This is a genomic window from Thalassotalea sp. G2M2-11, from assembly GCF_017168195.1.
Taxonomy (GTDB): domain Bacteria; phylum Pseudomonadota; class Gammaproteobacteria; order Enterobacterales; family Alteromonadaceae; genus Thalassotalea_E.
In genome coordinates this window covers 692056-749726 of record NZ_JADNYL010000002.1, presented here as the reverse complement: position 1 = coordinate 749726, position 57671 = coordinate 692056, and the positions used below count along the sequence as shown (strand labels likewise).

The window sequence follows — 57671 nt, the reverse complement described above, 5'->3', positions numbered from 1 at the left end:
ATACGTTGCATAGCATTTAAGCTGCCAACATGGCTACTCCAGTAGGCAATTTCTGTATCTAAATATTCTGTCATAGTATTTATCATTAAGGGATACAGTTGAATTACAACAACCTATTATTAATACATCTTAACTATTTATCGGATACAAGACACTTTTTCTTTAGTAAAATTTATTTTTTTTGTAAGACAATTAATTGACGTTCATTGTTTTCCTTCTAAGTTGTTGTTATAAATAATTAAAGTTTGTTGGCATAAAATCTGCTTTATCTGGGTAGTTATTAATTATCGAGTAAAGCATTATGGTTGTTGCCTATTCAAATCAAACGACAGAATCTTCTAGCAATGTTGCGCGAAGTGATTACTTAGTACGTCAAAAAACGTTTGAATTTGTTGAACAATCCTATCAAGAAAATCGCCTGATCTTAGAACAAGAATCTTATCAGGGAGAGTTAGCTTTACTGCGTAAACAAGCCAGTCAATTAGAAAAGCTCATTGACGTGATGCCAACCGGCATGATCATGCTTGATGGTGATGGTGTAGTGGTAAAAATAAATAAAATTGCCAGCCAATTGCTCGATGAACCTATTTTAGGCCAGCCTTGGTATGATGTTATTCGTCGGTCATTTAAACCAAGAGCAGATGATTGGCATGAAGTCTCACTTAATGATGGGCGTCGGGTGAAGTTAGAAATTACCGCGTTAGTTGATCAGCCGGGTCAGTTGATCATGATCACCGATTTGACCGAGACGCGTTTACTACAGGATAAACTGAGTCAATTACAACGATTGTCTTCGTTAGGGCAAATGGTATCAAAACTTGCTCATCAAATTCGTACCCCTTTATCTTCTGCCATGCTTTATGGTGCAAATTTAAAGAATAAAAACTTACCGTCAGATGAGCGTCAAAATTTCCAAGAAAAACTGATGTGCCGGTTGCAAGACTTAGAGCAACAAGTAAACGATATGTTGTTATTTGCTAAAAGCGGTAAACAACAAGTGGTTTCAGCATTATCGGTCAATGACATTGTTGGCGCATCAACCGATGGCTTAGATGCTTTAATTGAAAAAGCACAAGCACAGGTTAATATTCAATTCTGTCCTGATGATTGTCACGTATTAGGCAATCAAAGTGCGTTAACCGGCGCGATACAAAACTTAATTCATAATAGCTTAGCGGTGATCTCATCGGGAGCTGTGATTGATATATCTGCTTATTGTCGCGACAACTGTGCCTATGTCAGCGTGAAAGATAATGGTAAGGGTATCAGTAATGAGTTAGCGGCTAAAATATTTGAACCTTTTTATACTTCGCGCGTTCAAGGCACAGGATTAGGCTTGGCTGTGGTCAAATCTGTTGCTCAAGCCCATCAAGGGGATGTTTATTTATTAAGTAAAGAAGGTGAAGGTGCACATTTTTGTATTAAATTGCCATTATTGTCCAGTACAGAAGGCATAAAGCTGTCTAGTACAGATACCGGCATAAAGGCATCGCCATTGAAGGAGGCTAGTGATGAGTCATAGTAAAATTTTGGTGGTTGAAGATGATGCTGGCTTACGAGAAGCATTAATCGATACACTTAAGTTAGCTGGTTACCAATGTGTTGAAGCCGATTCAGGCGAAGCAGCATTACTCACGTTAAAAAATCATCAAATAGATCTTATTGTCAGTGATGTACAAATGGGAGGCATGTCAGGCTTAAGTTTATTAAAAAGCGTTAAGGCTAGTCACCCTAATTTACCTGTGCTTATCATGACAGCTTACGGCACAATTGATGATGCCGTCCAAGCGATAAAAGATGGTGCTTGTAATTATATGGCAAAGCCATTTGCCCCCGAAGTGTTGTTAAATATGGTGAGCCAATATGTGCCATTACAATCTAACCAATCTTACCAGCCGGTGGTTGCAGATGCTCGTAGTGTTGAGTTAATTAATTTAGCAAAAAAAGTGGCAAGTACCGATGCATCCGTGATGGTGCTAGGGCCAAGTGGCTCGGGTAAAGAAGTGTTAGCGCAATATGTACATCATCATTCGGCTCGAGCAGGTAATCCTTTTGTTGCTATTAATTGTGCAGCCATCCCTGAAAACATGCTAGAAGCAACCTTATTTGGTTACGAAAAAGGGGCGTTTACTGGTGCAATCCAAGCATGTCCTGGTAAGTTTGAACAAGCACAGGGCGGCACTATTTTACTCGATGAAATTACCGAGATGGATTTAGGCTTGCAGGCTAAAATTTTACGAGTTTTACAAGAGCGAGAGGTAGAGCGTTTAGCAGGTAGAAAAGCCATTAAGCTTGATGTACGGGTCATAGCAACCAGTAACCGAGATCTTAAAGAGGCGGTCACTGAAGGAGTGTTTCGAGAAGATTTATACTATCGGTTAAATGTGTTTCCTTTAACTTGGTTACCGCTAGCTGAGCGCAGAGATGATATCGTTCCGTTAGCAAAGCATTTAGTTGAACGCTTGTGCCAAAAAAGTGGCGAAGCCATTCCTGAGTTTACCGCAGCAGCACGTAGTAAACTGATGTCTTATCAATGGCCAGGTAATGTGAGAGAGTTAGACAACGTTATCCAACGGGCATTGATTTTACACAGTGAGCAAAAAATTGATGCTGTTGACCTACTGATTGAAAATTTTGATACGCCCACGTTGGTGGATTTACCCGAAGAGAAAAAATCTGAGGATAAACTCGGCAATGAGTTAAAAATGCAAGAGCACCAAATTATTTTGGATACCTTGCAAGCTTGTCAGGGTAGTCGAAAAGCGGTTGCTGAGCGCTTAGGCATAAGTCCTCGTACCTTGAGATATAAAATAGCAAGGATGCGTGAAAGTGGCATTGAAATTCCCGCCTAATTAACTTTTAAATACATCAGCCAATGACTCATCATTGGCTGATGTATGCTAATTATCAGATCGTACTTCGTTAAAAAATCATTACTTTTCAATTTTTTATATAAAATAATAAATCCTTTCTTAATTGGCATCTTGCTTGCTTTATTAGCTATAGACGTTAATCAATCAATAAATTGACACAAGCGAGAATACCATGGATATCAAATCAAATTCACTGTATGCCCAAATGCAAAGTATGCAACTGGAAGCCATGGGCAATCGTACACAAAACTTAGAAACTTCTGTAAAGGCGGTTAACTCATCCAGTAGTGATTTTGGCAATATGCTGAAGCAAGCGGTTGATGGCGTGAACAATTTACAAATGGAAGCGAAAGATAAACGCAATGCTTTTGAAATGGGAGACCGTAGTGTGACATTGGCTGATACTATGGTCACTGCCGCTAAAGCAGGGGTCGCGTTTGATGCCACCTTGCAAGTGCGCAATAAGTTTGTTGAAGCATATAAAGAAATCATGAGTATGCCGGTGTAATCACCTGTAAGTTTATTTAGGTTGTAACGCAAAATTTAAGCGGAGAAGATAAGTGGCAGATACCAGTAATACAGCATTAGCAGCACCTGATAGTGGCTCAGATCTTGTTGCCAATGACAATGCTGACTCATCGATGGATGAGCAAAAATCGGGCTTTGCATCAGCGATTGGTAATGTGGATGTACTGCGCCAACTCACTTTAATTATGGCGTTAGCGATTTGTTTAGCAATTGCTGTCTTTGTTATTTTGTGGGCAAATCAACCTGAGTATCGTTATTTAGCAAAATTACCGACTGAACAACTGATCAAAACCATGGATTTTCTTGATGCCAATAAAGTGGATTATCGTCAAGAAAATAACACTATCTCTGTACCTTTAGAAGAATATCAAGACATTCGGTTATTACTCGCTCGTGAAGGGTTAACCGATGAACCTGAAGCAGGTAATGAAATTATTATGCAGGACATGGGCTTTGGGGTGAGTCAACGATTAGAGCGTGAACGTTTAAAACATTCACGTGAACAACAGCTTTCTCGTACAATAGAAGAGCTACAAACGGTTAGTCGTGCCCGAGTGTTACTTGCTATTCCAAGAGACAATGTTTTTGCCAAACGTTCAAAAAATCCTTCAGCGACCGTGGTCTTAACCTTACGAAAAGGCCGTTTATTATCTGAAGAAGAAGTGGATTCTGTGGTCGATATTGTTGCTTCTGCGGTACAAAATTTAGAGCCAAATCGCGTGACAGTAACTGATCAAAATGGCCGGTTATTAAATTCTGGTTCACAGGATTCAATCTCATCGCGTTCACGTAAAGAGTTTGAAATTGAACAAAAGCGTGAAACAGAATACATGGAAAAAATTGACAGCATTCTTATTCCCGTTGTTGGTTTAGGTAATTATACTGCGCAAGTTGATGTTACCATGGACTTTACCAATACCGAAGAAACTCAGCGTCGTTACAACCCTGACCTACCAGCACTTCGCAGTGAAATGAAAATTGAAGATAGTACTATTGGTGGCTCGGTTGGTGGTATTCCTGGAGCATTAAGTAATCAGCCTCCATTAGACTCAAACATTCCTGAAAATGCAGTTGGTGGTAATGGCCGTAAAGCAGTACCGAGTCGTAAACACTCAGAATCAACTAAAAATTATGAACTTGATGAAGCGATCAGTTATACCAAACAGCAAACTGGTGTGATCCGCCGTATTAGTGTGTCGGTTGCTTTAGACTATTTGAATGAATCTAGCCCAGCAACAGAAGGTGAAGAGGGCGCAGAACCTACGGTCACTCAAGTACCTCGTAGTGCCGCTGAGCTGGCCAATATCCGTCGTTTATTACAGGGCAGTATAGGTTTTGATCTACAACGGGGTGACAAGTTAGAAGTGGTAACCCTCCCATTTTCTCGCATGGAAATGGATAAAAAAGAAAAATTACCGTTTTACCAAGAACCGTGGTTTTTCAAAATGGCAAAACTGGGCATGGGTGGTTTAGTGATCATTATCCTTATTTTGGCTGTCGTACGCCCAATGCTGAAACGTTTAATATATCCAGATCAAACACCATCTGATTATGGCGAAAAATCGTTAGATACGCATATTGATTTAGGTGATGAAACCATGGATATGCTAACATCAGACTTTGATGAAGGTGCTGTTGGTTTTGCTTCTGATGGTAGTTTACAGTTACCTGATCTGCATCGTGATGAAGATGTATTAAAAGCGGTTCGTGCTTTAGTTGCAAATGAGCCTGAACTGTCATCGCAAGTTGTGAAAAGTTGGTTGATAGAAGATGAGTGATGAAATGCAAGATATGACGCCAGCACAAGGTGGTTTTGACGTTGATAAATTAGATGGTGCTGAAAAAGCAGCAATTCTTTTGTTAAGTTTATCAGAAGAAGATGCCGCACAAATATTAAAGCATCTTGAGCCTAAGCAAGTCCAGCAGGTCGGTATGATCATGGCTGCCATGGAAGAGTTTACGCAAGAAAAAATCACTGCGGTGCATAAGCTGTTTATCAATGAGATCCAAAACTTCAGTACCATTGGTTTCCAAAGTGAAGAATTTGTTCGTAGAGCTTTAACGGCCGCTTTAGGTGAAGATAAAGCCGGTAATTTAATCGATCAAATCGTCATGGGCGGCGGTGCCCGAGGCTTAGATTCATTGAAATGGATGGATTCGAAACAAGTGGCGAATATTATTCGCAATGAACACCCGCAAATTCAAACCATTGTTCTATCTTATTTAGAACCTGAACAATCGGCTGAAATCATGAGTCAATTTGCCGAGAAACCACGCTTAGATCTGATGATGCGTATCGCGAACTTAGAAGAAGTTCAACCAGCCGCCTTACAAGAGTTAAACGAAATTATGGAAAAACAATTTGCTGGTCAAGCCGGCGCACAAGCTGCGAAAATGGGCGGCCTGAAAGCTGCAGCCGATATTATGAACTACTTAGATACCAATATTGAAGGTATGCTAATGGATTCAATTCGTGAACATGACGAAGAAATGAGTCAACAAATTCAAGATCTTATGTTTGTCTTTGAAAACCTTGCCGATGTTGATGATCGAGGAATACAAGCCATTCTGCGTGAAGTGCAACAAGATGCACTGATGAAAGCAATTAAAGGCGCTGACGATACATTGAAAGAGAAAATCATGAGCAACATGTCTAAACGTGCCGCTGAAATGATGGTGGATGATCTTGAAGCGATGGGACCTGTCAGGATCAGTGAAGTTGAAGCTGCTCAGAAAGAAATATTATCGGTTGCCCGTCGTCTTTCTGACGCTGGTGAAATCATGTTAGGTGGTGCTGGCGGTGGTGATGAGTTCTTATAACCTCAGACACCTTAAAGATATATGATGAAAAATTTCAATTCGATTAAACAAACGGAAAAGGTCGTCAAGGCAGACGAACAAGAATCGCTAGATGTCTGGTCTTTGCCTTCCGTTGAACAAGAGATAGATGAAGAGCAACTGCCGACTAATGCTTTAGGCAAAAAGCCGAAATGGCATTATGAGCCACCAGAAGAAATTGAGGAAGAAGTTGCTCCTTTAACTGCTGAAGACATTGAACAGATACGGCAAGCGGCTCATGAAGAAGGGTTTAATCAAGGTAAAGAAGAAGGTTTTGCTACTGGCTTTGATGAAGGAAAAAAGGCCGGTTATGAAGAAGGACTTAAGTCAGGTCATGTCGAAGGAGTCGAACAAGGGTTAGAGCAAGGTAAACAGACGATTGATGAACTAGCCCAGCAATGGCATGCATTAACAGAGCAACTTCACCAGCCATTAGCACAAGTGGAAAATAACGTTGAACAGCAACTTTTACACTTAGTTGTACAATTGACGGAAGCTATTACCTTAGAAGAGGCGAAAACTAACCCTGATATTCTCTTATCAGCGCTTTCGGCAGGAATGAAAGCTTTACCTAGCCAAGAAGCACAAACACAAATTTTACTTCATCCTGACGATATTAAGCTGGTTGAGCAACAATTCACCCCAGAATATGTGCAAGAACAAGGCTGGCGGTTATTGGCAGCGCCTCAATTAGAAAAGGGCAGTTGCCAAATTGAAAACAGTACGTCAAATATTGACCTTACAATTAAAACTCGCATTAAAGAAGTATTGGACTCATTTTTGCAGGATGCTTTACATCAATAAATAACTGTCAAAGAGTGTCAAAACACCGATGATCGATGTGCAACGACTAAATCAGCGATTAAGCAACTGCCAGCAATTCATTCATAAACCGAATGTATCTGTTGCTGGGCGCTTAGTGCGGGTGGTGGGATTAACGCTGGAGGCAGTTGGTGTTAAAGCGCATGTTGGCAGCCAATGTTTAGTGGAAACCGCACAAGGTGATTTGATTGCCGAAGTGGTAGGTTTTTCCCAAGAAATCACATTTTTAATGCCGGAGCAAAGTTTACAGGGCGTATCGCCTGGTGCCCGAGTTGTGCCTCTTAATAAAAAGGCACGACTCCCTTTATCAATGGATTTACTGGGGCGTGTTGTTGATGGTGTAGGTAAACCACTTGATGGTAAAGGCCCAATTAAACATTCCCAAGATTATTACTACAGTAATAAACCAATCAACCCGTTAGCGCGCCGCGCTATTTCGGAGCCGTTAGATGTTGGTGTGCGCTCCATTAATAGTTTTTTGACTGTTGGTCAGGGACAACGAATGGGACTCTTTGCCGGCTCAGGTGTTGGTAAAAGTGTGTTGATGGGCATGATGACTAGAGGTACTACCGCAGATGTGATTGTGGTTGGCCTGGTGGGAGAGCGTGGCCGAGAAGTAAAAGAATTTATAGAAGAAATTTTGGGTGAGCAAGGACGAGCCCGATCTGTCGTGGTTGCGGCTCCTGCTGATAACTCACCATTAATGCGCTTGAAAGGTTGTGAAACTGCGGTTCAGATCAGTGAATATTTTCGCGATCAAGGGATGAATGTTCTATTACTGATTGACTCGATTACCCGATATGCGCAAGCCCAGCGTGAAATTGCTTTAGCCGTAGGAGAGCCACCTGCCACGAAAGGTTATCCGCCCTCAGTGTTCTCTAAGTTGCCGCAATTAGTGGAAAGAGCCGGTAATGGTGGTGAAGGGCAAGGTTCAATAACTGCATTTTTTACCGTATTAACAGAAGGTGATGATTTACAAGATCCAATTGCTGATGCTGCACGAGCGATTTTAGACGGTCATGTGGTGTTATCGAGAGAGTTGGCTGATTCAGGTCATTATCCTGCGGTTGATATTGAGGGCTCTATTAGTCGTGTAATGCCTATGGTAACAAGTGCCGAACATCAAGAGCTCGCCCGCCAGTTAAAACAAGTGTACTCATTGTATCAGCAGAACAAAGATTTGATTGCGATAGGGGCATACAGTAAAGGGAGTGACCCGCGTATTGATCAAGCCATTCAATTACTACCGGTAATAGATTTTTTCCTACAGCAAAAAATGACTGAAGTGATCCCGTATGATCAAAGCTTAGTGCAATTACAAGAAATTCTATCGGCAGCGCAGGCCCATGCTAATAATCAACAAGCTGCTGGCAACCCAGCATAGTGAAGACGAATCTACGAGGTATCGACTATGTCAAGCCGTCAACTTGAAACCTTATTGAAATTTGAATCAGATAAAGAGCAAAAAGCCGCACAGCAATTGCAATTAGCTGAGCGTGATTATCAGGAGAATCTCACACGATTAGAGAGTGTTGGGGCGTTTCGATTGGAGTATATGAAACGCTTAAATCAGCGTTCCATAGCAGGTATAGAAAGTTCAACATATCGTCATTTTCATGCTTTTGTCTCTAAACTTGATAACGCAGCTGAGCAAGTTGAAATAGCAATTAAGCAAGCAAAGGCTCTTGTGGAACAGCGCAGACAACAGTGGTTCGCGCAGCATCAAAAAGTACAAGCAGTGGAATTGTTAATGACAAAGAAACAAAAACAGTTACAAAAAAGAGCGAACAAAATAGAGCAGAATATGTTTGATGAAATTGCCATTCAGCAATTTATCAGAAGGAAAAATCAAGCTCTCGTATGATTTGGAACGAGAATTGCAAAGTTTATGGTTGAACGTATTTGGTATTAAACAATTTTAATGTAATGTTTGCTAAGGTTAAATTATGTCACAAGTCAGTATTTTAGCGATAGATGCCCCTCAAACTGTTGATTCAGCAAGTGTTTCAAGTGGAAGTTCAGCTGACGCTCGAAGTAAAAATACAGAGTTTTCACAGTTAGTGGCAAAACATCAGCAAGCAAAAAGCGGCAATAATTCGCAGGCAAGTGGCAAATCAAGTCGGGCATCAGTGTCAGAAAATGCAAAGACTCTCCACAGTGAAAACTCATCCGAGAGCGCAGAGCCTCGAGAAGCCGCTCAAACCGAAACTATTTCAGATACGAAAAATACACAGAAAGACATTAGCCAGCAAGAAACATCGTCTGATCATGCTCAATCTGAGAAAGCTAAAGATCCCGAGAGTGTATCAACAGATAATACCGCGGCGAATAAAACACCAGAAGGCGTCGATAAGTCAGTAGGTGATACACAAAAATCTGATACGGCAAGTGAACTATTAGCATTTATTCAAGCAGTTGATACCGTGTCAACAGAGCGAAGTACTAAAGTGGTTGCTCTGAATGAAAAAGGCCTGCCAAAAGATATGCCAAGCATCATCTTACAAGATAAAACGCTTGCGGTTGAGTTTGAGCAAGGACAGAAGAGTACGACAGTGATCTCAGATGAAGATCTTATGTTAAAAGCTGGAGAGCAAACAGCTAAGGTTCTGCGTAGTAATGCAGACAATGCGACTAAGCAAGCTGTTGTTGCTAATGAGCATGTAAAAAGTGCAGAGAAATTGGTCGAAGCTGAGCCTTCTGTAGATGGAGAGCAGGCAAATACTCAAACAAAGGCGGCGCAAACCCTTTCAGGTAATTCATCTAGTCAAGCAAGTGAAAACAGTAGTCAGTTAAAGGGGACTGTTAAACAAGAAGGTGCGGCTAATAGTTTAACCACAGAAGCTAAACAAGCTGTTGCATTAGCTGAAGAAGGCCTTTCAACTAATCACAAAGCTGTTGATGCGGCTAAATTAGTTGAAGCTTCTGAAGAAAGCCTTGTAAACAGCTCTCCTGAACTTGAAGTTAGTCAGCCAAATAAACTTACCAGTGTCAATACCGCTAGTACAACAGGGGACGATAACAGTATTGAGCTTGAGCAAGTGGTTAAGCTAGCTAATCGTCAAGCAGAGGCTTCATCAGCAACTATTGAACCAGTGATCACTGATAATGCCAAAGTAAGTGATGCTATCGCGAACGCCATTAGAGGGGCAGAACAAAAAATTGTAGACACTAAAGCGGCAGATGTCCCAAGTGAACGAATGATTAATCAAGCAACCGCAAAATCTGCTGTCTCAGCTGAGGGAGAACAACAAGGAGCCACAGCACAGAAAGATCCACAGCAGTCTGCCAAAGACAATGCTGCGATTTTTGCCGATAAAGTGGTGAATGTTAAAGAGCAAGAAATTGCTAAAGTTGTGTCTGAGGGGACAACGCGTACTGTACCTGTTAATGAAGCAACCACAGCCATCACGCCGCAATCAATTATTGCCGGTGAAGAGTTTGCAATACATCAAACGGCGGCTAAAGCGCAGGCTGATTCTGTGTCAGTACAAGCAACTAAATCTGCGATCAACATCCAAAATGAAACCATTGCTATATACCGTAAAGATTTTTCTACTGCGTTAAAAGATAAAGTCATGGTTATGGTTAACCAGAAAATCAAACAACTTGATATTCGACTTGATCCACCAGAGCTTGGTAGCATGCAGGTGAGATTAAACTTACAGAATGAACAAGCGGCAGTGAGCTTTGTTGTACAAAATCAGCAAGCGAAAGAAGCATTAGAACAAAATATGGATAAATTAAAACATATGCTTGCTGATAGTGGCGTTGATGTTGGTGATACCGACATTGAACAGCGTGAGTCGTGTTCTGATAATCAAGGTGAATCAGCAGGAGCGAAAAACGGCCATGCTGGTCAAGAAGAGGATGCTTTGGACTCAGGTATCAGTTTTTCGGGACAAAATTTGTATAAAGCTTCAGCAACTGGTGTAGATTACTATGCATAATGCAAGAAAACCTTTTGCTATCAAGGCAATCGAGGATATAGTTTAACAATAGAGTATTTGACTAACTGAGGGCTGAAATGGCAGATGAAGAAAAAGAATTAGAATTAGATAATTCAGGTAAAAAGAAAAAGCTGATCATCATCATTGCAATTGTCGCGGTACTCGTTCTTGGCGGTGGCGGAGCGTACTTCTTTTTTATGGGAGGAGAGCCAGAGGCTAGCCAAGCACAATTAGATGCCGCATTGGATACCGACGATGGCTCTTCAGTTGCGCCAACGTCAAGCGATGGTAAAGCCAAAATGGGTACGGCTTTATATGTACCTATGCCTAGACCCTTTCGCTTTAATGTTCCTGGTGCGGCGCGAGACCGCTTTGTTGAAATCCGTGTGCAGCTATTGGTACGAGGTAATGAAAATGAAGAGTCTGCAAAAAAACATATTCCGCTGATTGAAAGTACCTTGTTAGCGGTGTTTTCTCAATCGAATGCCGATGATTTGGCAACGAGTGCTGGCAAAACATCATTAAAACAGCAAGCATTATCTGAAGTACATAAGATTATGATGGATGTGGAAGACGATAAAGTGGTTGAGCAAGTATTGTTTACTGGTTTTGTTATGCAGTAATACCGCTTAATACTAACGAATGTAAGTGAATAAAGAGACTAACGCGTGAGTGACTTATTATCACAAGACGAAATTGATGCGCTATTACATGGTGTTGATGAAGTTGAAGAAGAAGAGGTAGTTGAAGACCAAGCCAGAGGTGAAGGCACCAGTGACTATGATTTTTCTTCACAAGATCGTATCGTTCGTGGACGCATGCCAACCCTGGAAATGGTCAATGAGCGATTTGCGCGGCATATGCGTATTAGCTTATTCAACATGATGCGCCGTACTGCTGAAGTGTCTATTAATGGTATTCAAATGATCAAATTTGGTGAATACGTTCACACCTTATTTGTACCAACGAGTTTGAATATGGTGCGTTTTAGACCACTTAAAGGCACGGGGCTTATTACCATGGAAGCGCGCTTAGTCTTTATTTTGGTAGATAATTTTTTTGGTGGTGACGGTCGTTATCATGCCAAAATTGAAGGTCGAGAATTTACCCCCACAGAGCGCCGAATCGTCCAAATGCTGCTTAAAATCATTTTTGAAGATTATAAGGAAGCATGGTCGCCGGTAATGGACGTTTCTTTTGAATACCTTGATTCTGAAGTAAACCCATCAATGGCTAATATTGTTAGCCCGACCGAAGTAGTGGTGATCAGCTCATTTCATATCGAACTAGATGGCGGTGGTGGTGATTTTCATGTTGCCTTGCCTTATTCGATGTTAGAACCTATTCGGGAGCTATTAGATGCCGGTGTACAAAGTGATAAAGAAGACACCGACATGCGTTGGTCAAAAGCATTACGAGACGAAATATTAGATGTGCCGGTGGAGTTGTCTACCAAGTTTTTAGAAGTGGATTTGCCCTTATCTAAAATTATGGATCTAGAAGCTGGCGATATTATTCCAATAGAGATGCCAGAGCACATTACGGTATTAATTGAAGAGTTACCGACATTTAGGGCGAAACTCGGTAAGAGCCGTGACAATGTGGCATTACAGATCCGAGAAAAAATTAAACGTCCTGAGTCTGTTAAGAATGAACTGACCATACTAACAAAAGGTGGTAAACGCTTAGATAGTGATGCTGAGCTTCACCAGTTAGAAGATGATTTAGAGTATTAAGTAGAGGCATTAGTATGAGTGATGAAAACGAAAATGAAGATCTAAGTATGTGGGACGAGGCAATGGATGAACAAGCCGATGCCGAGGCCGCAGAAGATGGAGCCGAGGCAGTTGAGCTTGATGAACTGCAAGAAGAAGATGCTCCCATTACAGGAGAAGAAAAGCGTAAGTTAGATGCGATTTTAGATATTCCCGTCACCATTTCTATGGAAGTAGGCCGTAGTCATATTAGTATTCGTAACTTATTGCAGCTTAATCAAGGTTCTGTGGTTGAGCTTGATCGCGTGGCTGGGGAAGCATTAGATGTATTGGTCAATGGAACACTGATTGCTCACGGAGAGGTGGTAGTAGTCAATGATAAATTTGGTATCCGCTTAACTGATGTTATCAGCCAAGTTGAACGCATCAAAAAACTTAAATAGATATCGATTAATGAAAAAACTCCTATTTTTATCAACTCTTATTTTCTCTTGGGGATGCCTCGCCCAAGAGGAGGCGGTAGAGGTGGGCAAACATGCTAATGTGAATCTGGATGCCGCCAGTATGATCATGTCGCTATTAATGGTGTTAATTTTAATCATTGTGAGCGCTTGGTTACTGAAAAAGTTTAATCTTACTAATAATTCTGTTGCTGGTATGAAAGTGATTGCTAACTTACCGTTAGGCACGAAAGAAAAATTGGTGGTTGTACAAGTGGGCGAACAACAAATGCTACTTGGGGTGAGTCAGCAGCAAGTGACACTGATCAAAACACTGGAGCAACCACTGGAAGTAAACTCGCCCATGACGAAAGATGTCAATCTTTTGAGTCACTTTCTTAACAAATCAACGTCAAAAAAATAGAGCTAAACGTAATGCTTAAATCAGTAAATAAAAACCCGATAATGTATTTGTTGATGTTTTTATTAGTGTTTGTGAGTTCTGGTGTATACGCCGCAGATGACTTGTCACTATCGGCATTAAAATTAACCACTAATCCCGATGGCTCGCAAGAGTATTCAATTACGTTACAAATTTTGATCTTTATGACTGCGCTGAGTTTTATTCCGGCAGCAGTGATCATGATGACCTCATTTACCCGTATTGTTGTGGTAATGGCGATTCTTAGACAAGCCTTTGGTTTGCAGCAAACCCCTTCGAATCAAGTAATTATTGGCTTAACCTTGTTTATGACATTATTTATTATGACACCTGTCTATAACAAGATTAATGAATCTGCGATACAGCCATATTTAAAAGAGCAATTAACCTCAGTAGAAGCAATAGACGTGGCAAAAGTGCCGTTAAGAGCTTTTATGCTGGAGCAAACACGTTTAAAAGATCTTGATACTTTAGCGCAAATGGCGGGCATTACCCAAGTGGATAAACCGACCGACTTACCGATGACAGTGATCATTCCAGCCTTTGTTATTAGTGAATTAAAAACTGCGTTTCAAATTGGTTTTATGTTGTTTATTCCTTTTTTGATTATTGACCTTGTCGTGGCCAGTATCTTGATGGCGATGGGGATGATGATGCTATCCCCTATGATAGTTTCACTACCCTTTAAACTAATGCTCTTTGTGCTCGTTGATGGTTGGAATTTGGTCATAGGTACGTTGGCAACCAGCTATGGTATGGGGGCAACCTGATGAGCCCTGAAGTCTTTGTTGATATCTTAAGAGATGCACTGTTTCTAGTTATTTTATTGGTTAGCGCAATTATTGTACCTAGCCTTATTGTCGGTCTCATGGTTGCGGTTTTTCAAGCAGCAACCTCTATTAATGAACAAACCTTAAGTTTTTTACCTCGCCTGATCGTGACATTACTCGCGCTCATTATGGGGGGCCATTGGTTAGTGGAAAAATTGATGGATTATACTTTCCGCTTGATCGCCAGTATTCCTAGTGTGATCAGTTAGTAAGGGGACTAGCTGATGGAATTTACCGAATCAGTTATTAATCAGTACATGGCAGATTTTCTGTTACCTCTAGCAAGGGTGTCTGCATTAATCATGTCAATGATTGGCTTAGGCGCAAAAGCGATACCTAGGCGGATAAAACTTTTTTTATCAATTGCCATCACAATTGCCATCATGCCAGCGATACCGCCAACGAACGTCGGTGATTTGTTTTCATTTCAAACCACAATTTTAGTGGTAGAGCAAACCATCATTGGGGTAATGCTTGGTACAGTCACCATTATGGTGGTCAACACCTTTACCATGGCAGGCCAAATTATCGCAATGCAAACCGGTCTTGGTTTTGCGTCATTAGTCGACCCAGCCAGTGGTATGAATGTCCCTGCTGTAGGTCAATTCTTCTTAATTTTATCATCATTGTTATTCTGGGTAATGGATGGCCATTTAGCCTATTTACATTACATTGTTGCCAGTTTTGATACCTTGCCTATTCCATTAGAAAGTTTTGATGCGGTCAAATTTAAAGAAATTGTTGAATGGGGCAGCTGGATGTTTGCTACCGCTTTATCGCTAGCAATGGCGCCTTTAACGGCAATGTTATTGATTAATTTCTCTTTTGGTATCATGACCCGAGCGGCACCGCAATTGAATATCTTTGCGATTGGTTTTCCGATCACCATGTGTTCAGGTTTATTGATCATGTGGTTGACGATGGGAAATTTCTTAACCCATTTTGAAGCACAATGGCAACGCGCATTAGAGTTTAGTTGTCATTTGATTGACTGCGAGGCGAGTTAATGGCTGAGTCAGATACGGGTGAAAAAACGGAACAACCGACGGCGAAGAAGCTGTCGGATGCACGAAAAAAGGGGCAAATTGCTCGCTCTAAAGATTTAGGCACTATGTTTGTGCTTATCGGTAGTGCCGTAGCATTGATGATTGTCGGTGATTCATTGGTTGAAAACCTTCGTTTAATTATGCGCAACCAATTTTCACTCAGCCGACAAGAGGTCATGGATATACATGCCCTTTATGCGGTGGTCAGTACTAATGCCTCATTAGTCTTTGTACCTATGGGGTGGATATTTGCCATTATTATGGTCGCTGCTTTTATTGGAAATACTATGCTTGGTGGCATCAGTTTTTCTTGGGAAGCGATGGCACCAAAGGCGAGTAAGTTATCACCAATCGCAGGTTTTAAGCGGATGTTTGGCTTAAAAGCGTATGTTGAGCTTGTTAAATCGTTATTAAAGTTTTTTGTGGTGTTTTTTTCCGCGTATTTGCTATTAACCAGTCTTTTCGAACAAATTCTTTCATTAAGCATTGAAGCCATTCCGTTAAATTTTGGTCATGCCGTTGATTTACTGTTGTGGATGTTTTTAGCCCTTGGTATGTCATTAATTATTATCGTTGCTGTCGATGCTCCTTATCAGAAGTGGGATCATACTCGTCAGTTAAAAATGACTAAGCAAGAAATCAAAGATGAGCATAAAACCTCGGAAGGTAGCCCTGAAAATAAAGGGCGCATTAGACGAACTCAATATGAAATGTCACAGCGGCGTATGATGGCTGATGTGCCAAATTCTGATGTGGTGATCACTAACCCAACTCATTTTTCAGTGGCTTTAAAGTATGATGCTGAACAAGGGGGAGCACCACAAGTTATTGCTAAAGGTATTGATGAAATGGCACTTCATATTCGCACTATAGCGAAGGAGCATGGCATAGAAATTATAGCGTCTCCTGCGCTTGCGCGTTCGCTATACTATACGGCTGAGGTTAATGAAGATATTCCTGAAGAATTATTTGCTGCTGTGGCGCAAGTGCTCGCCTTTATTTTTCAGTTGAATGAATTTCAAAAAGGCAAAGGCTCTCGTCCTGTGCCATTAGCGAATAATTTACCTATCCCTGATGATTTTAAATATTAACAACGATTAATACTAATAGAAATAATTGGTACAACATTTGCTGATTTACGGTATATGTCAATTTTTTATCGTGTCGGTTAAATGCAACTAGTAGCTCATTTTAATCAATTTAAACAAAAAAAATTCAGCGTCTTATCTGGCTTAGGTACGCCTTTTTTAGTTATGGCTGCTTTAGGTATGGTTATTCTGCCCATGCCTTCTTTCTTATTAGATATCCTGTTTTCATTTAACATTGCTTTGTCATTAGTGGTGTTGTTGATCACTGTCTATACCTTAAAACCATTAGAGTTTGGCTCATTTCCAGCGGTGCTACTGATCGCTACTATATTAAGGTTGGCGCTCAATGTTGCTAGTACCCGTGTGGTGCTACTAGAAGGTCATGAAGGGCCTGATGCTGCTGGTAAAGTGATCGAAGCATTTGGCTCTGTGGTCATTGGTGGTAACTATGCTGTTGGCTTAGTGGTTTTCCTTATTTTGATCATTATTAACTTTGTGGTAGTGACTAAAGGTGCTGGACGTATTTCAGAAGTGACAGCCCGTTTCACTTTGGATGCCATGCCAGGTAAACAAATGGCGATTGATGCTGATTTAAATGCCGGTTTCATTAATGCAGAAGAAGCACGAGAGCGACGAATAGAAGTGACAAGTGAAGCTGATTTCTATGGTTCGATGGATGGTGCGAGTAAATTCGTTAAAGGCGATGCTATTGCGGGCATTTTAATTTTATTTATTAACATTATTGGCGGTCTCGTAATAGGCATGGTTCAGCATGATCTAAGCTTTGATAGTGCGGTTGAAATTTATACATTATTAACCATCGGTGATGGTTTAGTGGCTCAGATCCCTGGCTTACTACTTTCTGTGGGGACTGCAATTGTTGTAACGCGTCAAAATACTAGTGAAGACATGGGCGCACAAGTCAGTAATCAGCTTGGGCAGGAGAAATCATTATATATTGCTGCAGGTGTCATGTTTGTTATGGGGGTTGTACCCGGCATGCCCCATGTTGCTTTTTTATTATTCGCGGTATTAATCGCTGGGGGAGCCTTTGTTGGCACACGATATAAAAAAGCAAAAGTTTTAGAGGATGCTAAAAAGCTGGAAGTTGAACAAGTTGAGCACAAAAAGCAGGAAGAAGAGATCAAAGATCTTGGCTGGGATGATGTCAATCATGTCGATATTGTCGGCCTAGAAATAGGTTATCGCTTAATACCTCTTGTGGATAAAGCCCAAGGGGGAGAATTATTGAATCGTATTAAAGGGGTACGTAAGAAGCTATCACAAGAGTTTGGTTTTTTAGTACCTGCCGTGCATATTCGTGACAACTTAGATCTTGATCCTAACTCTTATCAAATTTCGTTAATGGGGGTGACGGTAGGAGAAGCTGAAATTCGTCATGATCATGACTTAGCAATTAACCCAGGGCAGGTATATGGTAAGCTTGATGGGATTGCCACTAAAGATCCTGCCTTTGGTTTAGATGCTGTTTGGATCAACCAATCGCAACGTGAACAGGCGCAAGCTTTAGGATATACCGTGGTAGATTCGGCGACAGTATTAGCCACTCATTTGAGTCAAGTATTAACCAATAATGCCGCGCAATTACTTGGTCACGAAGAAGTACAAAATCTATTAGATATTCTTGCGAAAAACCATCCGAAATTAGTCGAAGGGTTGATCCCAGACACCTTAAGTTTAGGTACTATAGTTAAAGTCCTTCAAAACTTGATGCATGAAGGCGTTGCCGTTCGAGATATGCGTAGTATTGTACAAACCTTAGTGGAATATGGTCCTAAGAGCCAAGATGCAGAAGTCTTAACTGCTGCTGTACGTATAACCCTGCGTAAGTTTATTGTGCAAGAGCTTGTCGGACCGGAAACAGAAATCCCCGTCATAACTTTGTCACCAGAGTTGGAACAAATGTTGCACCAGTCAATGCAAATGGCAGGTGATGATGGTGCAGGTATTGAACCAGGCTTAGCTGAAAGACTACAGAAGTCATTAACTGAAGGGGCACAACAACAAGAAATGGCGGGAGAAACGCCGATTCTGTTAACTTCAGGCATATTGAGAACTGTGTTGGCTAAATTTGTTAAATACACTATCCCTGGTTTGAGAGTGATTTCTTATCAAGAAGTACCCGATGACAAGCAAATTAAGATTGTCAGCTCTATAGGCCAGTAATCACCTCAGAGAAAATAATTGGTAAGCATTATACCGTTGAGCTTTCGGTAAGGGGTTTTCGTGAAAATTAGACGTTTTGTAGCAAAAGACATGAGATCAGCGTTAGAACAAATCAAAGCTGAATTAGGTGCCGACGCGGTGATCATGTCAAATAAAAAGATACCTGAAGGTGTCGAGTTAATGGCAGCCGTTGATTATGCTCAACAAACCGCTTCAGCCGAAGGTGAGTTTAGTGGTGAAAAAGCTGAACAGACAAGCCCTGCGGTACATGGTCGAAATATTGACAATGATGTGGTGTCCATTAGAGGTCAAAATTCAACGAGTGTCGCCAATGAAAGTGCGCCTGCCGATAGTTTATCAGCGTTGTTACAACGTCAGGCAAAAGCTCAAGCAACAAACCCAACAGCCGCACCTGATGCACAATTTAAGCAACAGAATCATGCTCCAGCCAATAATGCTCAAAGTGATATTGAGCAACAATTAAAAGCATTTACCGATCGTTTAGAACAAAGCTCACATGGTGCAACTCAGGTATCTGATGAGACTTCGTCATTACAAACTCGTGCTCAACAGCAAGAAAGCCGCCACTTGTCACCTCAACGAGTGAGTGCTGTACAAGAGAGAGAAAGCTCAAAAGCCGTTACGGTCAACTACTCCGAAGAAATGGAACAAATGCGCCAAGAAATGCTGTCGATGCGTCAATTACTTGAACATCAGTTATCGGGATTAATGTGGCAGGATATGGCACAGAAAGATCCATTAAAAGCGTTACTGGTCAATCGATTACTGGCCTTAGGCCTCAATGAGCATGTTGCTGAGCAAATAGCTCACTGTATTCCAGCTAACCTGAACGAAGAAAATGCGTGGGCTGAAGCGAAAAAATTACTAGCACAGCAGTTACATACAACAAATAATGAAATAATTCACCGAGGTGGTGTTGTCTCATTAGTTGGTCCTACAGGGGTTGGCAAAACAACCACAATCGCTAAACTTGCAGCCCGTTTTGCGCAAATTCATGGTGCAGATCAAGTGGCGATGATCTCAACTGATAATTATCGTATTGCCGGTTTTGAACAGTTGACAACCTATGGCCGTATTATTGGCTGTCAGGTCAAATTAGCAAAAGACGGCGCGGCTTTAGAAACGTTACTACAACAGTTTTCTGACAAAAAATTAGTATTAATTGATACGGCTGGTATGGGGCAAAGAGATATGCGTTTAGCTGAGCATTTAGCTACCTTAATCACTAATTCCCGTGTTAGAATTCGCAATTATCTTGTATTGGCAGCCAATGCTCAGCAACGTGTTATGCAAGAAAATGTTGATCGCTTTAAAAAGGTGCCATTAGCAGGGTGTATTTACACTAAACTTGATGAAAGTCTAAGTGTGGGTGAAATTATTGCTACCTCTATTCAAAATGGTTTACCAATAGGGTATCTTACTGACGGACAAAGAGTTCCTGAAGACATTAAAGTTGCAAATAGTGGCAAATTGGTTACGCTTGCAGATAGGCTTTCATCAAAAGTGAATCGTCAGGACTCTCGGCGTCCAATGCCAACATCACAAGCAGTTGCTATGTGATAAACATCGAATTTAGTAGAGTAAAATGAATGATAGATCAGGCAAGTGGCTTAAGAAAAATGCAGAAAAATAATCAAATAAAAGTCATAGCAGTTTCTGGTGGTAAGGGTGGAGTTGGTAAAACTAACGTATCATTAAATACTTCAATCGCATTAGCTCAACAAGGTAAACGAGTGTTAGTACTCGATGCTGATTTAGGTTTGGCTAATGTTGATGTCATGCTTGGCCTGCGAGTTGAGCGTAATCTTTCTCATGTATTATCTGGTGAATGCGAACTCGATGATATTATTATCGAAGGGCCAGCAGGTATTAAAATTATTCCTGCAACTTCAGGTACGCAATCCATGGTGGATTTATCACCGTCTGAACATGCTGGTTTGATCCGTGCATTTAGTGATATGCGCACAGATTTTGATGTGCTTATTGTTGATACCGCTGCTGGTATCTCTGATATGGTACTTAGTTTTGCTCGTGCAGCCCAAGATGTATTGTTAGTGGTATGTGATGAGCCAACATCTATCACTGATTGTTACGCATTAATGAAATTATTAAGTCGTGATCATGATGTATTTAAATTTAAAGTCGTGGCTAATATGGTGAGAAGTCCAAGAGAAGGACAACAGTTGTTTGATAAATTATCCAAAGTTTCTGGCCGTTTTTTAGATGTCGCCTTAGACTTAGTTGCTGTGATCCCTTATGATGAAAATATTCGAAAATCAGTGCGAAAACAACAAGCAATTGTAGAAGCGTTCCCTGATTCACCAGCATCGAAGGCGTTCAAGGCGTTAGCCAGTAGGGTTGTTAAGTGGCCCATACCTCACCACCCTTCTGGACACTTAGAGTTTTTTATTGAGCAGTTATTAGAAAATTAGTCGAAAAGAGTAGGCAATTTTGGTAAAAGCGAATACATATAACGTGCATCTTGATAAGAGTGCTTTATTAGAGCAACATACCGTATTGGTTAAACGCATTGCCTATCATTTACTTGCGAGACTTCCAGCGAGTGTCATTGTTGAAGATCTTATCCAATCTGGAATGATAGGGCTTTTAGAAGCCGCTAATAATTTTGATGCTTCCAAAGGAGCAAGCTTTGAAACCTTTGCCGGTATTCGAATTCGTGGCGCTATGCTTGACGAAATTAGACGGGGCGATTGGACGCCACGCTCGGTGCATAAAAATAGTCGAATGGTCAGTGAAGCAATAAAATCGTTAGAAGCGGAACTTGGCCGTGATGTAACGGATGTTGAAGTTGCTGAAAAACTTGATATTTCGTTAAATGAGTACCATCATATTCTTAATGAAGTTAGTTCAGGTAAAATAATTGGTATCGAAGATCTGGGCGTAAGTGAAGATATCGTTCAAGGTATTGAAGATGGGGATAATGATGATCCGTATCAAGAGATTGAACAAATTGTCTTTAAAAAAGCACTGTCTGAGTGTATTACTACTTTACCCGAAAGAGAAGCTTTAGTACTGTCATTATATTACGATGAAGAGTTAAATTTACGAGAAATTGGTCAAGTGCTTGATGTAAGTGAATCAAGGGTTAGCCAAATTCATAGTCAAGCATTACATCGGTTAAAAGCGCGTATGCAATCTTGGCAAAGTTAAGTACAATATAATATAGAATTTTGATTGATCTCCCTGGAGGGTGCCTTGGATAAAAATATGAAAGTGCTTGTTGTTGATGATTTTTCGACAATGAGACGTATCGTGAAAAACTTATTACGTGATTTAGGGTTCACTAATATTCAAGAAGCTGATGACGGTAATACCGCTTTACCCATGCTAAAAGAAGGTGAGTTTGATTTTGTTGTCACTGACTGGAATATGCCTGGGATGCAAGGTATTGATTTGCTTAAAGCAATTAGAGCTGATGATAACTTATCGCATATCCCTGTGTTAATGGTGACAGCGGAAGCAAAAAAAGAACAAATAGTGATGGCAGCACAAGCGGGAGTTAATGGTTACATTGTTAAACCGTTTACGGCAGCAACGTTAAAAACTAAGCTTGATAAAATTTTTGAACGCTTAGGATAATCATAAGTTTGTTGTTACGTAAGGACGTTGCATGACTACAAATACAAGTGTCCATGTTTCACTTGAACAAGCGAAAAAGCTTGTAGAGTTTCTTGAAACGGATCAACAAGATAAAGCTGATGAATTGATTGCAGAAATTCAAAATCCAATTAATTCTGAGCTTTTTGCTGAAATAGGCAAGCTTACTCGCCAATTACATGATTCTTTAATGAATTTTCAATTAGATTCACGCCTTAATGATTTAGCAACAGCCGATATACCTGATGCTAAAGAGCGGTTGAATTATGTGATCAGTCGCACCGAAGATGCCGCGAATAAAACCATGGATGCTGTCGAATCTATCTTTCCCGTTGTGGATAACATTCAAGCTCAAGTTAAATCGGTGAACCCACTGTGGCAAAAATTGACTCACAGTGAATTGAGTGTGGATGAATTTAAGGGGCTTTGCGTTGATATTGATAAGTTGCTCAAAACAACCGATCAAGAAACCGCAAGGATGCACGAGTTAATGACTGACGTTTTAATGGCGCAGGACTTCCAAGATTTGACTGGTCAGGTGATTCGTAAAGTGATTGATCTGGTGAGAGAAGTCGAAGACAGCTTGATCAATATGTTAACGGCATTTGGTATTTCATCTGAAGAAGCTAAAGAAGTTAGTAAACCAAAAGTTGGTGAAAATTTAGTAGAAGGTCCAATTGTTAATAAACAAGAAAGGGACGATGTCGTTGCCGATCAAGACGATGTTGATGACCTTTTATCTAGTTTAGGGTTTTAATAGGAGTTGCTGAATGTCTTATGATGCAGATGAAGAAATACTTCAAGATTTTTTAATTGAGGCAGGAGAAATACTTGAAAGTTTATCTGAGCAGCTTGTTGAGCTTGAAAATGATCCTGACAACGCAGAGTTACTCAATTCCATTTTTAGAGGTTTTCATACGGTTAAAGGCGGCGCGGGCTTTTTATCATTAAATGAGCTGGTTGACGTTTGTCATGGTGCAGAAAATATCTTTGATATTTTACGCAATCAACAAAGGTCTGTTACACCAGAATTAATGGATGTGATTTTACAAGCTCTTGATACCATTAACGAAATGTTTGAAATGGTTCAGGCAAGAGAGGAGCTAACTTCTGCAGACCCTGAGCTTTTGGCCGAGTTGAATCGTTTGAGTGCTCCAGAAGGGGAAGAAGCTGCCGCGGAACCTAAGACTGAAGCTGCTGTTGCGCCAACGGTTTCGAAAGAGCAAGCTGTTGAGCAATCAGATTCATCTAGTGATGAAATGACTGAAGATGAGTTTGAACGTTTACTTGACGAATTGCATGGTAGTTCTGCTCCTGCAGCACCAGAGCCAGCATCATCCACTAGTTCCGATGAAATTTCTGATGATGAGTTTGAAAGTTTATTAGATGAACTTCATGGTGAAGGCGCTTTTTCGGGGGATGTTAAACAAGCAGCACACTCTAGCAATTCTTCCGATGAGATAAACGATGACGAATTCGAAAGTTTACTTGATGAATTGCATGGACAGGGGCAGGCTCCTAAAGCCGTACCTAGTCAAGCAAAAGTAGAAACACCAAGCGAAACGGCAAAACCTACACCTGTTGCAGCACCTGCAGCAAAAGCACCGAGTAAACCAGCGGTTGCAAAACCAGTAAAAACCCCCCCTAAAAAAGCTTCTGGGGATACTAAAGCTGCGCCAGCAACTGCTAAAGGTGAGACAACCGTGCGCGTTGATACGCAACGGCTTGATCAAATTATGAATATGGTTGGTGAGCTGGTGTTAGTGCGAAATCGTTTGACCAGCTTGGGAATGACCAAAGAAGATGAAGAACTCTCTAAGGCAGTTTCAAATTTAGATGCGGTAACCACTGACCTGCAAGGGGCAGTAATGAAGACCCGCATGCAACCGATTAAAAAAGTGTTTGGCCGGTTCCCACGTGTTGTTCGTGACTTAGCAAGAAGTCTTAACAAAGAAATTAAGTTGGTCTTGGAAGGGGAAGAGACTGATTTAGATAAAAATTTAGTAGAAGCCTTAGCCGATCCATTAGTGCATTTAGTGAGAAATTCAGTAGATCATGGTGTTGAAGAGCCAGATGTAAGAGAGGCTAGCGGCAAACCACGTGAAGGTACCGTAATACTGACAGCATCACAAGAAGGTGATCATATTCTACTGACCATCAAAGATGATGGTGCGGGTATGAATGCTGAAAAATTGAAAGAAATTGCGATTGAACGAGGTGTATTGGACGTCGAAACTGCCAATCGCATGTCAGATCATGATGCCTTCAACTTAATTTTTGCCCCAGGCTTTTCAACTAAGACTGAAATTTCAGAAGTTTCTGGTCGTGGTGTTGGCATGGATGTGGTAAAAACGAAAATCACACAGTTAAATGGGACTGTGAATATTGATTCGGAACTAGGGGTAGGGACAGTTCTTGAAATAAAAGTACCATTAACACTGGCGATTTTACCTACATTAATGGTTGTTATTGGTGAGCAAACGTTTGCTTTGCCATTGGCTGCAGTCAATGAAATATTCCACCTAGATTTAACCAATACCAACGTTGTTGATGGGCAGTTAACGATTATTGTTCGTGAAAAAGCAATTCCGTTATTTTATTTGGATCAATGGTTAGTGAAAGGGCATGAAGACAAGCCTAGAGATAAAGGCCATGTAGTGATTGTACAATTGGGAACACAGCAAGTCGGTTTTGTGGTCGATAGTTTAATAGGTCAAGAAGAAGTTGTGATCAAACCATTAGATAGATTATTACATGGTACTCCGGGAATGGCTGGCGCAACGATAACCAGTGATGGAGGGATCGCTTTGATTATAGATGTTCCTAGCATGTTGAAGTTCTACGCGAAGAAATCTGTTGTTAATAAAAAATTGCGTTCTTAAGCAAAAATTAAAGAGATGATAAATGGCCTACAAGGTGTTAGTGGTTGATGATTCAAGCTTTTTTCGTCGCCGCGTCAGTGATATTATCAACAGCGATAAAAACTTAACTGTCATCGATGTTGCTGTCAATGGTATCGAAGCTGTTGAAAAGGCAAAGCAATTAAAGCCTGATGTCATTACCATGGATATAGAGATGCCATTATTAAATGGCATCGAAGCGGTTAAGCAAATTATGGCGAGTTCGCCAACTGCGATTTTAATGTTTTCTTCATTAACACATCAGGGAGCTAAAGCCACATTAGAGGCGTTAGATGCTGGGGCGTTAGATTTTTTACCGAAGAAGTTTAATGAGATCGCAAAAACATCCAGTGATGCTGGTAGTGTTTTAAGGCAACGTGTCCTCGAGTTAGCGAGAAAAAGAGGCCGAGCGAGTACTCGATTTACTGCACGAACAGTTGCAAGAAAGCCGGTCACTAGCGAAAAAAGCAGTGTGCATCGCCAAGTTGAGCCTACTAGAGCTTCGACTTCTACAGTTAAGAAATCTGGAAAGTCTTATCAATTATTAGCGATTGGTACGTCGACAGGTGGTCCTGTGGCTTTACAAAAAGTATTAACACAATTGCCGAGTGACTTTCCATTGCCAATTATTATGGTTCAGCATATGCCTGCCGCTTTTACCAAAGCATTTGCATCCCGCTTAGATAGTTTGTGCAATATATCGGTAAAGGAAGCAGAGAATGGCGATATACTAAAACCAGGCTGTGCTTATCTGGCGCCAGGTGGAATGCAAATGGTGTTTGAAGGTAAAGCGGGGGCAGCAAAAATTAAAGTGATGACGGATGAGTCTGAACGAGTTGCTTTTAAGCCGAGCGTAGATATTAGTTTTGGTTCTGCTGCTAAAGTGTTTGGTGAATCTGTACTGAGTATCATTTTGACGGGCATGGGTTCTGATGGCAGAGATGGTTGCCGTTTATTAAAAGCTAATGGCTCAACTGTTTGGGCGCAAGACGAAGAGTCGTGTGTGGTTTATGGTATGCCACAAGCGGTGACTAATGCGGGCATTTCGTCGGCGAGTATTTCGTTACTTGATTTCCCTAAGGCAATATTAAAAGAAGTACAGTAAATCCATTAATCGGTTACTAAAGGTGATATTTTGGTTGTTTGGACAGTAGCAAATCAGAAAGGCGGTGTTGGTAAAACGACAACAACGATAACGTTGGGTGGTTTGCTTGCTGAGCACGGTCACCGAGTATTATTAGTGGATACCGACCCTCATGCATCATTAAGTTATTATTTTGGGATTGAATCAGAAGATCTTGAATTGAGTGTTTATGATTTGTTTGTTCAAGTATCCAGTAAAGAACAAATCATGCAAAGCTTGTGTCCGACAAAGTATAAAAATATTGATATATTGCCTGCTACAATGGGACTTGCCACTTTAGATCGTTCTTTAGGAACCAAAGGTGGTATGGGCTTAGTGTTAAAGAAAGCGATACAAAAATTGTCTGACGAATATGATTATGTGCTGATGGATTGTCCACCGGTGTTAGGTGTTCTTATGGTTAACTCATTAGCTGCCTCTGATCGTATTATTGTGCCAGTACAGACAGAATTTCTGGCCTTGAAGGGCTTAGATCGTATGATGAAAACCATGGAAATTATGCAAGGGGAACAGCAAAACCCTTTTACCTATACCATAGTGCCCACCATGTTTGATAAACGTACAAAAGCGTCACTCCTTGCTTATCGAAAATTACAAGAATTGTATGATGATAAAGTTTGGCCGGGTGTGATCCCTATTGATACTAATTTTCGTAATGCCAGTGAATCTCAGCGAGTACCGTCAGATTTTTCTTCATCAACACGCGGCGTAATTGCGTATAAAAATCTGCTAGACTATTTAATAAAGTTACAAAGAAAGAATTAGACATCAATGAGTAAATCTTTAGCTGCTAGTAAAAAATTAATGCAAAACTACCTTGCTGAGCTTTTGACCGAAGAGTCTGACGAGCAAGCGGCAGCGAAAGTAGAGCTTGCAAATAAGCAGAAGTTGGATAATTTACTTCAGCAAGCCAGTGTTTTAAATGAAGTTGATGACAGTAAACTTGATGTTATTACTTCTGTGAAGTCGGAAAACAAGACTCACGATAAAATAGTCGAAAAGCCGCCTGAGCCATCTGAAAAAGTCAAAGTAAAAGATGAGTTAGTACAAGACACATCAGAGATAATGACTCAAAAAAGCCAAGCGGAATTTGTGGTTAAAGCAGAGAAAGATTACCGAAAAGGTAGTTTTCAAGCGATGTTTTTCGATGTGGCGGGCTTAACCATCGCTGTGCCACTCATTGAGCTAGGTGGTATTCACAATGTTGATAAAACCACGCCATTGATGGGCAAGCCTGAATGGTTTAAAGGGGTGATGCTGCATCGTGAAGAAAAAATTAATGTGGTTGATACCGCATTATGGGTGATGCCTGAAAAGTGTAATGAATCATTGCTTAATGCATTAGAATATCAATATATTATTATGCTAAATAATAGCCAATGGGGTTTAATGGCTGAAAACTTAATCGACACAGTGACTTTGGAGCAAGATGAAGTTAAGTGGCTGGAAGGTTCAGGTAAACGACCTTGGTTAGCTGGGCTGGTAAAAGAGCGTATGTGTGCATTGCTTGATGTAGAGTCATTAATTCATATGCTTGAAGAAGGTGCCAATATTCACCGTTAAGAGATTAATATATATTAATGCTCTAATGTACTATATTGAAAGACAGATAAATTTAAAAATAACATGTTTAAGAGGCGAGCAGTATGTCTGATGAAAGACGCAGTGCGAATGAGAATGTCGATACAAATGATGAAGTGCTTCAATGGGTGACGTTTCAATTAGACAATGAAACTTACGGTATCAATGTAATGCAAGTGCAAGAAGTACTGCGTTATACTGAGATCGCACCTGTTCCGGGTGCGCCTTCTTATGTATTAGGTATTATTAATCTTCGGGGGAATGTGGTTACCGTTATTGATACTCGTTCTCGTTTTGGCCTTGAGACCAGTGACGTCAGTGACAATACTCGAATAGTGATTATTGAATCCGAAAAACAAGTCATTGGTATTTTAGTTGACAGTGTTGCTGAAGTGGTTTATTTGCGTTCGTCGGAAATTGATGTTGCCCCTAATGTTGGTAATGATGAAAGTGCTAAATTTATCCAAGGGGTATCAAACCGTGATGGTGAGTTACTTATCCTCGTTGATCTGAATAAGTTACTTTCTGATGAAGAGTGGGATGAGTTAAAACAGTTTTAAATGAACGCGCGCATTTAGTATGCTGCACTACTGAATGCGTTATTGATTGCTAGATCTTTCCTAAGAGTAAACAACAATCCTATGGATAACATGATGTTGCTGGTGATTGCTGGAGTCTTTGTACTCAGTGTTATTTTGATATATCAGCTAGTTAAGAAACAATTTACTCATCGAATAAAATCGCTAGAAACACAATTATCCAGCATAGATTTTGTTATCAATGAACTTAGAGAAAGCCACCATCAGCAACAACAAGGTGCGGATACCCATCAAGAAGCACTTAAGCAATGGCAGCTAGAACACCAACAAGTGAGTCAACAGCTTGAACATAGGATCAAGGTCTTACAAGAGAAGTTTAGCTCATTAGAGCAACAATTCACTCAGCTTCAGCAACAACAACCGCAAGATAGACTTTATACTCGTGCGCAAAAAATGGTGGCATTAGGGGCTGACGTTGATGAGATCGTAACAGAGTGTGGTTTGCCTTTGGCTGAGGCTGAAATTCTGATCAACATGCATAAGAAAAAGTAAGGTTACAGGGACAGACATTTAATATTATTTACAAATTTCTAACACATTTTGTAATTTTTACGTGCCAATGTATACCGTCATGGTATAACGCATGATAAACTTTGCCACAATTTGCTAATGCCCTAAAGACAAAGGTAATCATTCAACTTATGGCTAAGTTTTCTCATGTTAAGTCAAAACTACTACTGATATTAAGTTTGTTTACATTAGTTGGCTGTGCGTCTGCACCAGAACAACAGCATGCTCAAGTGAGCGATCCGAAAGATCCACTAGAGTCAATTAATCGACCTTTTTGGACCTTTACATGGGATTATGCTGATAAATACGTACTTAAACCAACATCTCAAGCCTATGTGGAGCATGTTAATGAAGATTTTCGTGCTGGTTTGTATAATATGGCGTTAAATTTGAATGAACCATCAGCAGTGATAAATAACCTTTTGCAGGGAAAATTTGCTGATGCTGCTAAGAGTACAGGTCGCTTTGTGCTTAACTCAACCATAGGTTTATTTGGTTTCTTTGATCCTGCCAGTGATTTCGGTTGGATGAGGAAGCAGGAAGAATTTGGTGAAGTACTAGGGTCATATGGCGTTGGTGATGGACCATATATAGTCGTGCCAGCAATGGGACCAACATCTGTGCGTGAAGAAGTGGGTGATTTTGTTGATCGCTATTACTGGCCGTTAGCAGTCATTGATTTTTGGCCTAATGTTTTTCGTGTTGGCGTATTAGCGTTAGAGCAGAGGGCTGCGTTGGTAGATCAAGAGCAACTGATAAACGATTCTGTAGATTCTTATGAATTTGTTAAAAATGCCTATTTTCAGAATATACGCTACAAAGTATATGATGGTAATCCACCCATTAAACAAGATGAAAGTGAAGCTGATTTAGAAGCTTTTATGGACGAATTTGAAGAGATTGAAGAGTGATCTCTTCAGTTAATAACAACAACCGAACAATTGTATTGGCTTTTTCGATGAATAGATTAATTCTTATTATTTTTTTAACCTTTGTTAGCACATTATTAAATGAAGCAAAGGCTGCACAGTTACCGAGTAATATTACGCCTCAGCAACTTGAGCAATTTAAACGGTTGCCACCTGCCCAACAAAAATCGTTAGCTCAAAGTATGGGAATTGACTATAAAGTGTTACGGGCACAGCTTGCAGGCAAAAAATCCAAAGGTGTTGAAGAAGAACAACAAGCACTATCGCAACTGTTCCCCCGAGGCACTCAGTATGATGAGTTAGGCAATCCTATATTTGACGAAGAATTTACAGTTGAAGAAGAAGAGGATGATGGTAAGCCTAAACCATTCGGTTATGAGGTGTTCGCAAATGAGCCGGTTACTTTTGCCCCTTCAATGGATATCGCGATTCCTGAAAATTATCTAGTTGGACCGGGCGACACGTTAACTATCCAAATATTTGGGAAAGAAAATAATGAATTTGAGATAGAGGTTTCACGTGAAGGTGATGTTGTCTTACCTGAACTGGGGGCTTTTAATGTCACAGGGATGACGTTTGTTGAAACTAAACGTTTTTTAGCAACAGAAATAAAAAGCAAGATATTAGGTGTTGATGTCATTGTTACCTTAGCGTCTATACGTTCTATTCGAGTCTTCGTGCTGGGAGATGCTTACAAACCAGGTCAATATGTTTTAAATTCACTGTCTAGTGTGACCCACGCTATTATTGCTGCAGGTGGTATTAGTGATGTTGGCTCATTACGTAATATCCAAGTCAAGCGTGGTGGTAAACTTGTAACCAAGTTAGATTTGTATGACTTATTGATCAAAGGCGATTCATCGAGTGATTTAATGCTTCAGTCAGGAGATGTTGTATTTATCGCTCCCGTAGGAGATAGGGTCACTGTTGATGGAGAAGTTAAGAGGCCTGCAATTTACGAATTAGTTGAAAATGAAACATTTAGCGACGTGATCCAAATGGCAGGTGGTTTGTTACCATCAGCATACCCTTCTTCAACCGTGGTTGAAGGCTTTAATAAAGATAATTTACGCACGGTTAGAAATATTGACTTAACTGATCCAAAGGCTTTATTAGGACAAGTTAAAGGTGGAGATTATGTCAATGTATTGAAAACATCACAGATTGTTGAAAATTCTGTCACGGTTATTGGCGCAGTTGAAAGGCCAGGGAAGTATCAATGGTACCAAGGGCAGCGTATTTCAGATCTTATTCCTAATATTCATGCGTATTTATCGAATGATGCCGATTTAACATACAGCTTGATTGTTCGTGAAAAAGATATTGGCCGCAATATTGAAGTACTTCAGTTTAACTTTTTTGATGCTGTTAGTGATAAAAATTCAGTTGATAATATTGAGCTGAAGTCGCGCGATAAGATTTTAGTTTTCTCAAATCAAGAAATAGTTTCCACAGATATTGATAGCTTAGAAAGCTTAGCTTTCACCAAGGATGAATTACTTGAGATTGAAAAAGAAAATGCTGAGAAAAAATTTAAAGATAAACAGTTTTGGCAATATTATGATGAAGAAAATTCGCAAAGTGCGTTTAATCTCACCGAAGAAATTGATAAAGCAGAGGAAACACTCAAGCAAACTTATAAATCGATAGAAGAGCTTACTGGAGACGCCAAAATTGAGCCAGAACTTCGTGAATTAAACTTTTTTTCCAGAAAAAGGTTATTGGCGTCAGTGATAGAACAGTTAAAACGTCAAGCTGCTTCTGGTGAACCATTACAATTAGTTGAAGTTGATGGCGCCGTAAAATACCCTGGTATTTATCCATTAGTGAAAAATGGTCGAATTGATGATTTAGTAAAAGCCGCTGGAGGTTTACAAGAGTCAGCCTATTTGGTTAATGCGGAAATGACACGCAATGATATTGTGCAAGGGCAAGCTCAAAAACAAGCATTGAAGATAGATTTAGCCAGTGCTTTAGCGGGCAATGATAATCAAAATAAGCTGCTAAAAAGTAAAGATCGGCTAAATGTTCACCACATTCCTGCTTGGCAGGAAAATCACACGGTAGAACTTAAGGGGGAATTTATGTTTCCCGGTAAGTATACTATTCGCAGAGGTGAAACGCTTGGACAGTTGATAAAACGTGTTGGTGGCTTTACCGATTATGCATATTTAGAGGGATCATTATTCACTCGCGAAGCAATTAAACAACTAGAGTTAAAAAACCTTGTTAAAGTTTCTGAAAGCTTACGTATGGAAATAGCTTCTAAAAACTTGTCTGATCGAGAAGGAAATATGACCTTCGATTACGAACAGACAAATCAATTACTTGCTGATCTCACCAGTGTTAAGCCTATCGGCAGGTTAATCGTAGATATCCCATTAATAATGGCGAATGAGCAATCGGATGTGATACTTGAAAATGGTGATATGCTTTACATTCCTGCGAAACAGAATTCGATTAATGTGGTTGGTCAAGTACAAGTGACTTCATCTCACCTGTATCAACCGGACTTAGATGCATTTGATTATGTTGAGCTAAGTGGTGGAATGAAAAAACAAGCTGATGATAGTCGTATATATGTGATCAAAGCTAACGGTCGCGTAGAAATCCCAAATAACCGTAATTGGTTTGCTAGTGAGGGAAGCCAACTTGAACCGGGTGATACTGTCGTGGTGCCGCTTGATTCTTACTACATGGAAGATTTAACTTTATGGCAAGTTGCTACCCAAATTGTATATCAAGCCTCAGTGGCGCTTGCTGCTATTTCAAATTTGTAACTCATAACTAGCAACTAACAATATATGAAAGTAGGCTATAGGTAAGAATAGCCTACTTTTATTATTAGACTTGTTAATTAATTGTTAATTTAAAATGTTAAAATTAGTTATCAGAAGTAATTTTTATTAGTAATAGCCTAGATTCTCAATGATTACAGGACTATAATTAGCGCAATTTTTTAATCGGCTTGTAATTTAATTGTTAGAGCTATAAAACCAAGGCTTTTTAATGTTTTTTACTTTAAGTGCTTTATTTGTCGCTTTCTTTGTTTCCGTCTTCACTATTAAAGTTTTGTTACCGTTAGCGCCTCAAATTGGTTTAGTAGATCTACCGAATGAGCGTAAAAAGCATGATGGTGCTATCCCGCTTATTGGTGGTATTTCAATCTATACAGGTGTACTAATAGCTTCTACGTTATTTGTTGAACAAAGCCAAATTCTTAACCTCTATTTTATCTCATCGGCCTTGTTAGTTTTTATTGGCACCATGGATGATATCTATGATTTAAAAGTTGCTCCTCGGATGATATTCCAAGGGATTGTTGCAACCCTTATGGTTTTTGGTGCAGGAGTTTATATTCAGGATTTTGGTAATATCTTTTCTTCAGGCAATGTACAAATTGGTAATTATGGCATGCTGTTTACCATGTTAGCCTGTGTTGCAGCAATTAACGCGTTTAATATGATAGATGGTATTGATGGCTTGGCGGGTTCAATGAGTATTGTATCTATCGCTTCAATTGCAGTTTTAACGTTATTAAATGATAAGTCTGCAGATATTTTATTGCCACTTATTTTGGTTGTGGCAATTATTCCTTATCTGTTTTATAACGTAAGTACGCGTAACCCTAGAGGAAAAAAGATCTTTATGGGGGATGCGGGTAGCATGTTCATGGGGCTAACTGTTATATGGTTACTCGCGCTCTCTACTCAAAATACTGCTCATGGCGAAGCGGTATTTAGACCTGTAACCGCTTTATGGATAATTGCTGTGCCTTTGATGGATATGTTTGCCATTATGCTACGTCGTATTCGTAAAGGTGTTTCGCCTTTTAAGGCCGATAACGGCCACCTTCATCATATTTGTATGCGATTAGGTTTATCTTCTAGGCAGGCATTATGGGCTATTAGTGGTTTAGCAATATTCTGTTCATTAATTGGTATCATAGCCGAAGTGTTGGCTGTTCCAGAGTGGTTGATGTTATCTACTTTTATCGTATTATTTTTAGTTTATTCTTACGCTTTGCAGCATGCATGGAAATTTATTCGCGCTGTAAAATAATACTTTTTTGTATCAAAAGTTTATCGGTTAAGTATAACTATCGACAGCTATACACTGTGCTGATAAACTCCTGTTTACCTGTTTTTATCCTTTTTAGTTGAATATGAAAAAAGTTAATGGTTTTACGTTAATTGAGTTGTTAATTGTTATTGTCATACTAGGATTATTAGCTTCTTTGGTGGCACCAAAGTTTTTTGGTCAGTTGTCTGATGCAGAACGAGGTGTAGCCTCGGCTCAAATGAATGCATTTGAAACAGCTTTGGATACGTACAGACTTGACATGGGAAATTACCCTGAAAAGCTTGAAGAGTTGCGTAAAAGTGAAAAACCTCGATGGGATGGTCCTTATTTACCCAAGGATATCCCTTTAGATCCTTGGGGGAACCCTTATGTTTATGTTATTCCTGGTGAAGAGGGAAATCCATATTCAATTTTGTCATATGGAGCAGACGGACAACCAGGTGGTATAGATAATAATGCTGATATAGTGCACAAATAATGCAATTGGAAACATTACTTGTTGAAGAATTTCAAGTCTTAGCTGAAGATTTGAGTAAAGCGAAAAATTACCAACAAAAATATGGTGGGCGCCTAGAACAGATTTTAGTTAATATGGGGAGTTTACCTGATGATCAACTTCCCGATGTTTATAGTCGCTTCCTGAATTTACCATTACTTGATATCGCAGATTGGGAACATATTCAAGCTACAGATTTTGAAGAGTCTGACGTTAAATTTTTGATTGAAAATCAATGGGTTCCATTAAGGAAAGATCAAAGTACTTGGAGTTTTGCATGTCGATATCCATTAGAGTTAAATATAAATGAATGGTTAATAAGGCAAGATAGAAAGCCGATTGTTTATATTGCGTCAGAGTCTGAACTACAGATGTTGATTGCTAAATTTGAAACATTTAATTCTGAAGAAGAAGATACTCAATTACTTGGTGACGAAGAAGCTCGTTTAAGGGAGTTAGCTACTGAGGCACCAACGGTTAATTTACTCAATTCATTAATTACAAGAGCACTTCGTCAAGGCGCTTCTGACATGCATTTAGAACCTTTTAACGGGCGCTATCGAGCACGTTTTCGTGTTGACGGCGTCTTGCATGAAGTCGAGACTCTTGCTCCCAGGATGCAACTTCCTATTGTGACTCGCCTCAAGATCTTATCTGGGATGGATATAGCAGAAAAGCGCCGCCCGCAAGATGGTAAAATTCAAATGAAAATTGCAAATCAGGAACTTGATATACGGGTTTCTGCATTACCACTAAACGATGGTGAGTCAGTAGTTATGCGTTTTCTACGAAAAGATAATGTGCGCTATGATATGTCTGTACTAGGGTTATCAGCAGATATTGAAACGCTCATTAGGGAAGATATTAAAACTACAGCTGGGGTAGTACTATTAACAGGTCCTACTGGGTCAGGAAAAACAACTACCCTCTATACATTTCTTAATGCGCTGAATAACGATGACGTAAAAATTATAACTTTGGAAGATCCGGTTGAATATCAATTAGAAGGGATTAACCAAGTACAGGTAAACAGTGACATTGGTTTTACCTTTGCTGCTGGCTTACGCTCAGTTGTTCGTCAAGATCCTGACATTATTATGTTGGGTGAAATTCGCGATAAAGAAACAGCCCAAATTGCTCTTCAATCAGCGCTTACAGGTCACTTAGTTTTTTCAACAGTTCATACTAATGATGCTGCTAGTGCTTATACTCGCCTTTTAGATCTTGGTGTTGAAGAGTTTTTGCTCAATGCCGCTCTTGTATCAATCGTTGCGCAACGTTTAGCGCGGCAAATTTGCTCTGAATGTAAAGTTGAGCATCCAGATGCTACTCAGTTAATAGATAAGTACAATTTAACGGTAATAGCTGAAAGGTTTAACCTAACTGATATAGTTTTGGTTAAAGGCAAGGGCTGTGAGCATTGTGCTAATACAGGTTATAAGGGCCGTATGGCAATTACAGAGTACCTGAGATGTGATGATAAAATTAAGGCATTCCCGAAGGACTCAGAATTTATTTCTAAGGCAAGAGCACATAATACGGCTCTAAAGCGAAGAACGTTGTTAGAAGACGGTTTGCTTAAGGCTATTATGGGCTTAACTACGGTAGAAGAAGTGATAAGAGTCGCAGGATAAAAAATGACAATCTTCTCTTATAAAGCATATGATAATTCAGGTGCAAAGATTGATGGTCAAATAGAAGCCTCAGAAGAATCTGAAGCTCTGGTTGAGTTAAAAAAACAAAATTTACTTCCTTTTGAGATAAAACCTCTAGTAGATGATAGTAAAAATTTATTTAGTTTTTCGAGGAAAGTAAGTTTAGCTGATTTGGAATTCCTCACTTCTGAACTTAGCTTATTACTAGAGTCTGGTGTCAGGATTGATAGAGGTATCGATATAATACGTAAAACTAAAGCTAAACCTGCGCTTGCTAAGCTGCTTGCTGATATTAGCTCAAGTTTAAAGAAAGGAAAATCATTATCTGAGGCCCTTAAAGTATATGATGACGTTTTTGACCCTTTATATTGTAACTTAATCGAACTAGGAGAAGCCTCAGGCAATTTATCGGAAATATTCTCAGGTCTAGCTGATGATTTGAAGTTCAAACGAGACTTGCGAAGTAAAATAATTAGTTCACTCGCATATCCGTTTGTTATATTTTGTGTTTGTATCCTCAGCGTATTTTTTATCTTCAACTTTATAATTCCTAAAATGTCAGCGATGTTTACAGAAGTAGATAAACTTCCTTGGTATACACAATTAATGTTATCGACGAGTCAATGGATGATTCAATATCAAGGAATGTTAGTGCTAGGGTTCACACTTTTAGTATTTTCTTTGGTTTATTTCTCAAAAAAACAATCGTTTATTTTATGGTGGCAACGAACTTGCTTGAAATTACCTTTAATAAAAACGGCCGTAACAACGGTTGAAAGAATACGTTTTAACAGTGGTCTTGCATTGATGGTTAAAGCCGGAGTTCAAATTGACAAGGCGATATCACTTTCTGCGGGTAATATTAAAAACACGGCATTAAGAAGAGAGATGGAAATAGCGAAAACTAAAGTAAAAGGGGGAACTTCATTAACGCCTGCACTTAAACAGACTTCTTTATATCCCGACTTCTTTATATCGTTGTTAGAAGTAGGTGAAGAGTCAGGCAATTTAGAGCGTGTTTTTGATGAAATAGCGAACCGTTCTCGTCAAGAGTTTGAAAGTTGGACTGAGCGTATGACAACTTTACTCGAACCACTGATGATTTTATTTATGGGAGGTTTTGTCGGCGGTGTTGTAGTTGTGATGTTAATGAGTATGGTATCGATAAACGAATTGGGGATATAGATGCCGAGATTCTTAGTTAAAAGCCATTATGTAAAGAATATTGGATTTACTTTGATCGAGTTAATGATTGTTCTCAGTATTGTCGCGTTACTTATGACTATGGTTGGTCCTTTCGCTCTAAATATTATTGATAAAACCCAAGCGAAACAAGAAAGGCTTTCAATTGAAAATTGGCTTCGAAAAGTTAGCTCACTATCATTCTATTCAGGACAAGTACTTTGGATAGAATTTAATGGTAGGCTAGTTTCTTTATATAACCCTAAAAAACAACAAACTATAGAGGAGATTAGGTTTGAGTCATTGTTTTTCCAACCTCAAAAGCTTGTATTTAATAATAAAGGAAAAACAGAACAAAAGGTTATTCAAGGAACTTTTAATGGGCAGAAGATATCTTTAGATGTGACATTTTCTCAGAATCTTAAATAAATGTTGTTTAAAAAGATGAATTATAAATCAGTTGTTGCGAAGAATCATAAAGGGTTTACTTTAATAGAAGTATTGGTAGCGGCGATGATTCTTTTTTCTTCATTAGCCATTATTTCGGTAATTTATCGTAGTGCATTAATTGCTTCGGATAAAGCTGAAAAACATGTTAATATCGCAAACATTGTACCTAATATCCTCACTAATGTTCAATTGGATATACGTTCCCAAGCCAATCAAGATAATAAGTTCATTTCGGGTAAAGGGGCTGACTGGGGGGCTGAGTATAGCTGGTCGGCAAACCTCATAGACTACAAGTCACCTTTACCTGTTTATGATATAGATACGGGAAACTTTACCGAAAAAGCTAAGAAGTATAAATATTGGCAAGTAAGCTTAATAGTATTTATAGGAAAGACTCAGCAGCAATTCTCTTATAACGAGGTGAGTTGGAATGACTCGTAGAAGTTGCCAAGGTTTTACTTTGATTGAACTACTTATTTCAGTTTCCATATTATCGTTGTTGTTATTAGTGGGATCATTTTCATACAGCTTGCTTGCTGATAATTGGCAGGATGTCACCAAAAAATTTGATATAGCTGAAAATGATAGTCGAGCAATTAACTATATGATTTCAGTTTTTTCTGGCATTTTTCCTTATGTTGTGTATCAAAATAAAATTGACAAGAAGGCTGTGCTTTTTTTTACTGGAAATGAACATCGTATATTATCTGTGACTCATTCTGGTTTGGTAGGTGAAGCTAAAACCGAGTTGTTCAGGGTCGAAGCGATTACAAATGCCAACGGAAAGCTTGATTTGATGTACTATGCTTCTGAATTATCACAACCAATTATTTATGCTGACCAAAAAGTTGAACTTGAACAAGGGATGGTATTAATTAAAAACATGGATAGTGTTAGTTTTCAGTACTTAGGGTGGGATAGTTATCAACAAAAATATCAAGAGCCCGAACAATATATATCTCCTTCGTGGCGAAATCGTTTTTCAGGTATCACAAATCAGCTATTACCAGAGACTATTGAAATAAAACTTTCAAAACAAGGAAAGCAAACTTCGATCGTTATTCAACTTGATAAGACCTCTTCACGTTTATTATCATCTTATTATCAGGATTAACGGATGAAGAAGAGTGCAGGAATCGCTATGATACAAGTATTGATAATCGTCGCTGTGTTGTCGATATTCGTATTATATTTAAGTAGTAAAACATCTGATCAGTTGAAAGTTGCAAGATTGGCTCAAGATCGTGCTCTGGCAATTGTCAAAAACCATGCAGTTACCTCTAATATACTTTTTAGTTTACTCACAAACCATTCTTCTCAATCGCCAGTGCTAGTTACTGGTTCACAAGAGTCACCGAGAGTGGAATTGAATTTTTATAATGCGCCGATAATTACTGAAGGTTCGGTAATTAGAGTTCAAGATCAAGCAGGGTTGTTTAATGTAAACGTTTTTTATAAAGATGTGTTTAAAAAACTATTTTTGGTTAATGGTGTTGACGAAAGTCGTGCAGAATTCCTTTGGCAAATGTTACTCGATTGGCAAGATAAAAATGATGATGCTTTGGGAGGAAATGAAAAACTCTTATTTGGTAAACAAGTAAGAAATGGATTTATTTCTGATTTGTCCGAAATTGTATTTATAACCAACCTTTCAGAAATAGAAAAAAAAATATTTTTTGAAAACTTTAGTTTGTACTCGGTTGGAGAGATAAACCTTATGGCTGCTACTTCTGATATATTAAAGGCTGTTTTGGGTGAAAATATTGCAGAAGCGGCCTTAAGTTTGAGAACTAGAGGTGAATTATCAGGAGCAAGTTTAAAAACGCTTATTGGTAGCGAACTATTGGACAATTATAGATTTACGGCATCGTCTCGTTTGGCTTTTGAAGTAGAAACGACGGTAAATAGTGTTATTTATCTTAGAAAGCAGGTAGTATCGTTACTTCCTTACGCTAGGCCTCCCGTTGCACCAGTTAACGTTTTACAAGACATTAAATAAATGAAAAGCAATTATTCTAGTATTATATCTCAGTACCAAAATAAGCTTATTAAATCTGTTATTAGTAAGATTGGATACTACAATGGGCAGTTGAATCGATTCAAAATGGAAGGGAATGATTATTGTCTAGTCCCTGCTCAAGAAGATTTTTCGCCTTACTTATTGATCGTTTCCAGTCAATACTGTAATGAAACAACACGTTCATTTCCAAATGTTGGTAAGTCCGAACTTAGAAGACTGTTAAAACATAATCTAGACGCTAAAGAATTAGCTGTAGTGCAAAATTCTTCCGACCAAAAAGTTGAACTGAATGTGTGGCGTTATGATGAGCAAGTACCTGAATCATTTTTAAGAGTACCGGAAACCGTATTGCTTTCAGAAACACTTGAAAAAAATCAAGCGATACAATATTTTTTTGATGGCGACGAACGAGCTCATAGTCGATATTTGACCAAAGTTAATTCGGTCATTATCTCAGCTGAGCATAATTTTTTAATTAACAGTTTTGAGCGATTCTCTTCTACTGTAGGAAATACTTTTTCAAAGCTTTCTACCATTAAGGCAGAGCAGTTCCCGAATACTTTAATTAAGGCATTATCGCACCTTAATAAATTAAAGTTAGCGCCGTTTATGATGCGAACAAGCCGAGTTGGAACCGCACAAATCTTTAAAAAAGTAATGATTCCAATTGTTTTCATTGGCTTATGCTACCTCTTGCTGAGTAGCTCATATTTGATAGTCAAAGACAATTATGTTGCATGGAAACTTGACTCTCTAAAGTCGGAAGCTTCTGTTATTTTAAGTAAAGATGCTGTGCTAGCGAAAAAATTAGAAAATTATCAGGCGGTCTCTGAAATTTATCTTGCTAACACTAATGCTAACGATATTTGGGAGGTCCTTGTGCCTGTTATTAAGGTATCTAGTATTAGCAATATTGAATTGGACAATAGTACCGTTATCGTAAGAGGGTTTACTGAATCAGCATCCGACGTGTTGGAGTTGATTGTTAAGCATGTAAATGTATTGACCGCTGCCTTTGATTCTCCAATCAGAAAATCAAGAGGAAGAGAACAGTTCAACATTAGCTTTAAATTAAAAGCCAATAGAGAATTTAATGCTTCAATGGAGAATGACTAATGTTGGATGACCTAAAGAAGCACCAAAATGCACTTACTTTAATCGTCGTCCTTGTTGCGATAAAGTTTTTTATCTTACCGATATTTGAGTGGCAAGATGAAGTATCAGCACGTCTTGAACTGCAACAAAAGGCTTTGATAAAAACACAAGCGTTGATTAATAACGAGTCTGACATTATAGCCTCGCTAAATAAATTTAAAGTGTTAGAGCAAAATCTATATTCACGTTATCACTCAGACGATAATGTTGCTCAAACTAAAAGAGATATTCAGCGAAATATCGAGAATATGTTAGACGCTTTAGGTGTAAAACTGCAAAGTATTGGCTGGAAAGATGCTCCCTTTGAAGAAGGTAAGTCAATCAATACAATATACTTAGAGTATCGTATTGAAGGGAAAGCTAAAGATGTGATTGAGCATCTTTTAGCTCTTAGTTTGGAAGAAAAACCAGCTCATATAGTCTCATTAAAATTAATTTTTCAGCGTAGTGATGTAGGCATCATAAAGAGAATAAATGGAAGAGTTACATTGGCGTATAATCTTCTTGATAGTGCAGTTTTTAGTGAGCTAACAGGAAAAGAGTAATATGTTATTATTGAAAAAAATAAAAAAGATATTACAAGAGCCAGTGACTATCGTTGTGAGTGCGATATTTATTTACTTGTTAGCAAATGACTTTTATCAAAGGGTGCTAGTTAAGTTTGATCAGCAATCTAAAGCCAAGCCCATATCAGATATTGTTGAAGTTATTATTAATCCTGAAGAAAAAATTTTACAGGTGAACCAAATTACAAAAATTTACCAAGGGCTTTGGTTTGTGTCTGATAAAAGTAATGAAAAGACACCCTCTAAAAAAGAGAAAGAAGACAGTTCAGCTGAAAAAGGTTGGATAAAGGCAAATAAGAGTACATTAAGATTGATGGCAATATTAAAGGAGAATGCTGGCAGTAAAGAGCCTCGTCATATCGCTGTTATTCAAGTGAAGGATAATAACACGGGAAAGTTGACTACGCGCTCTTTAAAAAGTAACGATGTTATTGATGGTTTTACACTCACGTTTGGTGAAGTGAATACGGTGGTTTTACAAGGACAAAATAGCCAGTCTAGCCTGGAACTTACCATGTATAAGAGCAAAGCAGAGAAATAGAGCAATAATAGGTAATAAAATGAATAAAAGATTAAGCGTTAAACTTTGTATGTGTATAGCATTGCTCTCTGTTGGATGCACATCTACTAATAGTAGTAAATTTTCTCCCAAGAAATCTTACTTGTCAGAGCAAGCAAAGATAAAGGTTGATAATGCCGAGCTTATCGATAGTAAGAATAATGAAGGGGCAGTTAATGAGAGTGTTAAGTATGTGAACCCATTTAATAGTGAAGAAACTCTAAGCGACGGCTCTGCAAAACCTATCAATAACTTTAGTGATGTTAAAACCATTCTACTAACGGCAGACCAATTGTCACTTGAAGATCTTTTACACCTTATTCTAGGAGAAAAGTTAAAGGTTAGTTATGTAATTGGTGAAGAAGTTAAAGTATCTAACAAAGCCGTGACACTTAATCTTCAAGAACCGGTTTCAGAGAAGAAACTTTTTCTATTAATGGAACAACTGTTGAATCAGCGTGGTTTTGTGATTCGATTTGATGCGGATATTTTCTACGTTCATAAGAAGGAAGGTGAAGGTAATAGCGCTGACGTTGTTTACGGCTATGGAAAGTTTAATGACGATGTTCCCAATACTTCGTTAGATATTATTCAAATGATCCCATTTGAATTTGGATTACAAGTTTCATTGGGGAACACAATAAGACAATTAATTGGTGTTCGAGCGACAACTGACATTCAGAGGCAAAGCTTAACAATTAGAGGGAAGCGAAAAGATATTATTAAAGCGCTAGAGTTTATCCGTTTAATGGATACACCTTCAATGAAAGATCGACAGGTTGGAATCTATCAAGGGGTTTATACAACGACCGAGGAGCTTGCGGAAAAGTTAGAAAACTTACTTGAGCAAGAAGGGATTTCGGTATCTTCTCAAGGGAGTACCGAAAAAGCACTAGCGATCGTGCCTATTGAAAAACTAGGTAAATTGGTGCTGTTTGCAAATAACTTACAGGTAATAGAACGCGCGATTTTTTGGGCGCAAGAAATCGATAAACCGTTAGCGACCAATCAAAAACAGTATTTTATATTTCATCCTAGTTTCGCTAGAGCGGTTGATATTGGTGATAGCTTGCGAGCATTAATTGGGGGGGGGCAGCCCCAAACATCTTCTTCATCTGTTTCTACCAGCTTGACTAGCGAAGATAAAACTAATAAAGCCACTTCGCCATCTGCAGTAGCCGTTAATTCAGCTGAAATGCAAATGGTGGTTGACGAACGTGCCAACGCTATTGTGATTTACTCTGCTGGTGAAACATATCAACAATTATTACCATTAATTAAACGCTTGGATGTGCTGCCTAAACAGGTACTGTTAGAAGTGATGATCGCTGAAGTATCAATGACTGATGAGTTTAAACAAGGGGTAGAGTTTGCTTTTGCAAATGGTAACTATGGTATTTCCACTAATGGTGCGTTTATGGGCGAAGGCTTTGGTGGTTTATCTTATCTATTGCAGGGGGCTAAAGGGCAAATTGCCTTAAATATGCTGCAAACCAATAGTTTAGTGAATGTACTATCTAGGCCTTCTATTGTTGTAAGGGATGGTGTCTCTGCCTCGATCAGTGTTGGTACTGATATTCCTGTCATTGGCGCAACCACAACTGATCCTCTTAGCGATGGTGATAAACAAACCACTACGATTGAGTACCGACAAACAGGTATTGAGCTTAACGTCACACCAACGGTTAATGCTCGTGGTTTAGTGATTATGGAAATTGATCAGTCGATTAGTAATGAGCTAGATTCAGGTTCTACGGTGGCTGGTAGTCCATCGGTATTTGAACGTAACCTTAAAACCGAGGTCATCGCACAAAGTGGACAAACTGTGATGCTTGGGGGCTTAATTAGTGAAAATAAAAGCAATAAACAAACTAAAGTACCTTTTTTTGGAGATTTACCTTTAGTGGGAGCGCTTTTTAGAGCTGATACCGAAAGTGGTGATAAAACGGAGTTAGTTGTGTTTGTAACACCTAAGGTGATTGATTCAACTTCAGACTGGGATAGAATAAAATCTGACTTCAATAAAGCGCTAGAACAACTAAATGTTGAAGATTTTTAATAAATATTAAAAAAAATGAGATTAATCACTCTTTTATTGTTATTTAAGGTTGAATTTTAAAAAAATGTAGGTTAGCGTTTACCCAAGTTGGATTACGGTATGTATTTCGCTTAAAAAATGGTCAAGCTAATGATTTGCCTTTAAATGTCAGGTAATAATAACTTGACAACAGCTTAGTGCTGCGTAAACTAGCTTATTGTTAGAAGTCGCTTAGGCGACGGCCTAAGTGTTAATAACCCTAAGTGTTAATTTAACGAAAATAAAATCTTGGGATATTATTGTTGATAATACTTCAAGTTTCATGAAACAAAGGAAAACTAAAATGTTTAAAAAAAGTTTAATCGCTTTAGCATTAACGACTGCTTCAGTTGCTTCATTCGCAGCTGTTGATATTGAAACCGGTACTGAAGCTGCTGCTCTTAATGTGTCTATTGAAGGCGCTGCTAATATGACTTCAATCACTGCGGGTGATGTTGTTGCTACTTTAGGTGCTGAATATGCAGTTGGTGATATTATTACTTTAACTTTTTCTGGTGGTGAATTAGACGCTACAACAGTACCTACTTCTGTTACTGCAGTTAATGCTACTAATAATCTTAATGTTGTTGTTGGTTTGTTAAGTGCATCAGATAATGTTGTTACATACCGTGTAACTGAAGTTAAAGAAAATGGTGGTGCAGGGTTGGTAAGTACTGTTGGTGCAGTTCTTACAGTTTCAGCTTTAGAATTTGACACTGCATCTGTTTTAAGTAGTGCTAAAACTACTGTAACTTATTCTGCAGCAACATCAACAGATGTGACTATTGATGCAGGTACAATGTCGTCTGCTGATATGATCACGGCTCAAAAACAATTCTCAGTAGATCGTTCAGCGGACACTGATTTTGACGCAGTTATCGATGTAGAAACTCAACGTCTTAAGTTTGAATCTGGCGATGTTGTAGATGTTGCTACAATTACTCTTGTAGATGATGCTGCTGCAACTGATTTTGATGCAACTGCTGCTACATTTGATGTTGCTGTAAGCGGTTCATTTTCTCATTTAGATACAGATGCTGATACTGCAGGTATTCAGGTTGCAGCTGGTACATTTACTGTTTCTTCTGGTGCAATTGCTGCAGCAGATATTACAGCAGATACTGTTACCATCAAAGGTGCTGCAGCGGGTACATTAACGTTTACAATTGATGCTGATGGCGCGGTCGATGATGCTACAGCAGCAGCAGTAATTCCTACTGTTGATTACACTGCAACTGTAACAGTTGACTACACTGATGCTGGTACTGATGGTGCTGGTACAGGCGCTGCAGCGGGCGAAACAACAGTTGTTTCTGGTGCTGATATTGGTGAATGGACATTGAATGGTTCTGTTGTTGAAGTACCATATATGCCTATGGGTCCAAACACACAACCATTCTTACGTCACACTAACGATGGTTCACAAACTGGTGACATCACATTACGTTACATGGTTGAAGGTGAGCACACGTCTTACCAAAACGGCGGTACTTTAGTATCTCAAGCAACTCCAGGTGTTCGTAACTTGTTAACTGAAATTGAAGCAGCTTTATTAGCAGACGGTTATGACCGTACAGCTGCTGGCTTCAAAGTAGCGTTAGAAATTACAACTAACGTTCCAGCTGATGATGTTAAAGTAACTACTGGTGCTAAGTTCATCAACCAAGAAAATACTGACCGTTTATCAATCGGTATCATTGGTAGCAACTAATAATTAATTAGTTTGAACTTATAAAAAAAAGCGGGCTTAGGCTCGCTTTTTTATTGGAGCAAATTAAAAAATATAAAAATTTCGACTTTGATTCTTGATACGGTTAAATAAAAATCTGGAGTTGAGTTTATGAGTATCTAACATCTACAAAACATTGTACGTAAATAAAAAATTCTTAATCACGCAAAGAAAATCAGTAATGTTGCTAAGGTATTAGGTTACTTTGGTATTCGTAGAGGAAAATTTTATAATTAAAAAAGAATCTATGATAAAAATGGATAACAAGGCAGTATTAGCAGTAAACCTCGCCCTGAAGATCATAAATTAGGCCTAATCAACGAGAAGGTCGTTCATCTTAGCCGGACTTACCATGTTGGCTTAGATATGACTACACGATTCCACGATATAAAAGTCTCTCAAATTGGGGGCTATAACGTTCTAGTGTTAAATAGACTTAATCGACTCCCAAATAATATCCCGAGATATTCTCGTTCTAAATTTAAATGTTATTAAAAATTTTCTTTCAGAATAAAATAATAAAAATGGATAACAGTCATGAATGCTAAATAATGCTTCATTGACATACATTAGAAGTAGACTTAATAGATATTTACATTAGCTTAATAGCCCAAACTTAAATGGCAAGGTAGAGCGATACAACTAAGTGATAACGTGAAAACTACTAACGGTTAGATTGTAAAGATGATGAAGGTTTAAGGCTTTAAATAGCTCATTGGGAAAACTATTATTATTTTCTGTGACATCATGCTGGAATAGCACCTTATAAAAAATTAAAGGCAAAGCTGCTAAACTAGTATGCGTATGCCAGTAGGGTTCTTAGGAAAGCCACTAATTTGCTATTAGAATGAATAATCAAAGTACGCTATATCTTTCATGTAAAGCTTTTGAACATACTCTTTTGATTCATTATCGTAATAATCTTTATAAGAAGATGAAGGTTTATTTTTCTCTGGATTGCTAAGGAGTAACTTCTTTTTCAACGAGTGAACGTATGAAGTATTTTGAGTTTTGTTTTTGTGTGGAAGATCTAACGGGCTACCACATAACTGCTTGGTAATGGTGGCAAAGTCTTCTTTAAGGTTTTCAAATTTACCGACAAAATCTACCATTAAGTTATCGTTATTATCGTAAACAAATTGATATTGCGGCATGACATGTCTATAAATGCCATTATGCTCCCTGTAATCATCTACACCCTCTTCTGGGAAGTGCTTAAACAAGAAGTCTTTAAAGGTATATTTGTGTTGCTTATATCTGTATTCAGAAACTAACCTATCCCAAGGGTTTCTGACAATAGTGAATTTAAATAACTTATTTAACTCTTCTTTTGTTAAGTAGCCGTAGTCTAAGTATTCTTGAGTTGTCAGGTGTGCTAAACGAGGAGGGCCTAGTTCAGGGTTGGAATTAGGCTTTAGTAGCATCACTTCACGTTCTTCCCAGCTTAATCCTGCTCTTTCTAAAAAAACTGACTCTACGCTTTGGCCAGCAGTTTTTGGGATGTGAATATATAAACAGTTATCGAATGTTGAAATCACGGAGTAAAACTAACAAAAAATGTTGGAGTATTTTAGCCTAAACACTATGTGTTATATACCTTTTTATTGACAAAATAATAACTTAAAAGGTTTTGGCTAGCTATTGCTATAGCGGTGGTTATTGCTGCACCAAGTGCTTGATACTTAGGGATTAAAATTAATCCAAGTGCAATTGTTAGAAGTGCGATGATTAAGCAGTTATTACGGTGTTGCTTTTCATGACCAGTCATAATAAGCAAGTTCACAGCAGAGCCTGTTGATAAGTTGATAAATTGCCCTAAAACTAGAATTTGCAACCATAAGGCACCTTGATTGTATGTGGGGCCAAAGATATTAAGGATAAAGTCTGCGAATACAATAACTATGATACTACTAGATATAGCGATTCCTATAAGTAACATTTGAATACTTTTTACAAGCGATCTTAGTTCCTGAATTTCTCCACTAGCATAAAGTTGTGCAAATTTGGGGGCATTTACTGCGTTGATTGCAATGAGAAAAAAGGGCATTAATAATGAGACCTTTAAGGCAATATAATAAATACCTACATCAGACGCATTAGTATATTTTGCTAAAATCAGTGTAGAAAATTGCTGGATGGTTATAGCTACTATAGAAACTATCCATAAGGATATACTAGTATTAAGTAGAGATTTTAATTGTTTTTTATTCGTATTTAAGAAAAAGCTTTCTAGTTTGAAACATACTAAAAAGCTTAGACAACATGCAATGCAATTTGAGACAAACACGAGCTTAATTAATGCTAAAGCACTATGAGGAGAGTTAATTAAAATAAGCAATGTCGATAAAGTTAAAGTAAATAGCCCGTTAAATACTAATGATAAACTGGCTCGTTGAGCACCTCTGAGCATACCGGAATTAATAGCTAAGAAAACCGTAGGAAAAATCATTACAGCAATATATGAACTTAAACTACCTAGTTCTGCTTTGTTAAAAATATAGGTAAGAGTGCTTTCCCCTATAAGGTAAAAAATATAGCTGACTAATATGCTTATAGAAAATGATATTAATACTGCTGTGTAATAATTATTGGGCTGCTCCTTATTGTTAACTCTAAGAGCGCTAAGTTTTATTATTGCAGTATCAAGCCCTAGCTTACAGAAAGTTGCCAAAATTATAATTAGCAGCTGTGAAATAGAGAACAATCCAAATTCATGGGCGGATAAGTGTCTGGTTGCAACATAATTAAATGTTAACCCTAAGGCTGCGGTAGCAACCTTTATTGCTAGTGGTAATATTGACTTTTGAAACAGCGCAATTTTTGAATTCATTTTAAGGGGCATCTTTTATTGCTCTGAAATGGCTTTTTCCAATAGGTTACTTACTTTGCTTGCGATATTTTGAGCTGAAAAATTTTGATAAATGTACTGGCTTTTAGTTTGTGCGTCTTCTCTGGTTTTTCTCTCATAGCTTTTATTTAACATGGTCTCAGATAAAGTATTAATGTTAAATGATGTGAGCAATGTTTCATTAAGTGCTTTAATGGTAGTTTCAGGACCACCACAACAAGAAGATATAACTGATTTCCCTACCGCTAACGCCTCGTGGACGGCTACTGAAAATGTTTCATATTGAGACGCTAACAAGTAACAATCTGACGTAAGCATTTCTTGAACTACTTGGATACGAGGAAGTTCACCTAAAAACAAAATACTATCATTAACTTTCAGTTTTTTTGAAAGTGAAACTAATTCTTCTTTTTGCTCCCCATCTCCAATGATTTTCAACTTAATATTTGAATTAATAGTTACAGCTTTGGCAAAGGCTTTAATTATCACATCTATTTGCTTAATAGGGCGTAAATAAGCAACTACAACAAAAGTATAATAATTACTTTCTTTGACTTGGTTAGTCAGTTTGAAATTATCAATATCTATTATATTTCCTATGATGTGAATGTTTCTTGTAACACCAAATTTATGTAAATCGTAAGCTAAACTTTTTGATACCGCTATTACGCTTGACGCTTCACTAAATGCGTTATGGATTAACGGTACTTCTTCTCGCTGATAATATTTAGTATGAAAAGATGACGCATGCTCTGTAATAACAAAGGGTATTTTATATTTCTGTGAAATATAGTGTGCAGCAAGCCCTGCAGAGCCAAAAGGACCTAAAGCACAACTATGTGCGTGAAGCACGTCAGGTTTTCCAAAGTCTGATGCGTATTGAATATATAGTTTTTCAAATTGTTTAACTCGTCTTTTAATATTGTATTGTCTTAATTTGGGAATTGTGAAATAAGAACTAGTGTAAATAGGTAAGCTATTTTCATTGCTAATATTTTTTCGTCTCCAATGTTGTATGCTTTTAAAAGATACAGCGTTTGGGTGGATGATCGCTACGTTATGCCCAAGGTTAAGTAGCGCTATTGATTGATCTTTAAAAAAAGAGCCAAGGGTCGGGCTTCTTGCATTTTCAAACCATGATGGAAGAACCAAAATATTCATTTCAATTTCACATTAAAACAGCCAGCCAACTAATTATTTTGTTGGCTTGTTATTGATGGTAAATGATATCATTAATAAAAATTCACAGAAATATTAATTTAAAGAGAATGTTAGGTAACCTCAAGAAAAAGATTTTCAAGCGAATTCCGTTATCTTATTATCCTTTCAAACCATTTATGCATAAACATAAATGTATTTTTGTTCACATACCTAAAAATGCTGGTAGTAGTGTCTTAGCACTGTTTGGGGATAATAACGGGAGAAAACATGCAAAATGGTATGATTTTTATGAGTCTAATGACTACTTTTTTGAGAGATATGTAAAGTTTGCGATAGTTAGAGAGCCTTTGTCTCGCTTAAAGTCTGCATATAACTATAGCATTCAAGGAGGTAACCAATCTTCTTCAGATTTGAAATTAAAAGAGTATATCGAAGAGCGCTCTAGTGATTTTGATAGTTTTGTCGTTAACGTGTTTTCATCTGATTTCATCATGGAACAGCCCTTATTTTATCCTCAATATTTGTTTGTCTTTGATCGAGAGTTTAATTGCAAAGTAGATGAATTATTAAAGTATGAAAGTTTGCAGCAGGATTGGCAGAAGTTTTCTAAGAAGTATATTTTTCCAGAAAATTTGCCTTGGGAAAATAGCAGTCAAAAAGTAAAGAAAAAAGTAAGTGTTAGTGCTCAGTCAGTAAGAAAAGTTAAAGAAATATATCACAAAGACTTTCTTCTTTTGGGGTATCAAATTTAACAATATGTTTACTTTTTTGTAGTTGCATTTTGTTTACTTAGGTAGAACTTTTAAAATTTTGGTGTGTAATTGAATACTGTAATCCATATTAAGTATATTTTGGCGCTCAATATTTAAGCTGTCGCCCTACTATAGCTCCATGTATAGGAACGAGTTGGAGTCATAAATATGAACAGTTATTTGATGAGTACCAGCAAACGGATATGTTATTAAGTGCCGACTTAACTTCTGCACAATTATCCTCTTTAATTGAGTCGACCCTTTTATCATTAGCTAAGACAAAACTGCAATTGCTCTCGAGTAGCCAAACTTATAAAGAAAAAGCCGAGTAAATGTGGTCGGTGATTGCAGAGCATATTAGCCAGCCTGAGACAATAAAGAAGAAAACTGAAACCAGAGTGTCTTGAGTGTATTTAAAGATAATTTTTTACGGTAGAAAGCTGATTTTGAGCGCTAGCGTCTTATAGGTATCTGCTGTAGAATACGCGAAATTTTTCATAGTAGATTAAGTTGTCTGAATGACTCGAGTCATAACTTTTGGTACGTTTGATATTTTCCATGTTGGTCATTTAAATATTTTAAAAAGAGCGGCTGAATATGGTGACTATTTAATTGTAGGTGTATCAACAGATGCACTAAATTTTTCAAAAAAACAACGCTACCCTGTATGTCCTCAGAATAGTAGAGCAGAAATTGTTGATGCTCTTGCTTGTGTTGATCATGTGTTTTATGAAGAATCATTAGAGCTCAAACGACAGTATATTATTGATCATAAAGCCGATTTTTTGGTAATGGGAGATGACTGGCAAGGGAAATTTGACGAATTTTCAGATATTTGTAAAGTTGTTTATTTACCACGAACTCCCTCGATTAGTACCACCGAATTAATTGAAATTGTTAAAGAAAGATAGTTAGGAAAACTATTCAGGTCACGGCTAGCGCATTTTAAATCCAGTTGCTAACAGGGATGAACGATATTCATCGTCTAGCCCTGTCATTTTCTTTTTAGTTATTGTGATACATTGATAGAAGGAAGCACTTAATATAGAAATAGAGTACAAGTCAGGTTGACTGTATTTCTAAGAAATTGGTTCTATTCATTGTTACGTCTTTGAAGTAATACAATAATTATCGATAGCATTCCTCCAAGTATAGTACCTAAAATTACAATAAGAGCGCGATTAGGTTTCTCTCTCTCCTCTGGTACTTGAGGTGGATCAATAGTTTTTAAAACATATTCAGGCTTAACACTAATTAGCATCATGTTCTTTGTTTGCTCTTCAATCAATTGATAGAAGACGCTTTCCATCGCTTTGACTTTTATTCCACTTAATTCATTGTTTAAATAATCAATTGACGCTTTGGCTTCTTCAAAATCTTGCTTACTCATAAATGCGTTCAAATCAGCTATTAACCATTCAAGCCATTGTCGAGCTATTTTAGGGGAGTAATATTCAATATCTATTATTATAGTTGCCGCTTTTTTATCATAATCTATATATAGAAGGTCAGAGAATTCTTTGTATGCTTCCCATAGGGATGGTTTAGGGGTTTTGGGCGCTTTAACATCTCTTATCCACTTTTTATTCGCTTGATCATAGATATCATCATCTAATATTAGCTTATCAGTAGCTTCATCCCAATGGGTAGCAGCCATAATAGGTACTAATAAATTATGCTTTGCAATGAAATTCTCTAAAAAAGAACGTGATTTAATGATTTCTAATGCCAAGTTTGTTTTATCACTACCGCCTGAGCCTAGGTTGATTCCAGCCATACTAGCTAAACCACCAAACTGGCCCGCTAATGCAGCTAATCCCCCGACACTTCCTTCATTTGAAACAGGAGTTAGAATAACTGAAGCTTTATATATATTAGGTTTTGATAATGCAAAAAATATAGCTGCGACTGAAAATACCAGAGTCACGCTAATAATCGTTATTTTTCTTGCCCAGAGGGTTCGCCATAACTCACTGAAATTTACTTCTTCATCTTGCATTATATTTTCTTCTTGTTTTATCACTTAATTTACGCCATTTATTAGTGAATTCTTAGGTGTAAAAAACACAAGGATATTTTTACACCAATTTGATTAAATACAACAGATTTTGACAGAGCTTAAATGTGAGTTGTATCTAATTTAGAATATCTTCTATCTGTTAACTTTTACGAGATGTTAGCATCGCAATATGTTCATATAAGTAGGAAATTAAAAATTTAGGGTAATCTTTAATTACGCGCTGGCGAACATGCTTATGCATTACCATTCTTTGTAACCACCTCAATCCAAATTTTTTAATGAGAGGGTGATAATAATCTGTTTTAATTGAAGTTTGAGTTAAAAACCCTCCGCAAGTAAACATTAACTTAACGTTTGGACAGCTAACTTTAGCTTCTATAATAAATTGATCTTGAATAGGGGTCCCCATTCCTACAATTAAAATATCTGCACCTGACTTTTCAATGCACTTAAATGCTTCATTCTTATTTTGTTGATCATCAAAATATCCAGAGCGAGCATAAGTAATATCCAAAGAGGGAAAGCAATATTCAATATTTTCTTTAGCTTTAAGTATCTCGGCAGATGTACCACCAACCAATGCTATTTTAAGCGAATTATTTTGAGCATACTCAAATACTTCGCCAGCAATGGAAGAGTAATCAAAACTAAGTCTAGCAACCTTTGATTTTGGATGGAAAATATTGTGAAGTCTTTGCAGTAGACTACCGTCAGAATAAAAATAATCTATACCATCAATAAGTTCTGGTGACTTTATTAATACGTTATATGAAAATGGATTAACAAAAGATACTAATGTTTGCTTTTCGCCCTTAACAGAAGACAATATTAAAGGAAAATCTAAACAAATAGATATTTTATCATCCAACTTCTTCATAATATTTTGTCTCAATTCACGTCCTTAACTTCAAGTCTTTCAACCTTAATCTTCTGTTGTCTTTTCTTTATTGCATGCAAGTTGATCACATAGCCAATAAAGAGATAGTGTAATGGGAGTGTTTTAAACCTGTCACTCATCGCTGAAGAAAAACCAAAAGCGACAGGGATAGACAAAACCAAAAGTAAAGTAGCATAAGAAAAAATGGATTCAAAGCTCCCTTTTTTATGAGTTTTTGCTGACGCGTATAAAATGTTAACCATCCAAAAGAGCAATACAAAATATAATATTAAGCCAATAGCGCCCCATTTCGCTAATTGATATCCATAAAGGCTTTCAATAACACTAATACGCTTTTTAAGCTCTATTCGATTTGAGCCACAGCCAAAAGGGAAGCATTTATCAAAGTATTCTACAGCAAGTTCCATTTCAACGACACGGTGATTGGTTGATGAGTCTTTTTCTTCGCCACCAAACATACTCTCGATATAATCAAGCTTTAGCATATTCGATTTTTCAAATGTTAAGGAGATACTCGTAGCGAGAGTAATAGATACCACAATGATTAACATTAGCGTTGCATTAACCGCCTTACTTTTTTTACCTCTACCGAACAAATAGCTTAGGCCAAGCATTATAATAATTGTACCAATTCCCCCTCTAGATAGCGTTAAAATTAAGGCAAGAAAAACAACCCCAACAAAAAGCCAATCTTTGAACTGAAATTCATTTTTAGCATCAACTAATTTAAAGTATTGATAATATATAAAAAATGATAGATAGAATGCAAAATCTGATGGATAACCATAAGTACCAGACCACCTAAAAAAGTGGAAAACAACGACGTCATCACTCATGCGACCTTTATATATATCAGCAATGCCCCACAATGCTGGAAAGTATACAAAAGCTGAAAACACTATTTGTATTACACAAGCGACAACAAAAAATTTCATTAATGCTTTTAGTTGTTCACCTGATAGAGGGTATAAAAGGGGAATGGATAAATAGACTAAATAAACGATAGGGCGAGTGAAATCTGTTACATCCATCCAACTCAAATTTGTGGTGAAAACTAAGGTTGTAAAAATATAATACGATACCGTAACTAATACATAGCCTAGAAGAAAATACACCATTTTAGCATCAGGCCTAGCGGGTTTTTTTATTAGCACTAAGGTAATAACAAATAGAAAAACGCTAATGTGAAGCAATTTTTGCGCAGTACCAACTCCTCCTGGCAACCACGAAAGGGCAGGAAATAGTAAGAGGAAAGTCCAAAAAATATAATGTACTGATAAGTTATTTACTTTCAAAAGAAAAATACCTTAACAACAATAAAAGTCGCCAATGTTTTATATTCATTTAGAGAAAAATGTAGTTATTTCGATTTAAATTTGTGTGTTTTATCAATGTGTATAACCTGATTATAAAAAGAACAAAAACCAACAAAAATCGATTTTGGCAAGCATTTTATATTGAACAGCTTAAAATCACAAAGTTAATTAATTTATTTTACTGTTGTTGTCTTTGAACAATTAAAAAATAGTAAAGGGTTTTGAATTTGGCTTTTTACGTTATAAGGTGGTCTATCTTAATTCCTGTCATATTTAATCCATCATTTGGCCTTAAAATCACTGATAAATAAAGCGTATAGGCTTTCAATATTCACTCTATAGAAGTACTGTTTATACTTTTCTACGGTGACAAAAGCCAGTATCAATAAATTTCATTTTTTGTTAACATCGCGCCCCAAATGGTGGCGGCTATTTCATAATTAAATTTTGTAGTTATATACTGAACTTTGGTGAATTGTTTGAAAAATACACGTTTTAATCTGATGAAGAAACTAATAACGACTCTGCTTCTTCCTCTATTTTGTTTGCTTTATCTGTTGAGTAAATTTTTTCCTAGAAATAGCAAGATTTGGGTTTTTGGTTCTGCCTATGGTTTTGAGGGAAACTCAAAATATTTATATTGTCATACAGTCGAGCATGCGCCAGATATTCGGGCAATATGGATAGCTGGAAGCCGTGAAGATAGTCGTTACATTCGTTCAAAAGGAGCAGAAGCTCATTATCGTTGGAGTTTACCAGGGATATGGCTAGCATTTCGAAGTAAATATTGGTTTTTTAATGTATGTTCATCTGATGTAAACTATGTTGCCTCTGGAGGAGCGTGGTTGGTAAATCTCTGGCATGGGGTTCCACTAAAAAAAATCCACTTTGATGTTGATTCCTTCGCTAACCGCTATAAAAAATTATCATTTATTATCCGAAAAATATTTTTATATACTCCGGATGATGAGATTTATAAAAACTTAGTTTCTACCTCTGAATATATAAGCAATATGTCCTTTAGTAGCGCACTGCGCGTTCCTGCAGAGCAATGTTTAAATATAGGTTATCCTAGGTTAGAACCTTTGTTCTGGGATGAAAACTATAGCTCAAAATGGCTTAACCGTTGGTCATCTATCCATGAGCAAGAATTCATTAAAAAAATTAAAACATACGATAAAGCATTTATTTTTATGCCAACATGGCGTGACCATGCTCCGAACTTTATAAAAGAGCAAAATTGGGACTTTATTGGGTTGGATAAAAAATTAGCGAAAAGAAATACTATTTTAATTCTAAAACTTCACCCGTTAACGCCATTGTCTTTAGTTGAAAGTGTTCAGCAATGTAGCAATATTGAATTGCTCGATTCAGGTCAAGATGTTTATTGCATACTTCCTCATACTCATGGGTTAATAACAGATTATTCGTCAATCATGTTTGATTATGCTTTGTTGGATAGGCCGATTTGTTATTTCGCTCACGATTTAGATGACTATTTGGCTAAAAGCAGGGAGTTTTATATGCCCTTTGACGAAGTAGTGTATGGACCAGTAGTGACAACGATGGAGCAGGTAGAAGAATTTCTCTTGAACCCTGAAAATACCACAAGTTCAAACGAAGCCAGACAACGTATTAAAGATCTATGCTTTGATTATAAAGATCATGATTCAAGTAAGCGGATTGTGGCGCATTTCAGGCATTAGTTGGTATTAATAATAGAATAATAACTTAAATTTGTATGAAACGAATGAGACATTAGATGATTGAAAACAAGAACGTCGCTATAGTAATACCCAACCTTGGTCAAGGTGGAGTGGAACGATATGCAGTACAACTTGCAAAAGGAATGCAAGAAAATGGAAGCAATTGCACTATAATTACGTTTGAAAATGTGCCTGTAGCGCAGCAGCTTTCTGGAGCTATTAAGGTTCATCATGTATGTTGTGCAACGACTGGCCGTTTTCAATTTATTAAGTCTGTAATAAAGCTAAGGCGATATCTTCAGCAAAACCACGTTGATTTAATTATCTCGGGTAAAGAGCAAGGAAATATTCTCACTTATTTGGCACAGCTATTCAAAAAGCCATCATACTCTTGGTTTGTGACAAGACATGTGCCACTGGAGCCCGGTCAATCCAAAGGTGACGTACGTTGGTATACGAAAAAACTATACAAATATTTATATTACAAGGCCAAAGCTTTTATTGGCGTAACCGATGAAATAGCCGCACAATTAAAAGTGACAGTTCCAAAATCGAAACAACATAATGTAAAAGCAATAAAAAACCCGATTATCGACCCTGATATTTTTACCTTTAGCGAGCGTACGCCAAATAAACTCAATGGCTGGCCGGCAAATAAAAGAGTTATATTAGGGGCTGGCAGACTTGCTGAGCAAAAAGGGTTCGACTTACTCATAACTGCATTTGAGAAAATAGCCTCGACAATACCTGATGCAGATCTGGTGCTTATTGGCGAAGGTGAAGATCGAGAATCTTTGGAAAATCTATGCCGTACCTTAGGAGTCCAAGATCGCGTACATTTCTTGGGATACACGGATAACCCTTGGTATTTTATGCGCCAAAGCTCACTGTTTGTATTGTCTTCAAGGTGGGAAGGACTTTCTATTGTATTACCTGAAGC

55 protein-coding genes (2 of these 55 only partly in view) are annotated in these 57671 nt (G+C 38.1%); 48 read left to right on the top strand and 7 right to left on the bottom strand.

Going from position 1 to position 57671, the window contains the following annotated elements; all coding sequences use genetic code 11:
• Positions 1-74, bottom strand: partial view of a phosphoadenylyl-sulfate reductase gene (locus IV514_RS09245; RefSeq protein ID WP_241242264.1) — the 5' end (the start) only. Its footprint begins 631 nt before the window's first position; 74 of the gene's 705 nt are visible here — the first part of the coding sequence; the start codon lies at positions 72-74; its stop codon lies beyond the left edge, outside the window.
• A 227-nt stretch (positions 75-301) separates the two neighbouring features.
• Between IV514_RS09245 and IV514_RS09240 the strand changes: the two genes are divergently transcribed.
• The 44 genes from IV514_RS09240 to IV514_RS09025 all read left to right on the top strand — a co-directional run bounded on the left by IV514_RS09240 (position 302) and on the right by IV514_RS09025 (position 46012).
• Positions 302-1522, top strand: coding sequence for an ATP-binding protein (locus IV514_RS09240; RefSeq protein WP_206484733.1), 1221 nt, complete (start codon positions 302-304; stop codon positions 1520-1522).
• Positions 1512-2852, top strand: coding sequence for a sigma-54 dependent transcriptional regulator (locus IV514_RS09235; protein WP_206484731.1), 1341 nt, complete (start codon positions 1512-1514; stop codon positions 2850-2852). The genes IV514_RS09240 and IV514_RS09235 overlap by 11 nt, the downstream gene beginning before the upstream one ends.
• 193 nt (positions 2853-3045) lie before the next feature.
• Positions 3046-3381, top strand: a complete 336-nt coding sequence (fliE, locus tag IV514_RS09230; protein WP_206484730.1) for a flagellar hook-basal body complex protein FliE — start codon at positions 3046-3048, stop codon at positions 3379-3381.
• Positions 3382-3514: 133 nt separating this feature from the next.
• A complete protein-coding gene (fliF, locus tag IV514_RS09225) occupies positions 3515-5179 on the top strand; it encodes a flagellar basal-body MS-ring/collar protein FliF (RefSeq protein WP_241242322.1) in 1665 nt (554 codons plus the stop codon).
• Entirely contained in the window at positions 5172-6221 is a 1050-nt protein-coding gene (fliG, locus tag IV514_RS09220; RefSeq protein WP_206484728.1) for a flagellar motor switch protein FliG, read from the top strand. Before fliF ends, fliG begins: the two co-directional genes overlap by 8 nt.
• Before the next feature lie 24 nt (positions 6222-6245).
• Complete coding sequence (fliH, locus tag IV514_RS09215) at positions 6246-7043, top strand: flagellar assembly protein FliH (RefSeq protein ID WP_206484727.1); 798 nt, start codon at positions 6246-6248, stop codon at positions 7041-7043.
• A gap of 28 nt (positions 7044-7071) precedes the next feature.
• The gene (fliI, locus tag IV514_RS09210; protein WP_206484726.1) at positions 7072-8445 is read left to right on the top strand and encodes a flagellar protein export ATPase FliI; all 1374 of its coding nucleotides are present in this window, start codon (positions 7072-7074) and stop codon (positions 8443-8445) included.
• Between the two features lie 27 nt (positions 8446-8472).
• On the top strand, positions 8473-8925 hold the full coding sequence (gene fliJ, locus IV514_RS09205) for a flagellar export protein FliJ (protein WP_206484725.1): 453 nt from the start codon (positions 8473-8475) through the stop codon (positions 8923-8925).
• An 82-nt stretch (positions 8926-9007) separates the two neighbouring features.
• Complete coding sequence (locus IV514_RS09200) at positions 9008-11008, top strand: flagellar hook-length control protein FliK (protein ID WP_206484724.1); 2001 nt, start codon at positions 9008-9010, stop codon at positions 11006-11008.
• Positions 11009-11085: 77 nt separating this feature from the next.
• Positions 11086-11631 carry a flagellar basal body-associated protein FliL gene (gene fliL, locus IV514_RS09195; RefSeq protein WP_206484723.1) on the top strand — a complete coding sequence of 182 codons (546 nt, stop codon included), beginning with the start codon at positions 11086-11088 and terminating at the stop codon, positions 11629-11631.
• 45 nt (positions 11632-11676) lie between these two features.
• The gene (gene fliM, locus IV514_RS09190) at positions 11677-12744 is read left to right on the top strand and encodes a flagellar motor switch protein FliM (RefSeq protein ID WP_206484722.1); all 1068 of its coding nucleotides are present in this window, start codon (positions 11677-11679) and stop codon (positions 12742-12744) included.
• Between the two features lie 14 nt (positions 12745-12758).
• Positions 12759-13166 carry a flagellar motor switch protein FliN gene (fliN, locus tag IV514_RS09185; RefSeq protein ID WP_206484721.1) on the top strand — a complete coding sequence of 136 codons (408 nt, stop codon included), beginning with the start codon at positions 12759-12761 and terminating at the stop codon, positions 13164-13166.
• A 10-nt stretch (positions 13167-13176) separates the two neighbouring features.
• Positions 13177-13587 carry a flagellar biosynthetic protein FliO gene (fliO, locus tag IV514_RS09180; protein WP_241242263.1) on the top strand — a complete coding sequence of 137 codons (411 nt, stop codon included), beginning with the start codon at positions 13177-13179 and terminating at the stop codon, positions 13585-13587.
• A 53-nt stretch (positions 13588-13640) separates the two neighbouring features.
• Positions 13641-14375: a flagellar type III secretion system pore protein FliP gene (gene fliP / locus IV514_RS09175; protein ID WP_206485301.1), complete on the top strand. Its 735-nt coding sequence runs from the start codon at positions 13641-13643 to the stop codon at positions 14373-14375.
• Entirely contained in the window at positions 14375-14644 is a 270-nt protein-coding gene (gene fliQ, locus IV514_RS09170; protein ID WP_206484719.1) for a flagellar biosynthesis protein FliQ, read from the top strand. Before fliP ends, fliQ begins: the two co-directional genes overlap by 1 nt.
• Positions 14645-14659: 15 nt before the next feature.
• Positions 14660-15442: a flagellar biosynthetic protein FliR gene (gene fliR, locus IV514_RS09165; protein WP_206484718.1), complete on the top strand. Its 783-nt coding sequence runs from the start codon at positions 14660-14662 to the stop codon at positions 15440-15442.
• The gene (flhB, locus tag IV514_RS09160) at positions 15442-16572 is read left to right on the top strand and encodes a flagellar biosynthesis protein FlhB (RefSeq protein WP_206484717.1); all 1131 of its coding nucleotides are present in this window, start codon (positions 15442-15444) and stop codon (positions 16570-16572) included. The genes fliR and flhB overlap by 1 nt, the downstream gene beginning before the upstream one ends.
• 81 nt (positions 16573-16653) lie before the next feature.
• Positions 16654-18756, top strand: a complete 2103-nt coding sequence (gene flhA / locus IV514_RS09155; RefSeq protein WP_206484716.1) for a flagellar biosynthesis protein FlhA — start codon at positions 16654-16656, stop codon at positions 18754-18756.
• A 60-nt stretch (positions 18757-18816) separates the two neighbouring features.
• On the top strand, positions 18817-20337 hold the full coding sequence (flhF, locus tag IV514_RS09150; RefSeq protein WP_206484715.1) for a flagellar biosynthesis protein FlhF: 1521 nt from the start codon (positions 18817-18819) through the stop codon (positions 20335-20337).
• A 29-nt stretch (positions 20338-20366) separates the two neighbouring features.
• On the top strand, positions 20367-21209 hold the full coding sequence (locus IV514_RS09145) for a MinD/ParA family protein (RefSeq protein ID WP_206484714.1): 843 nt from the start codon (positions 20367-20369) through the stop codon (positions 21207-21209).
• A 19-nt stretch (positions 21210-21228) separates the two neighbouring features.
• On the top strand, positions 21229-21948 hold the full coding sequence (locus IV514_RS09140) for an RNA polymerase sigma factor FliA (protein ID WP_206484713.1): 720 nt from the start codon (positions 21229-21231) through the stop codon (positions 21946-21948).
• A gap of 45 nt (positions 21949-21993) precedes the next feature.
• Entirely contained in the window at positions 21994-22377 is a 384-nt protein-coding gene (gene cheY, locus IV514_RS09135) for a chemotaxis response regulator CheY (RefSeq protein WP_206484712.1), read from the top strand.
• 31 nt (positions 22378-22408) lie between these two features.
• Entirely contained in the window at positions 22409-23152 is a 744-nt protein-coding gene (locus IV514_RS09130) for a protein phosphatase CheZ (protein WP_206484711.1), read from the top strand.
• A 13-nt stretch (positions 23153-23165) separates the two neighbouring features.
• Positions 23166-25277 (top strand): chemotaxis protein CheA, encoded by a 2112-nt coding sequence (locus IV514_RS09125; RefSeq protein WP_206484710.1) that lies wholly within the window; start codon positions 23166-23168, stop codon positions 25275-25277.
• A 22-nt stretch (positions 25278-25299) separates the two neighbouring features.
• Positions 25300-26400, top strand: a complete 1101-nt coding sequence (locus IV514_RS09120; protein ID WP_206484709.1) for a chemotaxis response regulator protein-glutamate methylesterase — start codon at positions 25300-25302, stop codon at positions 26398-26400.
• Between the two features lie 30 nt (positions 26401-26430).
• Positions 26431-27204 (top strand): ParA family protein, encoded by a 774-nt coding sequence (locus tag IV514_RS09115; RefSeq protein WP_206484708.1) that lies wholly within the window; start codon positions 26431-26433, stop codon positions 27202-27204.
• A 6-nt stretch (positions 27205-27210) separates the two neighbouring features.
• The gene (locus IV514_RS09110; RefSeq protein WP_241242262.1) at positions 27211-28002 is read left to right on the top strand and encodes a chemotaxis protein CheW; all 792 of its coding nucleotides are present in this window, start codon (positions 27211-27213) and stop codon (positions 28000-28002) included.
• An 83-nt stretch (positions 28003-28085) separates the two neighbouring features.
• On the top strand, positions 28086-28580 hold the full coding sequence (locus IV514_RS09105; protein WP_206484707.1) for a chemotaxis protein CheW: 495 nt from the start codon (positions 28086-28088) through the stop codon (positions 28578-28580).
• Positions 28581-28661: 81 nt separating this feature from the next.
• The gene (locus tag IV514_RS09100; RefSeq protein WP_277601497.1) at positions 28662-29111 is read left to right on the top strand and encodes a DUF2802 domain-containing protein; all 450 of its coding nucleotides are present in this window, start codon (positions 28662-28664) and stop codon (positions 29109-29111) included.
• A gap of 149 nt (positions 29112-29260) precedes the next feature.
• Positions 29261-30040: a VacJ family lipoprotein gene (locus IV514_RS09095; RefSeq protein WP_206484706.1), complete on the top strand. Its 780-nt coding sequence runs from the start codon at positions 29261-29263 to the stop codon at positions 30038-30040.
• Positions 30041-30087: 47 nt separating this feature from the next.
• Positions 30088-32838 carry an SLBB domain-containing protein gene (locus IV514_RS09090; protein ID WP_206484705.1) on the top strand — a complete coding sequence of 917 codons (2751 nt, stop codon included), beginning with the start codon at positions 30088-30090 and terminating at the stop codon, positions 32836-32838.
• Positions 32839-33067: 229 nt separating this feature from the next.
• Complete coding sequence (wecA, locus tag IV514_RS09085) at positions 33068-34120, top strand: UDP-N-acetylglucosamine--undecaprenyl-phosphate N-acetylglucosaminephosphotransferase (protein WP_206484704.1); 1053 nt, start codon at positions 33068-33070, stop codon at positions 34118-34120.
• Positions 34121-34223: 103 nt separating this feature from the next.
• Entirely contained in the window at positions 34224-34619 is a 396-nt protein-coding gene (gene gspG, locus IV514_RS09080) for a type II secretion system major pseudopilin GspG (RefSeq protein ID WP_206484703.1), read from the top strand.
• The gene (locus tag IV514_RS09075) at positions 34619-36271 is read left to right on the top strand and encodes a GspE/PulE family protein (RefSeq protein WP_206484702.1); all 1653 of its coding nucleotides are present in this window, start codon (positions 34619-34621) and stop codon (positions 36269-36271) included. The genes gspG and IV514_RS09075 overlap by 1 nt, the downstream gene beginning before the upstream one ends.
• Positions 36272-36274: 3 nt before the next feature.
• Complete coding sequence (locus IV514_RS09070; RefSeq protein WP_206484701.1) at positions 36275-37477, top strand: type II secretion system F family protein; 1203 nt, start codon at positions 36275-36277, stop codon at positions 37475-37477.
• Positions 37478-37903, top strand: coding sequence for a type II secretion system protein (locus IV514_RS09065; protein WP_206484700.1), 426 nt, complete (start codon positions 37478-37480; stop codon positions 37901-37903).
• The gene (locus IV514_RS09060; RefSeq protein WP_346776910.1) at positions 37904-38365 is read left to right on the top strand and encodes a prepilin-type N-terminal cleavage/methylation domain-containing protein; all 462 of its coding nucleotides are present in this window, start codon (positions 37904-37906) and stop codon (positions 38363-38365) included.
• Positions 38355-39038 carry a prepilin-type N-terminal cleavage/methylation domain-containing protein gene (locus IV514_RS09055; protein WP_206484698.1) on the top strand — a complete coding sequence of 228 codons (684 nt, stop codon included), beginning with the start codon at positions 38355-38357 and terminating at the stop codon, positions 39036-39038. Before IV514_RS09060 ends, IV514_RS09055 begins: the two co-directional genes overlap by 11 nt.
• 3 nt (positions 39039-39041) lie before the next feature.
• Positions 39042-39923 carry a general secretion pathway protein GspK gene (locus IV514_RS09050; protein WP_206484697.1) on the top strand — a complete coding sequence of 294 codons (882 nt, stop codon included), beginning with the start codon at positions 39042-39044 and terminating at the stop codon, positions 39921-39923.
• A 105-nt stretch (positions 39924-40028) separates the two neighbouring features.
• Positions 40029-41060, top strand: coding sequence for a hypothetical protein (locus IV514_RS09045; RefSeq protein ID WP_206484696.1), 1032 nt, complete (start codon positions 40029-40031; stop codon positions 41058-41060).
• Positions 41060-41644 carry a hypothetical protein gene (locus IV514_RS09040; protein ID WP_206484695.1) on the top strand — a complete coding sequence of 195 codons (585 nt, stop codon included), beginning with the start codon at positions 41060-41062 and terminating at the stop codon, positions 41642-41644. Before IV514_RS09045 ends, IV514_RS09040 begins: the two co-directional genes overlap by 1 nt.
• 1 nt (position 41645) lies before the next feature.
• The gene (locus IV514_RS09035; RefSeq protein WP_206484694.1) at positions 41646-42206 is read left to right on the top strand and encodes a hypothetical protein; all 561 of its coding nucleotides are present in this window, start codon (positions 41646-41648) and stop codon (positions 42204-42206) included.
• 19 nt (positions 42207-42225) lie between these two features.
• Positions 42226-44283: a secretin N-terminal domain-containing protein gene (locus IV514_RS09030; RefSeq protein WP_206484693.1), complete on the top strand. Its 2058-nt coding sequence runs from the start codon at positions 42226-42228 to the stop codon at positions 44281-44283.
• 226 nt (positions 44284-44509) lie between these two features.
• Complete coding sequence (locus IV514_RS09025) at positions 44510-46012, top strand: hypothetical protein (RefSeq protein WP_206484692.1); 1503 nt, start codon at positions 44510-44512, stop codon at positions 46010-46012.
• Between the two features lie 860 nt (positions 46013-46872).
• Here the strand turns inward: IV514_RS09025 and IV514_RS09020 are convergent.
• The 3 genes from IV514_RS09020 to IV514_RS09010 are packed head-to-tail and all read right to left on the bottom strand — an operon-like array spanning position 46873 to position 50039.
• A complete protein-coding gene (locus IV514_RS09020; protein WP_206484691.1) occupies positions 46873-47568 on the bottom strand; it encodes a sulfotransferase family protein in 696 nt (231 codons plus the stop codon).
• 44 nt (positions 47569-47612) lie between these two features.
• Entirely contained in the window at positions 47613-48860 is a 1248-nt protein-coding gene (locus tag IV514_RS09015) for an oligosaccharide flippase family protein (protein ID WP_206484690.1), read from the bottom strand.
• A 15-nt stretch (positions 48861-48875) separates the two neighbouring features.
• Positions 48876-50039: a glycosyltransferase gene (locus IV514_RS09010; protein WP_206484689.1), complete on the bottom strand. Its 1164-nt coding sequence runs from the start codon at positions 50037-50039 to the stop codon at positions 48876-48878.
• A gap of 62 nt (positions 50040-50101) precedes the next feature.
• Here IV514_RS09010 and IV514_RS09005 point away from each other — a divergent pair, with 62 nt between their 5' ends.
• Together IV514_RS09005 and IV514_RS09000 are read left to right on the top strand one after the other, a co-directional pair.
• The gene (locus IV514_RS09005; RefSeq protein WP_206484688.1) at positions 50102-50791 is read left to right on the top strand and encodes a sulfotransferase family 2 domain-containing protein; all 690 of its coding nucleotides are present in this window, start codon (positions 50102-50104) and stop codon (positions 50789-50791) included.
• 518 nt (positions 50792-51309) lie between these two features.
• On the top strand, positions 51310-51702 hold the full coding sequence (locus IV514_RS09000) for an adenylyltransferase/cytidyltransferase family protein (RefSeq protein ID WP_206484687.1): 393 nt from the start codon (positions 51310-51312) through the stop codon (positions 51700-51702).
• Between the two features lie 182 nt (positions 51703-51884).
• On the opposite strand, the gene IV514_RS08995 is transcribed toward IV514_RS09000, so the two are convergent.
• The 3 genes from IV514_RS08995 to IV514_RS08985 form a co-directional block, all read right to left on the bottom strand.
• Positions 51885-52790 carry a Wzz/FepE/Etk N-terminal domain-containing protein gene (locus IV514_RS08995; protein WP_206484686.1) on the bottom strand — a complete coding sequence of 302 codons (906 nt, stop codon included), beginning with the start codon at positions 52788-52790 and terminating at the stop codon, positions 51885-51887.
• A 160-nt stretch (positions 52791-52950) separates the two neighbouring features.
• Positions 52951-53703, bottom strand: coding sequence for a WecB/TagA/CpsF family glycosyltransferase (locus tag IV514_RS08990; protein WP_206484685.1), 753 nt, complete (start codon positions 53701-53703; stop codon positions 52951-52953).
• Entirely contained in the window at positions 53700-55004 is a 1305-nt protein-coding gene (locus IV514_RS08985) for an O-antigen ligase family protein (protein ID WP_206484684.1), read from the bottom strand. Before IV514_RS08985 ends, IV514_RS08990 begins: the two co-directional genes overlap by 4 nt.
• Before the next feature lie 500 nt (positions 55005-55504).
• Between IV514_RS08985 and IV514_RS08980 the strand changes: the two genes are divergently transcribed.
• Together IV514_RS08980 and IV514_RS08975 are read left to right on the top strand one after the other, a co-directional pair.
• Complete coding sequence (locus IV514_RS08980; RefSeq protein ID WP_206484683.1) at positions 55505-56731, top strand: CDP-glycerol glycerophosphotransferase family protein; 1227 nt, start codon at positions 55505-55507, stop codon at positions 56729-56731.
• A 56-nt stretch (positions 56732-56787) separates the two neighbouring features.
• Positions 56788-57671, top strand: the 5' portion of a protein-coding gene (locus tag IV514_RS08975) for a glycosyltransferase (RefSeq protein WP_206484682.1). The gene runs 214 nt beyond the window's last position; only the first 884 of its 1098 coding nucleotides appear in the window; it begins with the start codon at positions 56788-56790; its stop codon lies off the right edge, out of view.

What these genes read in the sequence shown, in the direction of transcription:
- IV514_RS09240 (WP_206484733.1), top strand. Translation starts at nt 302, where the DNA reads ATGGTTGTTGCCTATTCAAATCAAACGACAGAATCTTCTAGCAATGTT.
- IV514_RS09235 (WP_206484731.1), top strand. Translation starts at nt 1,512, where the DNA reads ATGAGTCATAGTAAAATTTTGGTGGTTGAAGATGATGCTGGCTTACGA.
- fliE (WP_206484730.1), top strand. Translation starts at nt 3,046, where the DNA reads ATGGATATCAAATCAAATTCACTGTATGCCCAAATGCAAAGTATGCAA.
- fliF (WP_241242322.1), top strand. Translation starts at nt 3,515, where the DNA reads ATGGATGAGCAAAAATCGGGCTTTGCATCAGCGATTGGTAATGTGGAT.
- fliG (WP_206484728.1), top strand. Translation starts at nt 5,172, where the DNA reads ATGAGTGATGAAATGCAAGATATGACGCCAGCACAAGGTGGTTTTGAC.
- fliH (WP_206484727.1), top strand. Translation starts at nt 6,246, where the DNA reads ATGAAAAATTTCAATTCGATTAAACAAACGGAAAAGGTCGTCAAGGCA.
- fliI (WP_206484726.1), top strand. Translation starts at nt 7,072, where the DNA reads ATGATCGATGTGCAACGACTAAATCAGCGATTAAGCAACTGCCAGCAA.
- fliJ (WP_206484725.1), top strand. Translation starts at nt 8,473, where the DNA reads ATGTCAAGCCGTCAACTTGAAACCTTATTGAAATTTGAATCAGATAAA.
- IV514_RS09200 (WP_206484724.1), top strand. Translation starts at nt 9,008, where the DNA reads ATGTCACAAGTCAGTATTTTAGCGATAGATGCCCCTCAAACTGTTGAT.
- fliL (WP_206484723.1), top strand. Translation starts at nt 11,086, where the DNA reads ATGGCAGATGAAGAAAAAGAATTAGAATTAGATAATTCAGGTAAAAAG.
- fliN (WP_206484721.1), top strand. Translation starts at nt 12,759, where the DNA reads ATGAGTGATGAAAACGAAAATGAAGATCTAAGTATGTGGGACGAGGCA.
- fliO (WP_241242263.1), top strand. Translation starts at nt 13,177, where the DNA reads ATGAAAAAACTCCTATTTTTATCAACTCTTATTTTCTCTTGGGGATGC.
- fliP (WP_206485301.1), top strand. Translation starts at nt 13,641, where the DNA reads ATGTTTTTATTAGTGTTTGTGAGTTCTGGTGTATACGCCGCAGATGAC.
- fliQ (WP_206484719.1), top strand. Translation starts at nt 14,375, where the DNA reads ATGAGCCCTGAAGTCTTTGTTGATATCTTAAGAGATGCACTGTTTCTA.
- fliR (WP_206484718.1), top strand. Translation starts at nt 14,660, where the DNA reads ATGGAATTTACCGAATCAGTTATTAATCAGTACATGGCAGATTTTCTG.
- flhB (WP_206484717.1), top strand. Translation starts at nt 15,442, where the DNA reads ATGGCTGAGTCAGATACGGGTGAAAAAACGGAACAACCGACGGCGAAG.
- flhA (WP_206484716.1), top strand. Translation starts at nt 16,654, where the DNA reads ATGCAACTAGTAGCTCATTTTAATCAATTTAAACAAAAAAAATTCAGC.
- IV514_RS09145 (WP_206484714.1), top strand. Translation starts at nt 20,367, where the DNA reads ATGATAGATCAGGCAAGTGGCTTAAGAAAAATGCAGAAAAATAATCAA.
- IV514_RS09130 (WP_206484711.1), top strand. Translation starts at nt 22,409, where the DNA reads ATGACTACAAATACAAGTGTCCATGTTTCACTTGAACAAGCGAAAAAG.
- IV514_RS09125 (WP_206484710.1), top strand. Translation starts at nt 23,166, where the DNA reads ATGTCTTATGATGCAGATGAAGAAATACTTCAAGATTTTTTAATTGAG.
- IV514_RS09120 (WP_206484709.1), top strand. Translation starts at nt 25,300, where the DNA reads ATGGCCTACAAGGTGTTAGTGGTTGATGATTCAAGCTTTTTTCGTCGC.
- IV514_RS09110 (WP_241242262.1), top strand. Translation starts at nt 27,211, where the DNA reads ATGAGTAAATCTTTAGCTGCTAGTAAAAAATTAATGCAAAACTACCTT.
- IV514_RS09105 (WP_206484707.1), top strand. Translation starts at nt 28,086, where the DNA reads ATGTCTGATGAAAGACGCAGTGCGAATGAGAATGTCGATACAAATGAT.
- IV514_RS09100 (WP_277601497.1), top strand. Translation starts at nt 28,662, where the DNA reads ATGGATAACATGATGTTGCTGGTGATTGCTGGAGTCTTTGTACTCAGT.
- IV514_RS09095 (WP_206484706.1), top strand. Translation starts at nt 29,261, where the DNA reads ATGGCTAAGTTTTCTCATGTTAAGTCAAAACTACTACTGATATTAAGT.
- IV514_RS09090 (WP_206484705.1), top strand. Translation starts at nt 30,088, where the DNA reads ATGAATAGATTAATTCTTATTATTTTTTTAACCTTTGTTAGCACATTA.
- wecA (WP_206484704.1), top strand. Translation starts at nt 33,068, where the DNA reads ATGTTTTTTACTTTAAGTGCTTTATTTGTCGCTTTCTTTGTTTCCGTC.
- gspG (WP_206484703.1), top strand. Translation starts at nt 34,224, where the DNA reads ATGAAAAAAGTTAATGGTTTTACGTTAATTGAGTTGTTAATTGTTATT.
- IV514_RS09075 (WP_206484702.1), top strand. Translation starts at nt 34,619, where the DNA reads ATGCAATTGGAAACATTACTTGTTGAAGAATTTCAAGTCTTAGCTGAA.
- IV514_RS09070 (WP_206484701.1), top strand. Translation starts at nt 36,275, where the DNA reads ATGACAATCTTCTCTTATAAAGCATATGATAATTCAGGTGCAAAGATT.
- IV514_RS09065 (WP_206484700.1), top strand. Translation starts at nt 37,478, where the DNA reads ATGCCGAGATTCTTAGTTAAAAGCCATTATGTAAAGAATATTGGATTT.
- IV514_RS09060 (WP_346776910.1), top strand. Translation starts at nt 37,904, where the DNA reads ATGTTGTTTAAAAAGATGAATTATAAATCAGTTGTTGCGAAGAATCAT.
- IV514_RS09055 (WP_206484698.1), top strand. Translation starts at nt 38,355, where the DNA reads ATGACTCGTAGAAGTTGCCAAGGTTTTACTTTGATTGAACTACTTATT.
- IV514_RS09050 (WP_206484697.1), top strand. Translation starts at nt 39,042, where the DNA reads ATGAAGAAGAGTGCAGGAATCGCTATGATACAAGTATTGATAATCGTC.
- IV514_RS09045 (WP_206484696.1), top strand. Translation starts at nt 40,029, where the DNA reads ATGGAAGGGAATGATTATTGTCTAGTCCCTGCTCAAGAAGATTTTTCG.
- IV514_RS09040 (WP_206484695.1), top strand. Translation starts at nt 41,060, where the DNA reads ATGTTGGATGACCTAAAGAAGCACCAAAATGCACTTACTTTAATCGTC.
- IV514_RS09035 (WP_206484694.1), top strand. Translation starts at nt 41,646, where the DNA reads ATGTTATTATTGAAAAAAATAAAAAAGATATTACAAGAGCCAGTGACT.
- IV514_RS09030 (WP_206484693.1), top strand. Translation starts at nt 42,226, where the DNA reads ATGAATAAAAGATTAAGCGTTAAACTTTGTATGTGTATAGCATTGCTC.
- IV514_RS09015 (WP_206484690.1), bottom strand. Translation starts at nt 48,860, where the DNA reads ATGAATTCAAAAATTGCGCTGTTTCAAAAGTCAATATTACCACTAGCA.
- IV514_RS09010 (WP_206484689.1), bottom strand. Translation starts at nt 50,039, where the DNA reads ATGAATATTTTGGTTCTTCCATCATGGTTTGAAAATGCAAGAAGCCCG.
- IV514_RS09005 (WP_206484688.1), top strand. Translation starts at nt 50,102, where the DNA reads ATGATATCATTAATAAAAATTCACAGAAATATTAATTTAAAGAGAATG.
- IV514_RS09000 (WP_206484687.1), top strand. Translation starts at nt 51,310, where the DNA reads ATGACTCGAGTCATAACTTTTGGTACGTTTGATATTTTCCATGTTGGT.
- IV514_RS08995 (WP_206484686.1), bottom strand. Translation starts at nt 52,790, where the DNA reads ATGCAAGATGAAGAAGTAAATTTCAGTGAGTTATGGCGAACCCTCTGG.